Genomic DNA, 57,671 nt, shown 5'->3' with positions numbered 1-57,671 from the left:
CTTTTAAACTCAATACCTCTCTAATAAGAGGCGAAGATAACTGTTTACTAAAAAGGCCATCATCTAATAAAGCCAAGCTCTAAAACTCGCCGATCTAGAAAAGATAAGTTCTGGTGAGGCTCAAACCTCACCAGAACCGTATTCGCAGCGAATGACTTACTTCTTCTTCACGACTTGCTTGATGGCCATTTCAGCCAGTTTTGGCGTCGCTGCTTTCAATGCACTGGGGGCAACCTTCTTACCCGCCTTGACCGCTTTATTCAGTTGGCCTTTAACCGACGTCCTTCTTTTCATGGCTTCTAAACGTTGGCGGTTTCTCTGAACGTTATTTGCGTCAGCGATACGCTCAATCAACGTCTGCCTTAAAGTATCTAAACCAAACTGTACCTTTTCTGGCGCAATCGCCAGCGGTAACACGATATCGGTTTGCAACAATATATGATTGTATTCGAGCGCTTGAGCAATGATCTTCGCTTTGGTCGATGTTGGATTCTCTAAGTCATACGGCGGCTGCCAATCGTCTACAGGCTTTAATCGGTCTACCTGATTCACAACCGACACCACAATCGGTTTCTTGCGTGAGATGTTCTTAGGATCGTCATAGAAAGCATCAAATCTATCTTTCAATTGCTTATCCAAATCACGCGCAGATTGATTGGCTTTAAGCACCCATAGCACCACATCGGCTTGGGTCATCTCTTTCAGCATTAAGGCTTCGGTTTTAGGGTTGCCATCAAGCCCTTGAAGATCAACCACGCGAACATCATTGTCGTCGACAAATGCGTTGTATACCGTTGAAGTGTCGGTTGATGGCAGTACATCCACTTCAGCTACCAACTCTTGCTTAAGCGCATTGATAAGCGAAGATTTGCCAGAGCTGATTTGCCCCACAAGCACGATTCGCACAGGCTCTAATTCAGGAGCAAAGCGTTGTTCGTCGATTTCAGACACATCGGACGCTTTAAGTGCTTCATCTTCAATGCTGAAACGTCCGCTGTAGAGGTCAATCGCCACCGCAGCGACTTCATCTAACAAGGCTTGTTTAGCGGCGTATTGCATGTCATCAACCACCCCTCTTGTCATCGATGCCGTCGCTTGTTCTCGACCCAAATCAGAAACAACTTTTAGCGGGTTCAAATAGAGGTTTTTGAGGTGATTCCCCCAAATAGCGGCCTTAACGATCTTCTGCCCTAGCTCGCCATATTTGTCATAGGCTTCGTAGCCCGCTTTGATGTAAGAAACCTTGAGATACTCAATGCCCGGTATATGCTCTCGCACTACCAGTTTGTAGCGTCGGCTTACCTCTTCGAACAGCTTTAGCCCTTCAGGAATCGAGAAATCGAGCGATTTCTTATCAAACTTTTTCGCAACAAACTCAAGTACTTCTAAACCGGTTTGGTCTAAGTTGCCCCATTCGATGTCGACCATTAATTGTTGGCGTACATGATGTTTTGAATCATTCCAAATCGACAGTTCTTTTTGAGACCAATCAGCCGAAGCCTTAACCAATGCATCGTTGATATCAGCTTTTGTATGTTGTGATTCAGAATCAGAACTTCCCTCGCTAATGTCGTCGCTCTCTTTATTTGAGAAGGGCTCCGTACTTGAAGATCGGCTTGAAGAATCGCGTGAAGAACGGCTAGAAATGAATAAAGGAATGGTGAACACCAAGGTACTCACGGCAATGGCAATCGACATTTCGAGTAGGTAACCGTATTTGATCGCCAAGAAGACACCAAAGCCCATCATGATAATGCTTGGGAAGATGGCTGAAATCAGGGCAATGCCCCAGCGGCCGCTCGATAGCACCGCCAGTAATCGAAATAGGTTTCTAATTTTCTTCATAGCCCGACGCCGCCTTTCCTTTTTTCAGGGATTCTTTGTAGATCTTCTGCATCTCTTGTTCAGACACTTCTTCACCTTTGTTCTTATGATAGAAGTAAAAACAAGCCGCGCGACCTAAACCATAAGAGGTGCCGAAACTCATTGCCGCGGCAGCCACCGCACCAACCGTTTGACCATAAACTGGAATCAACTTTATCAACTGTCGAGTGCCCAGTTTCATTCCGTATTGCAAAGCAAAGCTGCTTCCCAGAGTGCCTATCAATTCACTGAAGACTCGCTTGTTCCACTCAACCCCATATTGATTGGCCAAGCTGTGAAGCATTTTGGCTTGAATCGCAGGTACCGATACCAACCCAACACCCGGAATCAAATCGCTCGCCGCGGCACTTCCTGCATACCAAAGCACTTCGTTTTCTACTTGATCAAAGTTGGCTTCTTCTTGCGTGGAATGTTCTTTGTCTTGCACCATCATTCCTATCACCGGAAGAATACTGGTCAGCTTTTCTAACAAGATGTCATAGTTGTAAACCGCTTCGCTGTTAGACGTAGCGTTGTCATCGACTTCAAAATCGACTGCTACCGATTCAAACTCTTTACCCCACGCCTTCTCTACTTGGTTAGTGTTGAACTGAATTTGCCTTGCTCGATCTGGCTCACTGGAAGACAACACCGCCGTATGAACCAGCAGCAAGTGTTTAATCTTCTTCTGTTTCTTAATCTGTTTTAGAGCCGTAAGCACAGCGGATTGTTCAGGTTCGTCGGCTTTCATCACAACGACTAACGCATTCCCTGCCTGACCGATCTCTTCCAGATCCTCTTTCGCATCGTAATTCGCTTCACTTAAACCTCTAGTATCGAGAAACCGCATCACAGGTTTGTCTTGAGGAAACTCATACGACATCGCCGTCATGGTACAAGGTGCAAAACCATTGCCCACTTCGACAGAAGAGTCGCCAGTAACCGCTTGAATAAACGATGACTTGCCCGCCCCCGTTTTGCCCAACAGCCACAATGTAGGAAGATGTTTGCGCTGATATTCATGGGCCTGAGTCAAGTCTGGGTTCTTGCTCGGATTAATGAAGTCTTTTATTTGATCAAACATGTTTAGAGTAACGCTCACTTGATGTTGAGATTCGAGTTGATGACAAAGCAATACTGACTTATATAATCACAAATCATATTAAACTTATGTTTGTTCAGTCGCACAGGTTTACAATGCCTAAACGCTTGTTTTTATTTGCGCGCTCATTTTTTATAGACGCTTTTTTATTCGTACGGGTATCATCGTATTGATTCGTGTACCTAACGAACATCAACAAACACAGAGAGCTCAAAGAGAAGTATGGAACAAATTTATTTAGCTGGCGGCTGCTTATGGGGTGTACAAGAATTTATTAAGTACGTTCCTGGTGTTATCAGCACAGAAGCAGGCCGTGCCAATGGAAGCGCCCAGCCAACAGAAAACAAGACGGCTCAAAGCGACAGCACACAAAACGATTACGATGGCTACGCAGAGTGCGTACAAATAGAGTTTGATCCAAGCATCACGTCAGTAACGATTCTGATGGAACACTTGTTTGAGATTATCGACCCTTACAGCGTGAATAAACAAGGTGTCGATGTCGGAGAGAAATACCGAACAGGCGTTTACAGCACTAATGCAGAACACTTAACCGAAGCCAAGCGCTATATCGCTTCACGAGATGATGCCGACCGTATCGCTGTTGAGGTGTTGCCATTGACCAATTATGTTGCCAGCGATGACATCCACCAGCATCACTTAAGTCACTTCCCTGAAGATCACCACTTATGTCATATCCCTTGGGATCTGCTGCATAAGTATAAATCACAATAGTCGCGACGTAAGATTAAAATAGTCACGACCTAAGATCGATAAAGCCTCAACAGACATTATCTGTTGAGGCTTTTTAAGTGTTATGGTCAGGACAGCTATGGTGAATTGATTTGATAGCTCAAGCCATTAGCCATTAACTAATAACTTACTTAGTCGTATTCTCAAGTACGTAGTCCGGACCCGCTGTTTCAGCCGTCACGACCGCAAGTTTAGACACGTCTGCGCCTTCACCTTGGTAAGCGTTAATGCCATTTTCTACAACGACTTTTGGTAATTCTACCGAGTAGCTTTCGATCAGTTCAGAATCTGTCACTTGACCCACGTAAGTTTCGTCTGTGTAAGTTGCGCCAACTAATGGGAAGTCATGAGTTGCACGTACACTTACAAACTCAGGTGATTGCGAGTTATCAACCACGTTGTGTTTGAACGCCACATCAACGCCCGCATAAATGCCTTCCACTTCTGCGTTGTCAAACAAACTTACACGGTGGCTTTGGTTGCCGTAAACAATGCCCCACTCAGTATCGACTAGAGAGTTGTTCTCGATGGTGATGTTTTTCGGTGTCCACTGCTTGTTAAGCTCTTTGCCTTTCACCGATTGATCTAACTGCTCACCATTCGCTACGTCGATGATACCTGTGTTGATAACAATGCCGCCACGTAGGTCAGCGTTGCCTTCAATCAAGCCATCGCGGCCTCGAGTGTTTGCAATGTAGTTGTTACGAATCACATGATCTTCATCGTAGATACGGACGCCGCCCGTTAGGCGCTTTCCATTACCTAGAATCATGTTGTTCTCAACCGTGTTGCCTTTTCCGTGACGCAGTGAAATAAGCGCAGTGCTTTGGAAAATAGTATTACCTGAGATCGTGTTGTCGCCCGACTTAATCGAGATAAGCTCACGCTCACCATCCATATCGATCATTAGGTTGTTCACGAACTTAGAACTTGAATCCCACTGTGAAGCTTTAGAATCACCAATACGGATCGCTTCCCAGCTGTTGCCGTTGTAACGAATCGCTTCTTTAATGTCGAATTCGTTGAACTGGTTAGGCTTTTGATCCATGAAGATGTTATTTGCGATCAGGTGGTTATCAGCTGTGTCATCTTTTTGTACACCAATCAAAGTGCCGCGTTTTTGCTTACCTTCGAAGCGATTGTTGATGACTTTGCCGTCTTTACCCCATAGAGAAACCCATAGGTACTTTGGATACTCAGAACGACGTTCGTCTGGCTCGTACGTGTAATCATGGTTGAAGTAGTAGAATGTTGAGTTTTGTAGCGTGTTGCCATTACCCATCATACGTACTGCGCCAAAACGCTCGTTTGGACCGCCCTCAGTAAATACCAAGCCATCAAGCGTGATGTCATCGCCTTTCAGTTCAAACTGAATCAAGCCCGTGATCCACGCAGAACCTGCTCGCTCTGCCTTGATAGAGATGTCATTCGCCGTAATCGTTACTTGACCTAAGTTCGCGTATTTACCGGCAGGGATAACCAATTCATCGCCATCTTTTAGGTTTTCAAATTGTGCTTTAAGCGCAGCCACTTGTTCTTCTGAAGCAACGGCTAAAGTGTCGCCATCGACCTCAGTTAAGCGGTCACTGCTCAATAGGTAACTACGGTCGATTTCGCTAATAGCTGGCGCAGCTTGTTCAGCGACACTGACTACGGGCGCTGTTTTTTCTTGTGTTGTACAGCCAGTTGCAAAAGCGAGCGTGAACGCGCTAATAATGCTTACCGATAATAGTTTTTTGTTCATCGTACATCTCACGTTAAATATTGGATTATAAAAATGACGACCACCCGTTCAGGTGGCCGTGATGTTATTTAGGATGCGAATTAGATTAGCCTTCGGCTGGAGTCACTTCGTCTTGTTGCTCGACTTTGTCATCGACTGCTTTAACAAGTAACAGACCAACAGAGAACACAATCAAGCCACACAGAACGAACACCATGCGTCCCCACATTGGGTTTGGCAGTACGAACATAGTCATTACGCCCACACCCGCTACCGCGATAAGTGAACCCAACATACGACGTTGCTTGTTATCCAGTTTCTTCTGTTCATTACTTTCAGCAACTAGTGGTGTCGCAAGGTTGTTGAAGAACTTGTCTACGTCTTTCTCACGGTGCTCAGCAAGAGGCTTGTAGAACAGTGTTGAAAGTACGAAGAAGCCAGCAGTAAATACGATGTGACCGATAAGGCCGATAGCCACTTTCAGGTCAGCCCACTCACGGCCTGTTAGTTCATTTAGACCGAACCAGTTTTGAATCATGTCCGCTGTGATAACGAAACCAACGAAGTAAGAAACTACACCACCTACAACTAGCGTACCCCAACCTGCCCAATCCGGTGTTTTACGGATGAAGAAGCCACAGAATGCTGGAATTGTCATTGGGAAGCCGATCAATGCGCCCACGTACATCATGGTGTCGAAAAGGCTCAGACCTTTAAGAGAGTTGATGAACAGAGCAACCAAGATGATCGCGATGCCGAAGAAAGTAGACGTTAGTTTAGAAACAACCATTAGCTCTTTCTCTGTCGCTTTAGGGCGAAGAATCGGCTCGTAGAAGTTCTTAACGAAGATACCTGAGTTACGGTTTAGACCTGAGTCCATTGAAGACATTGTTGCTGCGAACATAGCGGCAATCAGAAGACCAACCATACCTGCAGGCATGTATTCTTGAACGAAGTAAAGGTAAGCGAAGTCAGCGGCTTTGCTGCCAGCTTCCGGGTAAGCAGCTGCTAAATCAACACCTTGACCAGCCATGAACCAAGAAGGCATGAACCAGATGATTGGACCAAGCGTCATTAGTACACAAGCAAGCAATGCTGCTTTACGTGCGTTGTTTGAATCTTTCGCAGCAAGATAGCGGTAAGAGTTAAGCATGTTGTTGGTAATGCTGAACTGCTTTAAGAAGATGAACACAGCCCAGATGCTGAAGATGCTCATGTAGTTAAGGTTGTCACCCGTGATGAACGAATCCGTTGGGAAGTCGCTAACGATTTGCGTCACACCGCCACCGTGGTAAATAGCAACGACCGCACATGTCACCGTTACCGCCATGATGATAACCATCTGCATAAAGTCAGATGCGATTACCGCCCAAGAGCCGCCCGTTACTGACATCACCAGTACAACCAGACCCGTTAGGACAATCGTCGTTGTCATATCAAAGCCGAAGATACCTGATGCGATGATCGCAAGGCCGTTCAACCAGATACCAGCAGAGATAACGCTGTTTGGCATGCCAGACCAAGTAAATACTTGCTCATTCACCTTACCAAAACGCATACGAATCGCTTCAATTACCGTCACAACGCGCAGTTGGCGGAACTTCGGAGCGAAGTAAAGGTAGTTCATTAGGTAACCGAATGCGTTCGCGATGAAGATAATCGCTACGGCAAAGCCATCGGTAAAGGCTTTACCTGCTGCACCAGTAAATGTCCAAGCACTGAACTGGGTCATAAATGCGGTTGCACCTACCATCCACCACAGCATATTACCTCCCCCACGGAAGTAATCACTTGTCGTACTTGTAAACGTTCGGAACATCCACCCTATCGCAATTAAGAATAGGAAGTAGATGCCAACTATCAGGGTATTGAGTTCCATCGTTAGACCTTTTATTTATGTTTTTTTGTTGAGGTCACTATAGATAGATGGCAAGTATATTTGTACTACAATAATCCAAATGCGTGACAGTGATCTTACAGTCTGACAGTCAATTAATCATACAAGTGATCGAGTTCAAAGTTGCACCACCTAGGAGCGCAATTCCTCAAGTCAGGCAGTTATCCGCACTAAATTTCTACCAAAACCCCGAAAAACATGAACAAAGTCTCTAAAAATCGAAGATTCATCGTTAAAAACTATTATTCGTGACGATCAAAGCTTAAAGAAGATCAGCAAGAATATCGTAGATATAATTTATAAAAATGAATCAAACCAATACATTTGTAGTACAAATAAGATTAAGAATTTGCTTTTAAAAGTTCCTTATATTAGGCAGCCAATAATGAAAACTTGAAAACCACTATTAGATACTGACAGGGATACACGGAAGTGAAATGCTTTTAACACACCCGTTACACTTTCCCCGTCCAATAAAAAGGTGTCATTATGAAGAAATACGTTCCAATCTTAATTGCTCTTAGTACGGTATCTTCTATGAGCTATGCAGCAACACCGCGTGAAGATGCTGTTGACTACTTACAGATGCGTAAAGGCGTGGCTTACCAAGTAAACCATTCAAAACCCTTCACTGGTCAATTTGAAGAGAAGTTCGATAACGGCCAAGTCGCGACCCAAGCTCAGTTTGCCGATGGCTTAGAACTTGGGCTAGAAACTAACTGGTATCCGAATGGCCAGGTCGCTTCTAAAGTGAATTACGTAAAAGGTGAACTGCAAGGCAAAGCCGAAACCTGGTATCCAAACGGACAGAAAAAAGCAGAACTCAATTATAAAGACAATGAACTATCGGGCACCGCCTCTCGCTGGTATCCCAATGGGGAACAAAGCCTGACAGCTGAATACAACGACGGACAAAAAGATGGATTGGTAACGGACTACTACCCGAACGGTAATAAGGCCAGCCAAGCGAAGTTTGATGAAGGTGAAGTCGCGAACGGAAAACTTACTCGCTGGAATACTAACGGTGACAAAGTTGAAGAACTGACCTTTAAAGATCACAAAGTCACCTCTAAACAGGTGTGGATGCCTACAGAAAGCTAAGCCTCAAGAACGGCTCTCACTGAGCTCTTTGATATAGCTAAACGTCTGCTGTTAAAGTTTGTAGCTACACGTCTGCAACTAAGAGACAAGAGAAGAGAAACGAACATTCATGTGATTAAGCGTGAATGTTCGTGGCTTTTTCACTTGCTCTTTTCACTACCTCTTCCCTCGTCACTTTCTTCCAACTTTGCCTATCTCCCTTCACGGTTATTTACAGCACTCTATCTAGTGATAAAATAATCACCAATAGTCATTGAAAATAATAAATATTTAACTTGCGCATAACCTTTCCATAAAATACTGTAAGCAAACGTTTCCGTTGCGAGTCAGATCTCAATTACCGACCTCGTAAGCTATCTACACGCAAATAAGAGAAACACGATTCCAAATACGTTGTTGAGTCATATTGTTTTGCTTTGGTGCCCGCCTATGAAAATTAAAACCTCCCTTTTTAGCCTTGCTTGTTTATCCATTGTCTCTTTATTGGTTGTCGTTTCATTTACTGAAATCGCCAATCTAAAGCTGATCAAACTAGAGAAAACTCTGATCAAGGTGAAGTCGCTTGAAGTTTCTATGCTTCAACTGAATCGAGCAGAACTAGAGTTTCTGATCAGTCACGACAAAACCCTCAAGCCTGAATTCGCCAAAGAGTATTCACACTTCCAACAGTTGATGAGTAGCTTCTATGTTTTACTTAAAGAGTCAGACATAGCGGTGCCTGAGTTAGATAAGCTCAATCGAGAGGTGAAACAATACAACAAAGACTTTTCCTTGATGGTAGACGCGATAGACCGCAACCCAGAAAAGGTCAGTGAACTGAAATCAGAAATGAAAGTGCTGTTTGAAGATATCATCTCTATATTCACCGGCGTTGAAGTCCGTTTGGAAGAACAGGTCGAATCGATTCAACAAACTATTACCACGTTTATTGTGAGCTCAGTAATTGCCGTCACGGTATTACTGATAGCCTTATCTTTTGGGATCTCATCACGTGTCGCAAAGAAGATAGCCTCATTAAACGCAACCATGTTACTCGTCTCCCAACAACGTGACTTTACCGTCACAGCGGAAGACAGCGGCTCAGATGAAATTGCTGAGATTGCCAAGTCGTTTAACACCGTACTAGAAGACATTCGCCAACTCATTGGTCAAGTGCAGGGGTCGATTCAGGAACTGGGCAACATTTCCAACCAGTTGCAACACGACGGTATCGAAGTGGAAGGCGCGTTGAATAAGCAGCAACAACAAACAGAGAATATTGCGACCGCGATAAACCAGATGGGCAGCAATATCCAAAATGTGGCCAACAACAGTGAAAACGCGTCATCAAATGCACAAACCAGTTTCGCCACCGCGAATGATGGTCTGAACGATGTAGCCTTCACCAGAGACACAATCAATACCCTTTCAACCGATCTTGTGAGCGCGAGTGAAGAAGTGAATCGTCTTTCTGTTCATTCCGAGAAGATCAATACCGTGCTAGAGGTGATTAAAGACATTGCTGAACAAACCAACCTACTCGCTTTGAATGCCGCCATTGAAGCAGCGCGCGCTGGAGAACAAGGTCGTGGTTTTGCGGTTGTTGCGGATGAGGTAAGAACCTTGGCAGGCAGAACACAACTTTCAACCGAAGAGATCTCAACCATTATTCAAGGGGTTCAAGACCAAACCCAAATGGTGGTTAACACGATTCAAAATTGTTGTGAGAAAGGGAATACCAGTGTCGACTCTTGTGAGAAGGCACATTCTAGAATCACATCGGTTATCGCAGATATGGAAACCATTCTAAATAACAGTTTAGAGGTATCCAATGCCATGAAGGAGCAAAGTGAGGTCACATCAGAGATCATCGAAAATGTTGATGCCATCAAACAACTAACAATGACCAATGTGAAAAGTGCTTCAAAAAACGCAGCTTATGCAACTTCAGTCGTAGAGCAAACAGACTCACTTGAACGTGCTGTCATCAACCTAAAAGCCTAGCTATTAAGCCGTGGTTTACACGCTTATTGAGCCTCAAACGACTCTCTACTCAAATTTCAGATAAAAAAACGCTCATGTTGCCTGTATCAACATGAGCGCAAGGGCAGATCTTCGACTACCATCTCCTACCTTTCTAAACGAAAGCAGAAGTTATAATTAGAATAGTTGGGAGCAATAATCAAAATGCTTTCGCAAGCACTTCAACGATTTCTTCTTTGTCACCGATGAGAACAACGGGTAACTATTCGAACCCTGTTCATTCCTATCAAGTTCGTACTTATATAGCAGGCTATGTCACAGCCTTGCCTACTATATTTCAAACCTTCTCTAATTGAGCTTTAAATCACCTCAAGTAAATGCCTCATGTTCTTAAAGCGGTGGATTTAATCCATTTAGCTTCAAGACCACTCTTACTTATTCGGCTTTACACAGTCAGTTCATGCAATCAACACAGCAAAGTTATGTGTTGCTACAGAAAGTTAGTAAATAATAATGTATTACAAATAAAAATGATATCTAAAGGTTCAATTTTTTGCTGTAGCGCACATTTATTGATGAACAAAAATCTTAAAAACCATTATTAACAGCCAAAGAAATCACTAAGAATCATTAACTTACCGAAATAATTCGACTTTGTAACCCTTTGTAAATAGTGGTTTTGTCCCAACAACACGATCAAATTCACAGATTATCACGCCTCGGATCGCTACCATATTTGTATTATTTTAATTCAAAACAAAAGGCGTAAGTATGAAAGCCCCCCGACTCCTACATCTGGCTGCCTGTATTGGTGCTATCACTTTCGGTTCACAAGCTATGGCCGCTGAATTCGTTTTCCTCGATGAAGCAACATTAGAATCGAACCGTACTCTTCTTCAGTCAGATAAAGCTTCTGATTCAATGAAAGATGCTTACACCAAGCTGATTGAAGAAGCAGAACTAGCAATGAACGATGGTCCTTTCAGCGTTGCTGATAAAGGCATGGTTCCACCAAGCGGCAGCAAAAACGATTACATGAGTATCAGCCCTTACTGGTGGCCTGATGAATCAAAAGAAGATGGGCTTCCATGGGTTCGCCATGACGGAAAAACAAACCCAGCATCAAAAACTGACGAAACTGACTCAAAACGTATTGGCCACTTCACCCGTTCTGTTCGCGCATTAGCGATCGCCTACTATTTTAGCCAAGACGAAAAATACGCTCAGCAAGGTATCGAATACGTTAGAACTTGGTTCTTCAACGAAGACACCAAAATGAACCCGAACGTGAACTACGGACAAGGTGTTCCTGGTGTTGCAGAAGGTCGCCGCGGTGGAATCATCGATACTAGAACACTGACTGATCGCATGTTGGATTCAATCGCCATTTTGTCTCAATCACCTACCTGGACAGAATCTGACGAGACACAAATTACCCAATGGTACAGCGAATATTTGGACTGGTTGATCATTGATGATCTATCAGGCGGTCCTAAAGGCGAAGCTTACGCAGAAAACAACCACGGCACTTGGTACGACTATCAAGTTGCTGGTGTTTCTTACTTTATTGGTAACGATGCGCTTGCTAAGCAAATGGTTCAAAAAGGCAAGATGCGTATCGACACTCAATTCGAAAAAGACGGCTCTCAGCCTCATGAAATCGAGCGTACGCGTGCTTACCACTACCACTACTTCAGCCTAGATCCATTGGTCGGTATGGCTCAGATCGGTGACAAGGTCGGTATCGATCTTTGGAACTACACCAATAAGAAAGGCGGCTCTTTAGATACAGGTATTCAGCTAATGGCTGACTACAACGACTTATCAAAAGAGTGGCCGTACACACAGAAAGACGAACGTCGTCGCGTTGAACGTATGACTCCGCTTTATCTGAAAGCTGGCGTAGCGATGGAGAACCCTGAATGGGTGAAACTAGCAACAGAGACTGATTTCAGTGAATTCACAGTCAAGAAGAACCTAGCGGAAGTTTGGGCTCAACGAGATGTAGAACTGCTTTACCCGAAGCTTTAATCCAAACGCTCGAAAGGGGCATGTACCCGCCCCTTGAAAAACCATTTTTAATTAAAAACAGTGGAACAAAACAATGTTAAAAAATAATAAAATCGCTTTAGCTGTCGTAGCAACTCTATTTGCAGGCAGCGTTTCAGCAGCATCACTTGATGCCCGCCAAGAGTACAAGCACGGTTCAGAAGACTGGGCAAGCCGCATCAAGATGAGCGGTTCGGTAGATAACCACTTCTTCGGCGCTGAAATGAAGCAAAAAGGTAAGCCTTTCTCTGAGTGGGAAGCGGCAGACAACGAGTTCGAATACGGCTACAAATTCAAGCTTAACGAGCACTGGTTAATTCAACCAAGTATGCCAGTAACGTTTGGTTCTGATAGCGTAACCTACAAACCACAAGTACGTGTTCAATACTCTTTCGAATCAGGCCTAAAAGCGAAACTTCGCTACCGTCACGAGTTCCGTGACTACACGTCTGACTCTTCAAACGAGAATAAGAACCGCAGTAAAGTAACGGGTAACATCGATTACAACTGGAACGCATGGCAGTTCGGCTTTGAAGCTAACTATGCAGAAGACTTCATTGACAGTGAGTGGACTGGCGGCGGCGGTGCTGACAACGAGTGGGATTACAACTTTAAAGTGGGTTACAAAGAGGCTGACTGGAGCTGGCGTCCATACGTTGAGTTCGGTAACGTTCAAGACAGCCGTGACCGTCAACTACGTAGCCGTGTAGGTATTACTTACAGCTTCTAATTGAATAATCTAAGATAATTACTGTCCTAATTTTCTAAGACCTAAACAAAAGCCAGCTTAATCGCTGGCTTTTTTTCCTTTTAAATCGGTTCAATAAAATTAGAGCCGCGTACTTGCAGCTCTTTTTCCTAGTGACTGATCCGATAGAGAAAGGCAACGGTCACATCATCGTTAGGCACGACTCGCTTCTGCTGAGCCAAAAACAATTCTGCTGTAGAAACGGCGTCGGCTAATGCATTGTGGCTGTTGTACTCAGGAAGCCCGTACCTTGCTCGCGTCCCTGCCAGAGTTAAATCGACTTCTTCATGATTGCTGATCGCTTTCTCCATGCTTTTCTCGATACACAAGGTATCAAGCCAAAGCAGAGGAATCGTTCTTAAGCCGTAGCAGCGAAGAAGGTATTGGCTAATGAACTTCTCTTCGACCACACAAGCGTGAGCGACAATGATCTTGCCTTTCGCTGCTTCGAAAAACGTCAGCATCGCATCGTGAATAGACGCGCCCTCTTCCAACATTTGCGGCGTAATATGGTTAATAACAGCAGTTTCAGCGTTGATCTGCGAATCGTTATTCAGATAAATATGCTTGGCTGACGCTAAATCGATTCTCCCCTTAACCACATCGACCCACCCCATAGATAAGATAAGGTCTTGCTCGCTGTCTAAGCCCGTGGTTTCGAGATCTAAAATGATGTATTCGCTGTCTTTGGCCAAGTCCGTCATTTCAGGACAAGGCTGTTGTACGAGATCATGTAACGCTTCAGGCAACTTAACCGTTCCCAAATATTGCTTACGTTTACGTTTAATTCGCTCAAGCGGGTGAAAATAGTTTAGCATTCGTTTTAAACATTTATTTGTTGAACATAGCTTCATTAACGTGCTCCGAAACGAATTTTCGCCGCTTCTTGAAGGTCAGCAATGATCCTAAAGGCATCTTTCAAGTGTTTGCGCTCAAAGCTACCAAAGCTATCTGGGTTGATGTTGTTGTCAGGCACATCGCCGTTCTTCAGCGCTTCAAGTTGATGACCAAAACGGAAAGAGAGAATGAACTGGTAAGCACCCAGAATGTTCTTGAATGCGTCGTCGCTCAGCATGCCTTTTTCATTAGCAGCAGCGAAACGTTCATCAGTGGCCGACAAGTCGCACTCTACAGCAAGTCCATAAATACGCGCTAAGTCGATAATCAAGTTGATCGCGTACTTCTTCACGTTCAACGTTTTCTTATTCTCACCTGACTTCTCTAGCACTAAGCTATTAAAGATGCCAAGTGGTGGATTAGTATTGACCGCGTCTTTGACTAGGGTGCTTAAAAACTCACGGTTACCGCGAATATTGCTATGCAGCTCATCGCGAAGAATGCCTTCAAACTCACTGTTGCCGTAGATAGTACGAATTTCTAGGAACACACTGATGTTAAGCAAGCGTTCGTATTCTGGGTTAGCCACCCACTTCTTGTAGTAGTGCTTCCAAACGCTGAGTGGCTGACACCATTTTGGCGTCGCGGCCATGAATTTACCTGGACATAATGGGTAGTGGCAGCTTGCTAAGCCGTTGGTTACCATCATCGCTAAGTGTTTGAAGTAAATACGGTCACTGTCGGTTGCATCGTCGGCTAGTACTATCGCACTGTCTTGGTCCGATAGCATGTGCACTTCATTACGCGCGTGCGATCCGGCTACGATCCAAGAGAAATCACACGGTGGTGGTCCTAACTTATCAATCGCTATTTGAATCAATCGGCGGGTGTAGGCATCCATAATCATGGTCATTACCTTGCCGACGGTTTCAGGCGCTACTTTACCTTCCACCAGCGCTTCAAAAATAGCTTGGCGCTCTGAGGTGAACGAAGACATGGTTTTCACGCTGCCTGCGTATTTGATTTTCTCGATCAAGAATATCGCTTGAACACGGTGGTTTTGAACCAAATGAGACGTAGTAAGAAGACCTACAACCTTATTCTCTTTCACAACGGGCAAGTTACGGATATTGAATTGCATCATGATTGACGCCGCATGCAGCACTAAATCATCCGGTTTTACCGTAAGTGGAGAGTGCGTCATTACCTCAGAGATCAAACTATCAGTACTCACGCCGTGGGCGATCACTCGCTTCGTCATGTCTCGGTCGGTGATCAGACCAACAATGGTTTCACCTTCATAGATCACGGCACAAGGTGAGCGTTGATGAAGCATTTCAACCGCAACCGACTGGATGGTTTGCTCAGACTTAACAATCGCCACCTGCCCGCTTGCCACTTCTTCGACTTTACGAATGAATAGGCCTTTCTCTTTATTTGACCAAACCACATCCAGTGCCGACTTCAAGCGAACCTGCGCCTGTGAAGCAAAGTGTTCTGCGCAACTTGGAAAGGCTTTGAAAAGCGTTTGAAGTGCCGAGTGTGGAATCACATAAAGCAAGGTGTTCTCGATTGCGACAGCTCTATAGCCTTTTTCGTCGTTGACTTCAGAATCTAAGAACGTAAAGCCGAACAAATCTTCACTGCCTAGACGAGCACGAAGCACACCATCCGATTTTCGTTGCTCCATAGAGCCCGTTCGAATGATATAGAGCGATTTTTCCTTTCCCGACTCACACAAATCAACCACATCTCCCTTACCGAGATAAGTAATTTGCACGTTAGAGGCAAGTTCGCGAAGTGCTTCTTTAGGGATCTTATCGAATGGGTCGATTTGACCTATGAATTGAAGAATATTTGGCAGTAGAGACTGGGGCATAATCACACTCACAATAATTTAATTAGTATTATTATATAACTTAAAATACTGGTTACTAGTGCTTTTAACGAAACAGCAAATAATAGATTAAATATTGGACACCAGTCAGGTTTTCATCAAATTTGGATGCAAAAAAAGCACGTATCAAACGTGCTTTTTAGAGGTCACTGCTGAAATTAGCTTTTGAATAACCGTAATTTTAACTTTGACTACCCTAGTTTTACGAGAATGACCTCTCGTCGATAATGCAAAACGATCAAAGCTAAAATAACAGTGAAAACAATTAACTAGCGACTGGTAATCTGTGGTTTGTTTCTAACAGGTGACTTGCTGACGCGTGGCGTGCTTTGTCACTATTACCTGCCATGATTGCTTCATAAATCTGGCGGTGTTCGTTAATACAAGTACTTCCCTCTTCAGAAGAGTGAGAAATAAAGTTAACAAACATGGTCGTTAAGATGTTACCAAATGGAAGATAGAAGTCGTTACCTGTTGCATTGAAGATCAGGCTATGGAACTTCATATCGATATCTAGCCAACGCTCTTGATCAAGCGTTTCTTCGCTAGAGATTTCTACCATTTGTTGGAAAATACCAGACAGCTCAATGCGTTGTTCTGCACTCGCGAACTGAGCAGCTAAAGCACACGCTTCTGGTTCAATCGCGCGGCGTAAACCCAAAAACTGATGACAGAATTGGTCTGTATCGGCCAAACCATCCATCCATTCGATCAATTGTGGATCTAAGAAGTTCCAGAACGCGCGGTTAACAACGCGAGTACCAATCTTAGGACGAGATTCTAATAGACCTTTTGAAGTCAGAAGCTTAACCGCTTCTCTTAATGCTGTTCTACTGATACCAAATTGCTCACACAGAGCCATTTCACCAGGGATAATAGAACCTTGAGGCAAATTGCCCGACAAAATACCACGAGCGATTTCACGTGCAACTTGCACATGAAGGCTTCGCTTAGAGCCTGAAATAGAATTGAAAGAGCCAGCCATGTGTCTACTTACTTATTAGATATGTATTATTTAACCCGGACTATAGCACTGATTTATATCTTCACCAACACAGCATCAGAATAACGTGAGGTCACTACCAATAAAGGCTGGAGCAATATTTTACAAACCTGCTCATCTTTAGGTTTATAAAACCAATTCAACCCATTAATTCATACAAATAGTTCTCATTTACAATTTCAATGTATGCGTGAACTCACAAAACCACCCTTACTCTCACTATTTATGTCGGTAATAACCCGTTTTTAGATGAACACCCTTGAATATGGCAAGTGTTATTGTATGATTTATTGGTGTAAATAATCTACAATATAGGCGGCTCTGATGTTTAACGATTTAAAAGGCAAACGCATTCTAATTACTGGCTCTACTGCTGGTATGGGTTTAGCTACCGCACGTGTCTTTGCAAAATACGGCGCAAAAATCGGCATCAATAGTCGTGCTTTCAGCCCAAAAGTCGATGACGTTCTATCTGAACTTACCGCACTGGGTGGTGATGTTGCCTTTTTCCCTGCAAACCTAACGGACACATTAGAGTGCGAAAGGTTAGTCAAAGAGTTTACTGATCATTTTGGTGGCATGGACGTGTTGATTAACAACGCCGGTGGCCTTGGTGGCCGCGCCAATCTAGAAAATATCGATGATGAGTTTTATGAGCGCGTAATGAACCTTAATGTTCGCTCTGCACTGATGACAACTAAGTTCTCTATCCCGCACTTACGCGCCTCTGCTGCTGAGTCCGGGCAAACATCTTGTGTGATTAGCACAGGATCTATTGCCGCTCGCGAAGGCGGTGGTGTTGGTGCAGGCATCTATGCAGCTTCAAAAGCTTGGTTACACGACATTCACCGTAATTGGGTGAAGGAGTTCGCGCAAGACAATATCCGTTTCAACATTGTTTCACCGGGCACTATCGACACCGCATTTCACGATGGTAAGAGCGACGATTTGAAAGCGACCATTGCTAACAACATTCCAATGGGACGCTTTGGCAATATTGATGAAGTTGCCCCTTCATTTGCTTTCTTTGCATCGCACGCTTGCAGCGGTTACATCACAGGTCAAATCCTAGATGTTAATGGCGGACAAATAACGCCCTAGTTAGCTGGTTTATATAAGCTCACTCAGCGATTTAAGTTCGCCACACTATATAAGGTCAACAGACCCGAATAGATGAGGGAAAACCTCACACTAAATTCGACGTATACACTGACACTAAATGCCAGATTCGTCTGGCTTTTAGTGTTTTCAAAATTTCAATTTCAGGTGGTTTAAATGTCAATATTTACATTGGTGGAAGATTCAAGCCGCCGAATTCATGTTCAAGTGGCGAGACAAATTGCTCGCAAGATCTTGTCAGGCGAGTTAGAAGAAAATCAAAAGTTACCCAGCGAAATGGAGCTGTGCGATATCTTTGGAGTGAGCAGAACTGCCCTTCGAGAATCAACTAAGCTACTTTCGGCAAAAGGTTTAATCGAATCGAAGCCAAAAGTGGGCACTCGTATCAAGCCGAGAACACAGTGGCACTTCTTGGATCCGCAATTGCTGTACTGGATCCAAGATTTAGAAGATACCAAACCCTTCTTGTCTCAATTTTTAGGCTTAAGAAAAGCGATTGATCCGGAAGCGTGTGCACTCGCCGCAACCAACGCAACCGTTGAGCAACGCAAAGAGCTTTCGATTCTTTTCCAGAAGATGACCATCGCGGCAAATAGCTTCGATTATGAAGAGTGGACAACCAACGATCACCTGTTTCACCAAACGATTTTCTTATCGACAGGTAATCAATTTTATATTCCATTCGCGAATATTCTGTCGACTATCTTCAAACAGTTTATCGACCACTCAGCTGAAGGCGGTCGATTCTGTTTAGAAGAACACAAAGCGATTTACGATGCGATAATGTCAGGCGATGCCAAGCAAGCTCGAATTGCTTCTCAAGTCCTGCTAGACGATGAGAACCAAAAGCTCTCTAGGGTTGAATTAGCCATCGCATAACCGAGATTGACCAAACTGACTTGTGTTTCAAAGACGCAAGTCAGTCTTGTTTTAGCGCCCATTTTCTAACCATCAAATACCGTAGTGTTTTCTTCTTTAAACGCTCTACTCCGTCACCTCAGAGAAAGCTTACGGTTATACACATAAGGTGTTGTTTGTGTCTTCGCAATCGTACGTAAGGAAAAATTTCTCTCTCGCCTGGCCCCTCGCCTTAAACGGTATCTTGATGCAGTCGATGTTGATGATCGACACGTTGCTGGTTTCTCCTCTTGGTGAAATCCCTTTAGCTGCAATGGGGATTGCGACGACTATCGTTGCCTTTGTACTGGGAATTCAAATGGCGCTGGCAAACGGTACTCAGTTGGTATTAAGCCGCGCAGTGGGCTCTGGCATCGCCGCGTCATTATCTAAAGCATTTTGGGCAGGGTTATTTATCAACCTTGGCGTAGCAACCCTCTTTTGGCTTCTACTTACTTTTTTCGAACAACCCTTGATTCAAGCATTAACAGACGACGCTTCCCTTCACTTAGAAATCAGCCGCTATCTAGACATCTCGAAATACATCGTTATTTTTACCGCGTTAACGCAGGTGATCATTGCTTTATTTAATGCGCTAGGCAGAACTAAAGTCCCATTCAAAGGTTACTTAATTGAACTGCCTATCAATGCTGTACTCTCGTATGTGCTGATTCATGGCTTCTCTAATTTTGAAGGGATTGGAGTACAAGGTGCTGCATTAGGCAGCATTATTGCAATAACGATCCGCTTGCTGTATTTGGTTTTGTGCGTGCATTTAAGCTCAGCGATTTCACTCAAATTAGATGCTCAGCGATCTGAATTCTTTACCAACGTTCGCCGTCACTTTATCGAAATATTCCCCGTAGCAGCGAACGTGACCATGCTTTTGATTGGCGCAACGATATATCAATTGTTGTATTCGCAACTTAACATCAACGCTTACGTAGCGATTACTTTGGTGATGCCTTGGATCAGGGCTGTCTCTCAATTTATTACCGCTTGGGCTCACTCTTCCGCGATTACTATCAGCCAAGCGATTGGCTCCAAAAAGATGGATGACCTAGTCAAAAACGTCGATACCAGTATCGATATTGCAGTCGTCATTTCTTTCGTTTGTGCACTCTTGTTCGCAGGATTAAGTCTGGTCATTGGTGACATTTACCCGAACTTGGATGAGTCTACCTATCAAGCATTGGCCGTTATCGCCCCACTCTACATATTCTTGCCAATTGTTCGTGGCTACAACACGGTTCATGGGAATGTATTAAGAGCACTAGGAAAAACAACCGCAGTCTTCAAGATCAACTTTACTGGTCAATGGGTAATTTCAATTCCATTGTGTGCATTGATCATCTTTGGTTTAGATGGCTCTATCTTTTGGGCCTTTGCTATCCAACCATTCGAAGAAGTCGTTAAAGCTTTCCCATTCCGTCACTTAGCTCGAAAGTCTCTTAAAGAGTTTGATGCCGACAAAGCCAAAGAGTTGATGTATGACTAAGTCCAAAATCATTTTGGATGAGTCCAGACATCACATTTAACACTAAGCTTTTGAAATAAAGAAAGTTCGCACAAAATCTCCAAAATACAACCTTGTCCTTTGGCAAGGTTGTACTACTTTGAAGGTAGGCATTTATTGGGTCAGTGGCTAACACACCTCAAGCAACAAAAGACTCATCAATCCAGCTTAGATTAATCGTTAAGAGAATTGGGTGAACACACTATGCATGACATTATTCAAGATCTTCACAAGCGCTACACCGTCAAAAAATACGATCCTAGCAAACGAATTTCTTCTGAAAAAATAGAGATCATCAAAGAAGCTATCCGCCTTTCTGCTTCTTCTATTAATTCACAACCGTGGAAATTCATTCTGATAGAGAGCGAAGAAGCCAAGCAACGCTTCCACGACACTTTCGCTATCAAGTTCCAGTTCAATCAACATCACGCAATTGAGTCATCGCACATCATTCTTTTTGCCTACGACCCAAACTACACCAAAGACAAATACGCTCACCGTGTGGATGTTGAAGTTGAATCTGGTCACTTACCTGCAGAAATGTACGACAACATGCTCAATGGCGGTTACGCTTTTGCAGACCTCAATACTGATGATAACGGCTTTAATGGTAACTGGACCAAAGCGCAACTTTACCTAGCATTAGGTAACGCCCTTCACGTTCTTGCGAGGCTTGAAATAGGTTCTACACCGATGGAAGGAGTCGATATGGACTTGATCGGACAAGAATTTAGCGAAGAGCTTGATGGGCACATCTGTGAAGTTGCGTTGGCAATGGGTTACTTCTTAGAGAGCGAAGACTACAACCACGGGCTACCAAAAGCACGACTCCCTCTGGATGAAATATTTAAAGTCATATAACAAGCACTTCGATCCCCGCGCTTTTAAAGAAACAAAAAGACCACTCAACATTCGGTTAAGTGGTCTTCGAAAACATTCCTTAAGGCCTGTATCTAACTAGCCTTATGTACTATTTGCCGTTCAACTTAAGCGCTGAGAAAGTCACACTGTTGTAGTCGCCATTCTTTTTATCGATAGCGAAATCGCCAGTACCGCCACAACCTGGGCCCCATACAGGGTGAGAATCGCTTACACTACATTGGCCGTATGCGCCCGCTTTGTAATAGAAATCATCTTCAGCATAACCCGTTGGTGAATCAAGTTCATCGATGCCCTTACTCAGGTCGATTTCATACTTAACCGTATCGTGACGTTCTGTTTCAAACGTTAGGTACATCATGGTGCCTTTCACTTCCACTTTGTAGCTAAACTCTTCACCAAGAGCAATACCCGCTTCACCCGGTTCCGCTGGGTTTTCCCAAGTGTTACCCCACACAGGGTAAGCGATGTCGGCACGGTTAGGATCTTTTTTCTCTAGGTTACGCTCATAGTTCCAAAATACTGAACCCATTTCTTGGTCAGGAAACTTCTTATAGAAGATCTTTAGTGGTTCATTACCATGCCCGTAACCAGTTCCAGCTTTGATTAGCTCATTATGTTTTTTAGCGTGAATCTGACCAACAACCACCGAGTGAGCTGGGTACTTTTCTGGGTACTTAGCGTTAATCGCAACGTGATTCACTTTTAGTGTCGCTTCTAGTGTGCCGCCAACCGCACTGTACTCGCTTGCTGATGGATGGCTAGACAATGCCCATTGGTTACCTTTGTCAGCAGTATCGATAGAGAAGTCAGCACCACGTGGCATCTGGCGTAACTCAGAACGCGCGTTTTTCGAGTTTTTCGTCGTAATCGCTTGGTTCTGCACTTCAAATACAAGGTTGCCGTCTTTATCAAGATGGAAGAAATCACTGTGTGAGTAGCTCATCATAGCGACCCCTTCTATTTCATCAACGCGACCATCTTCATTAATATCTGAAGGTATGGTTATTTTCCAATTATGCATATCGAATTTATCGGCAGGTACGGGGTAAGACACACCATTATTTGCAAACGACACAATAGGTACTGCTGATAGCAAAGCTACAGCAAGCATATTTTTTTTGAACATCCAAATTATCCTTAATAACAAACGAGTATTTGTAGACCCATTAATATTAAACTAGGCAGTACTACCCTAATCTGTAATAACAGGTTTATTTTTTATTGAATAAGCTAACTTGTAGAAATGGGCTTCGCTTTCACCATTCTTAAATTGGTTATAAACGCCAGCCTTATAATAACTCACCATATCCTTCCAATAGCTAATGTCGTGATTAACTACAGTGCTGTCGTTATGGTTGATGATTAACCTTTGGTTACCTACATAAATATCAAATTTGTCCGAGCCTTTTTGAGCTATCGGGCCAAGCGGTAACTTTATATAAGCTTTCTTACATTCCGCTGAGCCTTTATTTCCGCTCTTGGAGCTGCAGTTAACCGCATTATTTTTTATGATTGCCCAATACCAATCGGTCTTACCGCTTCTATTAGCATCATAAACCACGCGAACCAACGGGTGAGGTATATATCCTTCGCCATGGGAACTCTGTTTGCCATCGTAATACGTACCCTTGTTATGCACTTGCAAGTACGTCATTTCATCTCGTTTCTTTTCGCTATTCTGAACCGAATCACGAGGGTTAATAGGCATGAACTCAGCGCTTAAATGGTGGTATTTACTGGGTTCATCAATTTTGAAGTTGTCGTTAACGCGGAGCTCACTGCGGTTTTTATAGCCCGCCATTTTAAAGACTAATGCTTGAGTCGGTTCATCAAGATAAAAATGTTCAAAGACCACCCCATCGAATTCACCTTTACTCGCATAGTCCTTTTTATTCCCGGGCTTCCCCTTAGGGTCAGACATTTGCAGCTTAGAAACTTTCAAAATCTCTTTGAATTGAGAGGAATTAGCAGGGACTCCTAAATCGGACGCATACGCTCCTAACGAAAGTGAAGTAGCTGCGGCTAAGCATATTAAGTTTTTCATTTTTCTTTCTCGACCAACCATTTGTTAAACGTACAGACCATGGAACCAACAAACTAACCAATGAAATAAAAGCAGTTTAATTCAAGTCATCCAGATCATATTGTTACGACCATCGATAAAACATTTGTATTATTTTATCACATGGCTTTTGTATTTCTTGGACAAGTGGGGAAATTGAGAGACCAGTCATTATTGAGATTAAACACAGTATTAAAAGTGGGATATTCATAACACTTTGCTATATGACGAGTTAAAAAAGTTAAACTTGTTAACTACAGCGCCATATTTTAACAATTGAGAGTGTTTTTTGTTCGAATTATAGAAATTTTCGTGACTCACAACTGAATTAACAAACTAGTCAATACTACATTTATTCGCATTGAGTACCAGCTCACGGTTTTTCATAAACTTAACATATAAGATTATTGTATGAGTTATTGGGTGGCTCACTAGGAATACCCTACCTTTACTTAATCTTAAATCTAAAAATACGAGAGTAATGATGAAAAAAATGAATATGGTTGCTATCGCAGTGGCAACAACTTTATTTGCAGGAATGGCATCAGCGACAACACTTGATTACCGCTATGAGTATCGTGCAGCGACTGATTATACAAAAACCAATGGCGATGAAGCTCATGTCGACGCTCGCCACCAGCACCGTGTAAAACTAGGCCACAGCTTTAAGCTATCTGATAAGTGGAAGCACTCAACAGGTCTTGAAGTTAAATTCCATACTGACGACTCTTACTACGATGAAGATTCGGGTAGCGTAAAAAATGCCAACAGCCGAAGTTTCTACAATGGCAACTGGTACATTTACGGCATGGAAGTCGAAAATACTGCAACTTATAAGGTCGATAACAACTGGTACCTACAAGTTGGTATGCCAATCGCTTGGGACTGGGATGAGCCGAACTACAACGACGGCGACTGGAAGATGAAGAAGGTTACGTTCAAGCCTCAGTTCCGTGTTGGCTATAAAGCAGACATGGGCCTAACAACCGCAATTCGTTACCGTCATGAATATGCTGATTTCCGTAACCACACACAATTTGGTGACAAAGACTCTGAAACTGGTGAACGTTTAGAATCAGCTCAAAAGTCTAAAGTCACACTAACGGGTTCTTACAAAGTAGAATCTCTGCCGAAGCTTGGCCTTTCTTACGAAGCAAACTATGTAAAATCTTTAGATAACGTACTTCTTTATAATAGTGATGACTGGGAATGGGATGCTGGCTTAAAGGTAAACTACAAGTTCGGTTCTTGGAAACCTTTTGCTGAGATCTGGTCGTCTGATATCAGTTCATCTTCAAAAGATCGTGAAGCTAAATACCGTGTTGGTATTGCTTACTCATTCTAATAAAAATAGTCAAAATATAGAATAGCCCTCTCCTCTTGTAACTTATTTGGGCATATTTTAATTACTTTACTTTAAATAATAGGATGTTCTAATCAGAATTAGCTTCATCCTAATAAATATTTAACGACTATTTATTATCTATTTCTTATGTGATTTACATATGGATTTAATATCATAAAGAGAATATTTTATGCAAATTTCTAAAGTCGCTACAGCTGTCGCTCTTTCGACAGGTTTATTATTCGGTTGTAACAGTGATGGTTTACCTATTCCGACGGATGGTTCTACCGATCCTGGAGTACCAACTTCCGCATTACTAGATGGTTATTGGGAGTTTTCTGATACCACAGTATTCTCAGCAGCCTATTCATCATCGAGTAGTGCTGACTTGCCCAACGTATATCGCTTCTCTGCAGATGGTGAAACACTTTATTACTACACTGACAATTCAGCAGATACCACACTTGGTGAATACGAACGATTTGAAACCACTTATGAAGAGACAATTGAAGATGAAACTTCAGGTCAAGTTGCGTTCACGCTATTCAATGATGACGGTTCAGTCAGCACGACATCAGTAGACGGTAACTACGCTGTATCAAATGGTGGTATTGCCATCACCGATACTAACGTCCCTCTATCAGGTACTGACCATCGTGATGATACTAATGTGACCGATGCCGCAGAAGAAGCTGATGGTGAGCCTGCTGCTGTAACTGATAATTTTGATACTTATGAAGTTGGATTACAAATTGACGTAGCGAACACGGACTACACAGCTTTAAATGTTGATGGCAGTACGAACATTGCAAACATTTCTAATGCCGTTGCTAGTTCTGGTGAGAACTCTTTGTTCTTGCACGACAACTCAACTGAAAGTAAACCTATTGTATCTCGTACATTTGTAGATGGCATAGCTGAGAGTGGGTTACTCTCAACCTCGGTCTATGTTCCAAGTGATACAAATAAATCGACTTATCTATACCTAGGAACATCTGAGGATGCTTCAACTGATGCTAGATTCGCTGACCTATATTTCGGTTCTAGTAAATTAACATTCAGAGGTCAGAATGGAGACAAGATTAATTTAGCGTCGTACTCTAGAGATACTTGGGTTGATGTTGATATGGCGTGGTCACCAAATGACGATGACACCTATGGTGTAACTGTCACTATTGATGGTGTTGAGTGGCCAGCTCTTCTAACAGCGAATGCTATTCCAGGCGCTCCAACATTGTTTGCAATGTATGTGGGTGACAACGGCAGTTTAGGTACTTCTTCTTACTTCGATAACTTAGATTCAAAACTTTTTGAAGCTCAAGTTGAAGAACCAGATCCGAGCGAAGTAACAGACAACTTCGATTCTTATACTGTAGGTACGCAGATCGATGTGGCTAACCCTGCGTACCAGACAAAAGGTGTTGATGGGGTTTTAAATACAGCAGTGATCAGTAGTGACTTTGCCAAATCGGGTTCTAACTCTTTACGCATTGAAGATGGTGCGGACTCAACCACTGATAATAACAAAGCTATCGTCGGCCGCGACTTTGCTAATGGCGCAGCAGAAACTGGCTCTGTTTCTACATCTGTATACATCCCTAGCGATGGCTATGTAAAAGCATCATACATTTTCTTAGGTTCTAATAACGATGCATCATCTAGTGGTCGCTTCACTGAAGTTGTATTTACATCTAGTATGATTAAATTCCGCAACGAAACAGGCAGCCAAGTTGACCTTGCGTCATACTCAAAAGACACATGGGTAGATGTGACCATTTCATGGGTAGATACAGACATTACCGTCAATGTTGATGGAACAGACTACACTGGGTTAAAAGCTGAAAGTGCAGGTGGTTCCCCGACCGCTATTGCACTATACACTGGTGACAATGGTTCAAAAGGGACATACACCTACTTCGACAACCTAGATTCAGACCTATTCTAGTTCTCACTAGAAAGTCTGTTTGACTTAATTGCTAGATAAAACAAATCCCTATCAACGCATTTGATAGGGATTTTTTATTGCTAGCTCAAGAATAAAAAGCAGACTGGCGATTAATTTAAGCTCTCTGACTCAGCGGAACTTTACTTCAGCGTGAATAAGCACCGATTCTGCTAGTAAAGAATACCCCCTTGCCTCTCTAATTATTTAACCCTCTCAAAAGCCCTGTATCTATCATAGATAAACAAAAACCCTCAGCTCTACACTCCACCCACAAATTATTATTCAACATCACCGTACCATACAATCAAGGTATTTACGGCCTGTAAGCAACTAACCCTCAAGCGCATCCCCTTGATCACTAGATTCGTTTAACCATCGACTTGAACCCGCCTGAGTATTTCATGAAGCATTGGCGCTAATAGAATAATGGCTAACCCTGCCCTTCTAGTTATGAAAGAGTTGAAACACTATTTATTGCTGTTGCTAGGAGTCTTGCTAAACAACCCAAAAGTGGAGGTTTCAAAAACAGAACGGGAGTAATCAGCCAAGTTAACGCTTATTAGAAGACCACGTACAACAATACGTTCGTGTATAGACGTTGCATTGGTACATACCTTGAGAACGAAGTCGAAGTTTCTAGCTATGGCGATTCCAAAATAATATTGGCATTGTACAGCTTTGAATGAGAGACAATATGACCTGTTATCAGCTGAGATTAATCATGACTGAGGTTAATGGTGATCGGCGATGGGGGGAGGATAGTGACTGAAACTCATAACGACTGAAGTTAATACTGAATGAGTTTACTAAGACTGTTCTAAATTCAGTGTAACTGATAACTATCCCCTTCTTTTACTAAATTGAATCATACTCTTTGCCTAAACAGCAGGCACAAAAAAGCCTCCAAACCCTGAGGCTAGAGGCTATTGCGATAGCTTTAATATTAAGTGTTATTCGACCAGATTACTTTTTGTATTGATCGTGCGATACGTCTAGTTGGTAGAAAGTCGCTTGTGAGTAATCATCTAGGTCGCCGCTGATGTTTTGGTTGTAAACACCGGCCTTGAAGTACATGTACTTGCCGCCTGCATCGTAGCCACTGTTGCTCATATCAACCACTTGTACAACGTCGTCTTTGCCTTCACGCATTAGCGTAACCGTCATCGTGTTGCCTTTAACATCAATACGGTAGCTGAACACTTCGCCAAGTGCGATACCATCGTCACCCACTTCAGCCGTCATGTCGCCCACTAGAGGGTAGAAGTCCTCTTTAGTTGCATCTTGGCTTTCGTGTGCGAAGTAAACCGCACCCGTTGCTTGGTTTGGCAGTTTACGGTAGTACAAACGAATTGGTTCATCGTTTTGATCGTGAATCTGACCAATGATAAAGCGGCCTACTTCGTTCGCATTACCTGTCGTTGTTGCGTGATCGATTTTCAACGTTGCTTCTAAAACGCCATCAATACCAGCAGCAGCTTCTAAGTCAGACTCAGGTGCGCTTGAGAATACCCAGTTGTTCTTGTTAACACCTTTAGTGCTAATAGACTGGTCACCACGGCGCATCATTTCGCGAAGCTCTGTACGCGCATACTTAGTATTTTTAGAGGTACGAACACCTTTCACGTAAGACTTGAAGACTAGACCACCATCGTCAGCTGTGTAGAAGATCTCTGGGTGTTGGTAACCGTTTGCAAGGTTCCACTCAGAAACATCATCAGGCTTACCGTTTTTGTCATGGTCGAATGGTTGAGATAGGTACCAATGCGTCATGTCAAAGTTTTCGCTTGGCGCGTTACCTGCAACTGGTGTCGCTGGCAGGCCTGTTGGAACTGGCAGTGCACTGCGTGTGTCACATTCAACTGAGGTCTCACAAGGGTAAACCGCTGCTACACCAAAGTTACCTGAACGAAGATCTTTGCGCGCATCTTTACGTGCTTTTTCCACTGCTTTCATTTCAGCGATCATTGCCGCTTCTGCAGCTACTACGTCTGAAGTGATGATATGGCTAGCAGGACAAGCGTTAATGTTACAGTTAACCGCAGCTAACCCGGTCACACTGTTCCAACCATTTTTGGTGTTACCGTGACCAACGTATCTTACGTAGCGCGCTTGCACTGCTGGCTCGAATTGGAAACGCTCTAGGCCGATCGCTTTACCTGAGCTCAGTTGGTTTTCAAGTACGGTTGTCCAGTTTTCGCCATCGACACTTACTTGAATATCAAATTTAGACTGGCGCTCGTTACCTTTGCTGAAAGATGCTTGAACCGCATCAAATTCTTGTACTGAACCATAGTCTAGTGTTGCCCACTCACCGTCACCCGCAGATGACCAACGTGTTGTTAGGTCTTGGTCAATGAGACGATCAGGTCCGTTACCATCATGGCTACTAGCGGCAACAGCAACTGGCGTCAGAAGCGCTTCACCAGTTTCTTTGTTATTTGGGAAATCAACAGTCGGTGTGCTCGTGCTCGCACAACCAACTGCAAGTAAAATAGAAGAAGCGAGTAAGGTTTTTAGAGTAATTTGTTTCATATCTAATCCATTATTATAATACAAAGACAGCGTTCGTAAGTGAAAGATAAATTGGCAAACACGAGCTATAAGGCGTTTTCTCTCTCAGTATTTGCGATAACACAAAAATATTACGTAATCTTATAATACAAATAAAACACTTCGTTGAATAAATGAGACTGGGAACACTTTTCGCTTTTTCCATACTTTAACTGGATCACACTTCCTATTGATAAAAGACAACATATGAAAATTTCGAATGCGAAATGGGCTATCAAGGGCGAAAAATCCGAGCGGTAATGGTGAGAATGTGCATCACTCGAGCAGAGTATTTATCGTTCAGAACATCTCATTCACCAGTGTCGCAGCAGTTAAAAAAAGACCACATTGTTAGGAATCAATATGGTCTTTAAAGCAGTCATTGTTGTTACTCAAACGTTAGCTAATTCAATAATGTTCAGCTCTAAGAGAACTAAAGCTCACATCAAACACTTCACCCGCATAGTCGCTATCAGGCTTAAATTGTGGGTAGATGCCCGCTTTGAAATAGAAAGCGATGTCTGTCGATGTCCAATCTGACGTCAACGAGACCGTGTCCCCATTTTTATCTGTGTAATGTTGTCCCCAAGGGATTAAATGAGAAACGGTGTTGGTTCCATCTAAATCATGAGTCGCCAAGTAGATACCTTCTTGATTGGCTCGAATCGTATATCGCCACTCTTCACTTGCCGAATAAGTCCCTAACTCGACACTGAACGGGTCACAATGATCACAGTCTTGGTTGTTGCGCTCAAAATCAGAGTTCAGTATCACTCTTACTGGCTTACTCTCGCCTTCCCATAACAGTTTCACCAATGCTTGATTGATCTTCCAACCATGGATTTGTCCAAGTACCACTTTTGGATCTTGATTGCTGATGTTCGGGTAATCTTCAACTCGCAAGGTGGCGGTGAGCTGATGGTTAGTTTTATTGGTTCGTGTGTCGTTCAAATACCAACTTGTGTCTTCATCGCTGGTGCTGCAGTCCGGTTGAGTACTGCTTTGATACAACTCCCTTAACTCAGAGCGAATATAGTTAGAGTTTTGTGTACTAGTGCCATAACCCATATCCGCTCTAAAGTGCATTCTTCCTTCATCGGTATTGAAATAAGAAAGACCAATATCGCTGTCGTAGACATCACTGTCGTTGGCGAGAAGGTCTTTGCTCGATTCACAGCGCTCAGGTTCTAGTTCAGCAGCACTGTCACCGCCACTTCCATACCAAGTGTCTTTGCTCGCAGGAATCGTCAACTTCCAATCGTTAATGTCCCAATCGTTTGAGCCGTTGGCCTGTGTGGTGGTGTATCGCAGTACCTGAAAGTGAGCCGTGGCTTCACCATTTTCAAATTGATTATAGATACCCGCTTTAAAGTAACTCAGTAGGTGCTGCCAGTAGGTGATGTCTTCGTCGACTTTAACTTCATCGTTCACTTTGATCGCAAGGGTGTTTTCATAAACAGAAAGATCAAACTTGGTGAAGCTATCGAGATCCGCCTCTCCCAAATCGTAGCGATTATATGAAGTGGCATAACAATCTGAAGAGTCAGCGGCACTGCTACAGTCAATGGCATTGTTTTTCATGACTGCCCAGTAGTGACCTGTGAGCCCATCTCGCTCTTGCTCCCAAACTACACGCAATAGTGGATGAGGGATATAACCCGTACCACTCTCGTCCGTGCCTTTGTTGTGGATCTGTAGCACGGTCACTTCATCATGATCAGCGGGAGAACTCGCCATGGCATGCTCAATATCAGGCAAACTTATTTCCGCATGCAGACTGCGCCTTACGCCCGCTTCGTTGATATCGAAGTTTTCTCCCTCACGAACTTCAGAGCGCATCTTGTAGTTCGTCATTTTGAAGATAAGATTTTCCGTCTCTTCATCAGCATAAAAATAATCACTGACATAACCATCGAAGTTACCATCTTTGACTTCAGAGGTTTTATTGCCCTCCTCTCCATTAGGATCAGAGACCTGAAGATCTGAGCTGGAAAGAATGTTTTGATACTTGGTAATATCATAGGGAGCAACAACACCAGCGGGCATTCCTGGGTTATTGGTATCGGAAGGATCACTGCTGTCACTGGAGCTGCTTCCACCGCAGCCATACGTAAGCGAAGCGAGTACTACGACGAAGATTGGCTTGTTCACATTTATCTCACTTATCCATAAGAATAGAGTGATAATGTATATTTGTACTATTTTATGTCAATTATCTATTTATCAGAATGTGAGATGCGGCAAATGAAGTGGGATGAATGAGTATTGCGTAGAGTTAGATTCAAGAAAAACGCAGAAAGGCCACTCTAAACTCGCAAGCTATTGAGTGGCTCTCAGATCAACAACTAAACTTAGTATGTTGATTTTTAAATATAAATATTAGAAAAGTTAAACCTTAAAGCTGCTCATCAAGTCACTAACGCTGCCGTTAAGTGTTTTGATTTCTGCTGATTCAATCAACTGATCTTGGCTTAGCTTATTAAGCTCCTCAACAAAGCTTTCAATCTTATGCATGTTCTTAGCAATGCTCTGAATAAGGGCGTTCTGCTCAACAGACGAACCCGAAATATCGTTATTAAAACGACTTACCGTTTCCATCTGTTCCGTTAGCTTGGCCAACATATTTACCGCTTGAACCACTTGGGCACGCGTCATTTCACAGTTACTTTTGGTCAACTCAATCGATTTAACCAAACCATCTGATTTAGACTGCAAGCCAGACAGCGCTTCATCAATTTCAGAAGTACTGATTTGAGTTCGGTTGGCTAACGCACGGACTTCATCAGCAACCACCGCGAAACCTCGGCCATGCTCACCCGCTCTCGCCGCTTCAATTGACGCATTCAATGCCAGCAAATTAGTTTGTTCCGCAATTCCTCCAATCACAGACACGATAGACTGGATGCTCTGCGTTTCATTCGCCATTGAGCGAATATCATCAGAGGTGGTGCAGACTTGCTTCTCAAGATCACTGATATAGGTTTCCGTCACTATGTTAATTTGTTTCGTCTCATCACTGAACACAGCGGCCTCTCTTGCTGCTTCTGCCGCCGACTGAGAACTCTTCTCGACTTCGTTTGATGCTTCAGATAAGCCGTTAATTGCAGAGACCACTTGAACCGTTTCATCAGTGTGAACTTTCAGTACATCGCTGGTTTCTTTACAACCTTCACGAATACTCAGTACCTTAGTATCGAGATCCGAGTTCTTAAATTTGACGTCCTTAACCATCTCTTGCAGACCAATGATGAACAAGTTGATGTCTTTGGCGATATGCCCTAAGTCATCATTCCCCTTCTCAACAAGCCTTTGAGTCAGGTCTCCGTTACCTTGAGATAGATCGTGGACGATTTTTCTCAGTGACACGATTGGGCGGTAGAAGCGATTCAGCAGTAAAATCATCAATATCACCGAGCCAAGCACACATGCCACGATAAGGATACGCGCACTCGACATCACGCCATTCAACTGATTGAGCGCGAGTTCAGGATCGATACTAGAGATCATGTACCATTCTTTCTGGCTGCCAATATCCACTTTCTTGGCCATCAAAATTCTCTGGTTGCCATCAATCACACCCTCAATGAATTGGTCAGGCTGTTCAATGGCACTATTGAGTCTCATCTGAGTATCTGCAGAAGATATATTGCTTTGCGGAAGTACGTTTTCGACTGTTGAAGCGACCACCATCCCTTTCTCGTCGATAATAATGCCTTTGGCTTCGTAGATACTGTCCAGCTGTTTAAGCTGAGTTTCCAAATCGTCAAAACGTATGTCGGCCATGATGACACGATCTTGGTATGAGTACGTCACACCAATCATAGGCACTTGAGTACTCTTAGTGAAAAACAGATCACTAAAAGATAAGCCTGATTTCAATTTGGCTTGTTGATACCAAGGTCGAGTGGTTGGATTGTACTTTTCTTTTATTCCAACACCGTTAGGGAAAGACTCTGAAGGGCGAGAGGTATAAGAACGGCCGTCGTCAAAACCCACTACAATCTTGTCAATGCCACCGAGCTTTGCAGCATAATGCATGAGTGCTTCATTCGGCACTTGGTATGGGGATGTCATGAACTCTTGTGCAACAGAGGTAACGGTATCGATGGTGCGCTGAACGGTACTTTCTATTTGATTGATTTCTATCGTAAGCGAGTGATCAATCTCGTTATAAATCGTTTGGTTTACCTGTTCAGTGGCCAAGTTAAGCGTAAACCAGTTCGTAAATGCCAAAGCACTAGAACTGACGATCGCTACCATTAAAATCAATTTTCCTTTAAACCCTAGAGACAATTTTGAATTCATAAAACTCATCATCCATATCAACCTATGTCTATTATTTTCATCCGAATGAAATGGTTATTTTTTGCATTTTCGAAGATACGGGAAGTGAAACCTGTTCATGCCGATCCATCGTCACAACCATCATTTTAATTAATATTGTATGCTTAATTGACCAACCATTCTGTGAGCGATCTTGATATATTAAAACTGGCTAAAATCGCGCTGTGACATAGGTATCATTTATGAGTTTGGATTTTGTTCGAAGTTAAACATTGACGCATAACGCATTCAAATAGATCGAATTTTAGATAATTAGCTCATCATTTCTCCGATAACACTTTTTCGGAAACTCTTCTTCTTCTCCTCACCCAGTAGAGTAAAAAAATGAGTCTTAACTCACACTTCTACCAACTAACCATTCACTAAAGGCATTCAATCTTAAAATTTATTTGTAATACAATAAGCCTTAAGTTATGGTGTATTTGAATCATAACTTAAGTTCTTTCTGGATGCTTTTGTTCAATTCAAAGTGATAATTGAAGCAGCCGCTTTAAGGTCATTGAACGCGTTTAACGTAGAAACTGTCGGGGGATCTCGTTATTCGTTTTTTCACTTACTATTGCTCATTTGTTTTTCCAGACGGCTCGTCCGAACATGCCCATACAGTCACCAGCTGTGTGGGCTTTTTTTTACTTTCTTTTCAGGACCGATATACGAGCAGTGTTAAGCCATCACCAACAATCATGTAAGTGTGCTGGTTTTAAGTTTACGAAGAAAAGTAAATGAACGAGTGGGCGCTAGAAGGTTTTGAATTTACCGTTAGAAATAGATATAGAAAAAATAGGAATTGAGGCAGTAACAGAGTTTTGATTAGGTGTAGCTGAGGAAATTGAAGTAGAAGGTTTTAACGAGGGAACAAAGGTTGGATATGGCAGATAAAAACGAACCTCGCTCAGGTATCGCCATCTAAAAGACAGGCAATACCCTAGCGAGGTCGTACGTCGATTACTTCTCTAGTTTAGCGAAGTAGTCGAAGATTACTGGTACGTCGTTGTTACCCATGCCTGCATCAACAGCAGCTTGTAGGCTTGTTGCAGTACCTTGAGCGATTAGAGACTCAGTACCTAGCTCTTCACAAAGAGCAAGGAAGTAACCAAGGTCTTTGTTTGCGTTAGCAACAGAGAAACCTAGCTTCTCTTCGCCGTCTACTGCGTAGAACTTACAGAATTGCATGAACGGAGAGTTAGATGGACCTGCAGACATGATGTCAAACAGTTGTTGGCCATCAACACCAGCGCGTTGAGCAACAGCGAAAGCTTGAGACATAGTCGCAACAGTTGTCATACCCATGAAGTTGTTTACAAGCTTAGTCACGTGACCAGAACCTAGAGCGCCTAGGTGGAATACGTTTTCGCCTTGCTCTTCAAGAACAGGTTTAACTTTGTTGAAAGTTTCCATGTCGCCAGCAGCCATGATGTTCAGAAGACCATCTTTAGCGTGTGCAGGAGTACGACCTAGAGGTGCGTCGATCATGCCCGCGCCTTTTTCAGCAAGAGCTGCGCCGATTTGCTTAGTAGAAGCAGGGATAGAAGTACCGAAGTCTACTAGTACTGCGCCTTCTTTGATGCCCGCTAGAACGCCATCTTCGCCGTAAACGATTTTTTCAACAACAGCAGAAGTTGTAAGACAAAACTGAACGATATCACTTGCAGCAGCTAGTTCTTTAGCAGAAGTGAATGCAGTTGCGTTGCCGCGATCTGTAACGCGAGCAACAGCTTCAGCGCTTAGATCCATTACGTTTACGTGGTAGCCGCGCTTTTGCAGGTTTTCAACCATGTTGCCGCCCATAAGACCTAGGCCAATGAAACCGATTACAGGTTTAGTCATGTTCAAACTCCAAATATAGTATTGTATGATTATATGCTCATTATAATAACTACGTCTTTCTCGTTACGCAATAGTTTTAGGGCATTGATTTAATGGTTAGACGTAAGTTGTGACGGGGGTTCACTTTACGAGAAAATATGGGTCACGCTTTGTACTTACAGGAACTATTTGCCACTTTAAAAACCGTCTATTGATGAAATAACATACGTTAAATGTCATACGATTAGTAAGCACAAGCTACGCCATTACCTATGTATAGTTCACGACTCCCCTACTCAGCCAGTGATTAGACCGTTCACGCAGAAGTAAGTCATATCAGTTTTTACGAAAAGGTGTTGGCGCCCTATTCTTTTAACAGAGCGATAAATGCTGGTCTCGTATACGACTCCAGCACCTTTCATTAAGCATAGTAGCTGAGTACATACCCAGCCTTTGTGTGTATCAGCTTCCAGGTTCAGCCCTTAAGCCACTGACTTGGTATCGAGAAGCGATTGATTCTGGTTCATTTAGTTTTCTTTCAACCTGATGGGCTTCCCAACGTTGCCAACTTATCCAACTTACTAACTAGCCAAACAAAAAAACTCCGAGCTTTCACTCGGAGTTTTTAGTATCTAGCTTCTGTTGCTTCAGCGAATTACAGTTCGATTGAAACCGTTTCACCATCAACATTTAGCATTAGCGTGTTGCCTTCAAGCTTGTGAGACACTTCAACTTGCTCGCCTTCGTTCTTATTAGGAACAAGAAGCGTCAGGATGTTGTGCTCTTTCGATGGCTTGAATTCCACTTCAACGTGACGGTGGATTTCAAGATCTTTGAACTCGTATGGGTCAACTTCGCCAAAACCTTCAACGTTCTTAACTGACGTGATGTTATCAGCAGACTCGTTGATGAAGTTTACGTCTAGGTGCGCAACTTCGCCACGGATAGTGAAAGACTTGTCTGCCACTTCGTTTGCGAAAGTTGTGTGCATTAGCCAAGTCATGTCTTTCTCTTCAGAAAGCGTTGCCTTGTCTTGCATTACGAATACTTTACCTTGAACAAACCAGACCTTACGCTTGTAAGATTCAATTTCAGGAACGAAGTACTTGTAAGACGCTGTTGCATCACCTTCAACCATCTTCACATCAGATTCAGTGTCGAAATCAGAGATGTTGCCGCCCGCTTCGATACAGAAGCGATCTTGGTGGTTTTCGTAGCCTGTATTCTTGTTCTCGCCATACTGACCTTTACCGCCAAATAGTGGAAGGTTCTTAGAGAACGTTTGACGACGCCATTTAGTGTGCATATCAACACCGAAACCACCGTAGTAGCCAGTAATTGACGCTAGCGTTTCACCGAATGCATGCAACGTGAATGCGTTTTGGTCACCGTGAGAGTGGCTGATTGAGCCAAACGGAGAACATTTGAATACCATGTGAATATGGTTATCACGCTCAGTCATCTTGTTGTGGAATGCAGCCCAACCCGTGATTGGGAATACTTTCAACAGTGGATCGTTCGATGGTGCTTTCTCTTCAGGAGCATCCCAAAGGAAGTTAAAGCGAAGATCGTCGTAGCCGAAGTCCCACCAACCGAAGTTGTAGAATTTGGTGTGTGCTTCAGTATCACGGCCTTTCAGTTGGTTGTAGTACCAAACATACTCAGGCTTCTGGTTAACACCTGCGTAATGCTTGATGTTGTAAGCCAGTTTTAGACCCGGGAAATCACCGATTGAAGACTGGTCACAGAAGCTCGCGCGCTTAGAGTGAACAGGCATGCAGTAAAGCGGGAAATCACCTGTGTTTTCGTAGAATGTTTTGTTAAACATGTCTACACCACAGTATGCTTTCAATAGGTCGAATGCTTCGCCTAGGAATGCAGTTTGTGTGTTCCAGTAGTCCGGACCTTCAGCCCAACCGCCGTCTACACCGCCCCATGGTGGGTAATGTACTGCGTAATATTCTAGAGCGTATGCAATGTACTCGCCTGCTTTCGGGTGATCGTGGTAAAGCGCGATACACGTTGGAATGATAGCAGAAGAGATAGAACGAACACCGTGGCTGTTCAGTGGGTTGTTCAATAGATCAACCGTCACTTTCAGGTGGTGCATAATTTCGTCTAGACGCTCAATCAAAGCATCTTGAACTTGCTGACGTTCTTCATCTGTGAAGTAGCCGTGTAGCCAGTCGTAACCCCAAGCCATAGCCGCGATAACACGGAAAGCCGCTTCATCGTTATAGCCACGAGAAGTCACGCCTTCTGGATCGTACGTAGACAGTTTTAGAGTCCAAGCTTTTGCTTTAGCAATTAGCGCTTCGTCTTCTTTCACAACACCAGCAATTGCTAGGTTACGTGTCGCGTTCAGTGCCATTTGGCAATCAACGTACATTTGACGCCAGTAAGGACGCCATAGAGAAGCTTTACCTACCGTCTCAGCTGGGTACGCTTGAGGCTCTTCGAAAGGAGCAGTCTCAAGGAACTTAACTGTCGAGTTGTTGTAGAAGTCATCAAACATGCAGTGAGCTTCATCAGCTTTCACTTTCGCTTTGAATTCTTCTAACTGATCTGCTTGAACAAGAAGGCGTGGACGCGCCTCGCTCAAGTTGTCTAGGAATGATAGGTCGAAGTCACGTTTCTGTACTTCGATAGGGAGTAGGTCTACAAGATTACCTGCTGAAGTATCATTCTCCAGCTTCATCTTCCTGATTGCATCAAGAGATTTTTGGTCGCTCATTCTAACTCACTTATTTTTCAAGTTGATTGAAAGGAATTAGTAATAATATACGTCTTATTGTAGGACAATTGAATCTATTTCGGTTCGATTGAACCATTTTGTACAGTTTTCGTGATTTAGGTCAGATATCTTCCACCTGACGGTTTTTCCGTTTCGCAGAGCAAAAAAAATGCGACGCCCTTTCGAGTCGTCGCATTCTATTATAATCGTTTTCTATGTATTAGCTTTCGGTTACTGCTTTCGCTTGCTTGCCGCCGTCATCGACCGCTTTAACCAATAGCACACCAACACCACCAACTATCACACCACATAAGATGAAGACTAAGCGCCCCCACATTGGGTTAGTAAGTAGAGCCATTAGCATGATACCGACACCCGCTACCGCAATCAGTTTACCAAGCATTTCACGTTGTTTGTTATCCAGTACTTTCTGTTCTGCTGACTCCGCAACTAATGGAGTAGATAGGTTACCGAAGAACTTATCAACGTCTGCTTGACGCTTCTCAGTTAATGGCTTGTAGAACAGAGTTGATAGGATGAAGAAACCACCAGTCAGCGTAATGTGAGCAATCAGACCGATAGCTACCTTAACATCAGACCATTCACGGCTTGTTAGCTCTTCCAGACCGAAGATTGAAGACACCATTTCAGCGTTAACAACGAAACCTACGTAGTAAGAAACAAAACCACCAACCACTAGCGTACCCCAACCAGCCCAGTCCGGAGTCTTCTTAATAAAGAAGCCAAGGAATGCAGGAATTGTCATTGGGAAGCCGATAAGTGCGCCTACATACATCATGGTATCGAACAGGCTCAAACCTTTAAGCGAGTTGATGAACTGTGCAATAAGGATGATAGCGATACCAAACACGGCAGAAGTAATCTTAGAAACCGTTACTAGTTCTTTTTCGCTAGCCGCACCCTTACGAACGATTGGTTCATAGAAGTTCTTAACAAAGATACCTGAGTTACGGTTTAGGCCAGAATCCATTGAAGACATTGTCGCTGCAAACATCGCCGCAACTAGAAGGCCAACCATACCTGCTGGCATGTACTCTTGTACGAAGTATAGGTAGGCAAAGTCACCCGCTTTCTTACCTGCATCTGGGTAAGCTGCCGCTAGGTCGACACCTTGACCTGCAATGTACCAAGAAGGCATGAACCAGATAAATACACCACAAAGCATTAGCACACACGCTAGTAGCGCCGCTTTCTTCGCGTTCTTTGAGTCTTTAGCCGCTAGGTAACGGTAAGAGTTAAGCATGTTGTTAGTAATAGAGAACTGCTTCACGAAGATGAAGAATGCCCAAATGCTGAAGATGCTTAAGTAGTTAATGTTGTTACCAGAAAGGAAAGACCCGCCTTCCGCTACTGGGAAGTTATTCACGATTTCACCAACACCGCCACCTTGAACAACAGCAACAACAGCACATGTCACGGTTACTGCCATGATGATAACCATTTGCATAAAGTCAGATGCGATTACCGCCCATGAGCCACCCGTTACAGACATTGCCAATACAACCAAACCGGTAATCCAGATAGTTGCTGTCATGTCGAAACCGAAGATACCAGATGCGATGATTGCTAGTGCGTTTAACCATACACCGGCAGAAACAACACTGTTTGGCATTGAAGACCAAGTGAAGACTTGTTCGTTAGTCGCACCGAAACGCATACGAATTGCTTCGATTACCGTTACTACACGTAGTTGACGGAACTTTGGAGCAAAGTATGCGAAGTTCATGAAGTAACCAAATGCGTTAGCTACGAAGATGACCGCGACTGCAAAACCATCGTTATACGCTTTACCTGCCGCACCGGTGAATGTCCATGCACTAAACTGGGTCATAAAGGCGGTTGCACCAACCATCCACCACAACATGTTACCGCCCCCGCGGAAGTAGTCACTGGTGGTACTTGTAAATGTTCTAAACATCCAACCTATCGCAATCAAGAATAGGAAATAAATGCCGACAATAATCGTGTTGAGTTCCATCGTGTATCCTTTGTCCGTTGTATTTTGTTACGAGGACTATAGGAAATCTCAAACTTTATTTGTAGTACAATAATCCAAATAAGTGATGGCGATCTTATTTTGATTGATTAAGTTAATTATATATATGACATAGGATGGAATATGGCCAATCCATTAAGGAAATTACTGGTATTTGAGGTGAAAACTCAAAAAACCAAGACCAAAGAACATCACACCCATTAAAATCAAAGACTTATAAAAAAGTGAGACTTTGCACACTTATTAACAAATACAACCAAACACATATAAATATAAAATCCTCAAAAATAATAAAAGCCAAATCAGAGCGAAATTACCCTCATTTATCACACAATAAACCAGTGTTTTTTATCTATTGAGAGTGGACAATTTCATTAGAATTCAACTTAAATTAATCCATATTGAAGCGGCATATCCTGTTCAAACGATGGCGGATTAAAAATATACAAAAATGAAAAATCATGGATGGCGCATAATTATTTGGGGGGGAGCTCGAGTGTCTAAAAACGAATATCGAGCGTAATATTATTTTTATTTTGATGGTAAAGAGGACGATCGCTAGGCGTACACAAGAAGGAATTAACTTAAGAAAGGGTTAAGCGGGGGTGAACCAAAACAGTGCCACACATGGTGCAACACGCTTTCTAAAAACAAAAAAGGCATGCACTTGGCATACCTTTTTGACTGGTTCAAATGAAGTTGAAAACCGTGTTTAGTTTGCAGTGGCTAAACGGTGGTTAGCATCTTGCAAGTGAGCCGCTGACATTGTACGAGCTTTTTCACTGTCGCCAGCCATAATCGCTTCATAGATTCTACGGTGTTCATTGATACATGTGCTGCCCTCTTCAGAAGAGTGCACGATGAAGTTAACGAACATGGTCGTCAGAATATTGCCAAATGGCAGGTAGAAATCGTTACCTGTCGCATTAAAGATCAAGCTATGGAAACGAGTATCGATGTCTGTCCAACGTTCTTGGTCAAACACTTCTGCGTCATCCACTTCAACCATCTTCTGGAAGATCTCTGAAAGCTCGATACGTTGCTCAGCAGTCGCAAATTTTGCAGCTAATGCACACGCTTCAGGTTCAATCGCACGGCGAAGGCCTAAAAACTGAGAACAGAATTGGTCTATGTCGGTTAGACCATCCATCCATTCAATCAGTTGAGGATCAAGAAAGTTCCAGTATGCGCGATCTACTACACGAGTACCGATTTTCGGGCGGGACTCTAACAGACCTTTAGAAGTCAGTAGTTTAACGGCTTCACGAAGTGCCGTACGGCTGATACCAAACTGTTCACACAGCGCCATTTCACCAGGAATAATAGAACCTTGTGGCAGTTCACCAGACAAGATTCCACGAGCGATTTCACGCGCTACTTGCACGTGCAGGCTGCGCTTCGAGCCCGAGATTGAATTAAAAGTGCTAACCATAAGTTCACTTATTTTATATGTTATGTTTATGTATTATTTAAGGATCACTATAACAGGATTTCAACCTAGCGCCAATTGAGTTAAATAGCAACGAGTCGTGCTCTATTAATTTACTCAATGAATCAAACGCTTATAAATCATCTGATTCCACACAGCTAGAAATATTATGTTACACCATTCATAAATCCGTCATCAAAACGCATCGGTTCTGTCATCCTCGATTTCTATACTCCCTTCCCAAGACATCACTCAATTGGACTGAAATAATGAAACCGACAAAAACAAATCTCACGCTTAAGAGCGCTATTACTGCTGCGCTGATTTTTTCTGGTTCTGCATTAGCAATGGATACACGATACGAAGATCGCTCTGGCAACTTGGTTGCTGATGTTCCTCAAGATGAATCACAATGGGTTGACCCAAACACGCTAATTTTTGCTTATACGCCAGTTGAAGATCCTGCAGTATACGCTGATGTGTGGAGCGAGTTTTTGAGCCACCTTGAAAAAACAACGGAAAAGACGGTTCGTTTCTTCCCTGTTCAAAATAACGCAGCTCAAATTGAAGCAATGCGTTCAGGTCGTCTACATATTGCAGGTTTCAACACAGGTTCTACACCACTAGCGGTTAACTGTGCAGGCTTTGCCCCATTCACAATGATGGCTGCAGAAGATGGCTCTTTCGGTTACGAAATGGAAATCATCACTTACCCTGGTTCTGGCATTGAGAAAGTGGAAGACCTAAAAGATAAGAACCTAGCGTTCACATCACAAACGTCTAACTCTGGCTTCAAAGCACCTTCTGCGATTTTGGACGCTGAATACCAACTTCAACCTGATCGAGATTTCAAACCAGCATTCTCTGGCGCACACGACAACTCTATTTTGGGTGTGGCGCACAAAGATTACGATGCTGCAGCCGTCGCTAACTCAGTATTAAACCGCATGGTTTCACGCGATGTTGTGAAAGAAGACCAAATCAAGAGCATCTACAAGTCTCAAACCTTCCCGACTACCGCTTACGGCACAGCGCACAACCTGACGCCAGAGCTGCAAGAGAAGATTCAAAAAGCGTTCTTCACTTTCGATTGGGAAGGCACAAAGCTTCAAGAAGAATTTGAACGTAACGGCGAAGCGCAGTTCGTTCCTATTACTTACAAAGAGCACTGGGAAGTGATCCGTACTATCGATACGGCAAACAAAGTCTCTTATACGTGTAGCTAAGTTCAACCGAACTAAAAAGCCAATCACACACCGATAAAACTAACTGCAGGTGTAATCGCCTGCAGTTATTCACCACTCTTTCCGGTTTACTTTCCATGCCTGTCTCAGGCGAGCTCTTAGTACACCGCTCTTATAGGAATTCTATGTCTACTCTTACCCTTAAAGGGCTTACCAAGCACTACTCCAGTTCTGATAAAGCCCTTACCAACGTTAGCTTGTCGGTCAATGCCGGTGAAGTGGTTGGTTTAATTGGTCCATCTGGTGCGGGTAAATCAACGCTTATCCGTTGTATTAATCGGCTCACCGAACCCACCAGCGGCGAAGTGATCTTTTCCAATACCAATCTAGAAACGCTGTCTAAGCGACAACTGAGACAATCACGCCGTGAAATCGGGATGATTTTCCAAGAGTACGCGCTGATTGAGCGTTTGACGGTGATGGAAAACGTACTTTCAGGACGTTTGGGTTACGTGAATTTCTGGCAAAGCTTTACTCGTCGTTTCCCGGAGTCGGATATCCAAGCCGCTTATGCGCTACTCGACCGTGTTGGATTGTTAGAACACGCTAATAAAAGAGCCGATGCTCTGTCGGGTGGTCAGCGTCAACGTGTTGGTATTGCACGTGCATTTGCTCAGAAACCGAAATTATTATTGATTGATGAGCCAACAGCGGCACTTGATCCACGTACTGCGCGCCAAATCATGCGACTGATCAGTGAGATTTGTTCAGAGCAACAGCTCCCTGCCATCATCAATATTCACGATGTTCAATTAGCAAAGCAGTTTGTTGACCGTGTTGTCGGCTTGAATGCAGGTTGTGTCGTATTTGATGACAAACCAAACCTGCTCACTGAAGATGTTTTAACGCAAATCTACGGTGAAGAAGACTGGAGTCAACAAGCAGAAGAAGAGGCCGATGACCTCATCATCACAAGCCCTCGCCTGTCTGAGGCAACAATATGACTCAACCATATCCAAATCAAGTTCAGCAGCATTTAAAGTCAGGAAAACAGAATTCCAAACAATACCCAACACAGTGGACAAAGCCGCCACTGATTTCTAGCCCATGGCTACGCTGGAGCTTAATCATCATGGTCGCGGTTTACTTGTACCTTGCGACTCAATCGGTACACGTCAACTGGGCTCGAATTTACGAAGGCAGCGAACGCGGCTGGCAGTTCATTTTGGCTTTCATGAACCCAGATTTTGGTGGCCGTTGGAACAACATCTCGCAAGGTTTGATTGAGAGCTTAACCATGACGCTCACATCGACCGTGGCGGGTGTCCTTCTTTCTATACCATTCGGATTAGGCGCAGCCAAAAACCTTGCTCCGACTCCTGTTTACCTATTCTGTCGTGCGTTCATTTCAATCGCTCGTAGCTTACAAGAGATCATCGTTGCGATTCTGTGTGTCGCACTGTTTGGCTTTGGTACCTTTGCAGGTTTTGTCACGCTAACCTTCGCGACCATTGGCTTTCTAGCAAAACTGTTTGCTGATGAGATTGAAGCCATTGACCCTGCACCACTCACTGCAATGCGCGCGACTGGCGCAAGCTGGCTACAACAGGTGAATTACGCCATTCAAGCACAGGTGATGCCGCGCTTTATTGGCCTTTCGATGTACCGACTCGACATCAACTTCCGTGAGTCTGCCGTGATTGGCATTGTTGGCGCAGGTGGTATCGGCGCAACGTTAAACACAGCTATGGACCGTTACGAATACAGCGCAGCAGCCGCTATTCTATTGATTATTATCGTGATTGTGATGTTGTGTGAATACCTATCAACCATCATCCGTAAGCATGTGCAGTAAGGAACGACCAATGAGCACGCTAAATGAAACACCGACAAGCGCCATCAATCGTACCCAATGGCAGCGTTACGACAGTAAACAGAGCCTAATGCTTTGGCTGGGCTGGCTTTGCTTTGTTGCTTTGACAGTATTCGCATGGCAAGTCATGAACAAGGATACGATTTGGTACTTTGTGACTGACTCACCGAATCAATTTGCTGATATCTCTTCACGTATGTGGCCACCAAGATGGAGCTACTTGGAGTCTCTTTGGAGCCCGTTGTGGGACACCATTAACATCGCGACACTTGGCACACTGTTAGGGATCGTACTCGCGTTTCCAGTTGCGTTCTTAGCTGCACGTAATACAACGCCAAGCATGACGTTTATCAGACCTATCGCGCTGTTCATCATCGCGGCAAGTCGCTCAATCAACTCGTTAATTTGGGCGTTGTTGTTAGTAGCAATCATCGGCCCAGGTTTGTTGGCTGGTATCATTGCGATTGCGCTACGTTCGATTGGTTTTGTAGCGAAGTTAATGTATGAAGCGATTGAAGAAGTGAACGCAACACAGATGTCAGCAATCCAATCGACCGGAGCTTCTCCGCTGCAGGTATTGAACTACGGCATTCTTCCGCAAGTGATGCCAAGTTTCATCGGCACGAGCTTGTTCCGTTGGGACATCAATATTCGTGAGTCTACAGTTTTAGGTTTGGTGGGCGCAGGCGGTATCGGCTTAAAACTGCAAGAGTCGATGGCAATGCTGGCATGGCCTCAAGTGACGGTGATTTTCTGTGCGATTCTAGTGACGGTCATCTTCTCCGAATGGTTGGCAGCGAAAGCAAGAAAAGCCCTTATCTAAATAATAAAAACAACGTCAAATAGACGGCTAGCTAGTAATAAGATCAAAGCCTACTCACTGAGTAGGCTTTTTGTTTGTAAAGACTTTACAGGCAAATTCGTGCTTAGAAGCGCACTTCATTAACGACAGTCCCTACCCCTTCAATGGTGACACTCACTTGGTCTTTATCGGATAAAGCAAACGTTCTGCCCGGTGTGCCCATAAAAATAAGGTCACCTGGTTTGAGGGAAAAATAGTGGCTCAAATAGCTGACAACTTTTCGAGGCTTGTGAATCATGAACGAGGTATTTTCTTGTTGAACCACTTTGCCGTTAACACGAGTGGTCAACTCAACATTGTTATAATCAATGCCACGCACAATTGTGTTGCCAACCGGGCCAAAGCCATCGGAAGCTTTCGCTCGGAGCCATTGTAAATCGGCGCCTTGCCAACTTCTTTCCGTAATATCGTTGCCCACTGTGACACCAAAGATCGCTTGCTCGGCTTCTTCTTCACTGGCTTGGCTGAGCTCTCTACCAATCACAACCACCAGCTCGCCTTCAAAATGAACATTTCTTGCTTTTTCTGGCACTTGAATCACTTCGCCCGTGAGAGTCAAAGAGGAAGGAAGTTTAAGAAACATCGGCGGTGGTGCATCGGCAGGTGAGGCTAAATGGCTAGCGAAGTTCATTCCGACAGCGAAGACTTTCTCTGGTTTTGTTGGCAGTAACACCTCAACCGACTCTAACGGGATCGAATTTTTTGCTACCGAATATTCGCCAAAGATATCGCCGCTGATCGGTAACACAACGTCATTGTCTAGCTTTCCATAGCTGACTTTGTCTTGGTATTGATAACGGACAAAATGCTCACTGCTCACCTCAACACTGTTATTGTCTGCCGCCAATGCGACGCCAGATATCGTAACTATTGCCAATAACCACTTCATCCTTGAATCCCTTCAATTTAAATCCCAAATTATACTTTAGCCCACTCTGTAGGATACGAAGAAAAAGGGAAGCTCCGTTGCCCCATCCTCTCTCCCACTTCTTTTAAAAGCAGCAAGCATAAAAAAACCGAGCAACTCGCAGTGAGTTACTCGGTTTAACTTATTCCCGATGTATTCAGTCGTTGTTGGTATCAACGAACGATTTTGCAATCACAACTGAATTCAATGTGATGCTTCGTTCCCGCAAAGCACCACATCAACACAAGCCATCGTTAAATAACTTGCGTGTCAATCATTTACAGTTGAGCAAATGATCCTTCCCACGAGTATGTCTCACCAGCAAACTCAACAGTGTGAGTTGCTTGCTGCGTGTCTTCAGCTTGGTTTGAAATACCGTAGTGGTAAGTGTTACCAGAAGTAGTCTGAATGCGAACAACAGTCCCGACACTGTTATGGCCCACAACAGATACTGATTTAACTAGACCACGAGCGCCTACAGAGGCTTCGATAGACTCGTTAAAGTAACCATGCGTTTCTAGTACAGAAGCAAACACGTGGTTTTGACCAGACTGACGTAAGATGAACGCAGGCTCACTCTTAAGGTTGAAGTCTGGATCGTTAGCACCAGTGCGAGCAAAAATCACTTCGCTGCCCGCATTCGCGCTAGTTACTAGGCTGTAGTAGCTGCTGTCATGTAGCCAGCTTACTAAAGAACCTTCTTCGTTTACTTTGCCTGAAGCCACGTTCCATAGATGTTGGTAACCGTTATCTTCACCTAGCGGCTTAAGCGTTTTTTCCATGTTGTAATCAAAGTCAGTACGGATGATCTGGCCAGAGTGGTGAACGGGTAGGTCGTACTGGTGCTCAGCGTCAGCTTCGATGCGGTACACATCAATCACTAGCGGTTTTTCGAACTCAGGAAGTTCAGCAAGAATCACGCTGCGTTGCATGTCTACGCCAGTGTAGTACTCAGAAATAGTGCCGCTCATGCCTTGTAGAGACTGGTCGTCTGCTACGAAGAAATGCTTCTGACCAAACTTAGACTCAGCCAGTGCTGTGTTGAAATTGTTCTGCGTTTTCTGATCAACCGTTACTGTGTTGTGAGCAACCGTCTGCTTACAGTAAGACTTGTTCTCTGGGATGTAACGACCACCAAACTTAGGCTCAACGTTTACCCAACGACCGAAGCCGTAATCGTGCAGCACTTCGTGGCCACGGTTGAATACGCTTAGGTGCAAGCCATCGTAGTGACCGTGGTCTAGCGCAGAGTGGTACTGGTGGTCGCTGCCGTGCTGACCAAACCAGATCAACGCCATTGTGTCGTCGTCTTGCTCATCACGGTGACGAAGGATGCTTACGCCGCCTTTTTCGCCTTCAGGGCCGTCCGTTACAAACAGGCTACCCCAGTTGAATGCTTTGATGTCGTCGGCTGCATCAACCGCGTCAGACAATGTTTTACCTGAAGCATGAACCCAAACGTTTTGTTGGTGATCAGCCATGCCAAGCAGAGTTTCTGTTTGCTCGTAACGGTGGTAACACACAGACGTAGCCATGATAACGCCTTCATCGTTGATAGAGATTGTCTTCGATGAATCGTTCAGAGCTGGCAATGTACCGTCTGGGAATGCTGTTTTGAATACAGAGTACGACGTTGTCTTGATCACTGAGTCGTTGAATTCATAGATACCAACTTCAGGCTGACGACGTTCAATCGCTTCTGCGAACAGGTAGATTGGACGTAGCGAGAAACGGTGGTAGTAAGGACCTTCCATGTAGTAGCCGTCTGGCGAGAACAGTTGGTCAAGTTGTGCTAAGAAACCGCCGCTTACTTTGTCTAGTTTCAGGCCATAAAGCGCCTTGTCTACTGACTCTTGATCGTTGATTGCGTAACCACAGATACCTACCGCTGCCACTGCCCATAAGCCGTGGTTGTGTACGATATCGAAGTCGTGTGCGTAAGTCACAACGAACATTTCGATCATTTGCTTAAGAAGATCGTCTTCGATCAGACGCTTTTGCTCTTCAGAGATGGTGTGGTAAATACAGCTGTACGCACAAGAAGCGTAAAGCATCCACATGTTCTCGTTCAACGTTTGGTGGAACAGCTTACCCGGAGGGTTAGAATCACGGCTAACGTTGCTTTCAAGTGTTGGGTACACCGTCGCGTATGCTGTTAGCATATCAACGATGTAATCACGGTACTTTGTTTCCTCAGTGATAAGGAACAAACGGCCCGCTAGATCCATATGGATATAGTTTTGCTTGTGACGGTTGTGCTCGTAACCGCCGCCTTCACCGTGACCTGGTACTTCAATGCCAACTTCCGCCATGTAAGCGTCAGTTTGTTTAATGTCGCGAGTCAGTGCGTTACCTAAAAGGCTATCCTTGCCAAGTTCTTTACGAAGCTCTGCTGCTTCATCAAAGTTAAGTAAAAGTGGTTGATAGCTCATTATTATTTCCCCTGCTCTGCTAATTCTGGGTTTAAAGTTGTTTCTACTGAGTAGAAGCCTGTCCAGCTGTATACTTTGCCGTTCAGCTCTACTTTGTGTTCAGTACTGCCAGTCGCGCCAAGTTGGTTGCTGATCATCACGGTCACGTTTGATTTCTCTGTGGTGATCTCAACTACCGAACCGATATTCGTGTGAGCCACTACCTTGATGTCTTTCACAACACCACGTGCATTAACTGATTGCTCGAACTCTTCGTTGAAGTAACCGTGAGTTTCAACAACAGAAGCAAACAATGTTGTTTCGCCTTTGCTACGTAGAATGAACGCAGGCTCAGAACGTAGGTTGAAGCTTGGGTCGTTAGCGCCAGTGCGAGTAAAGATAACTTCAGCATTGTCGTTAGACGTTGCACCTAGCCACGTGTAGTAGGTGTTGTTCTGTAGCCAGCTTACCAGTGCTGTGCCCTTCACTTCACCGCTTGCCACGTTCCAAAGGTGTTGGTAACCGAAGTCTTCACCTAGCGTGTTCAGCTCTTTGTTTGCTTGGTATTCAAAGTTAGTACGAACAATCTGACCTTGATATTGGTGTGAGTAGTCGTATTGATGCTCGCCTTCGCCGCCTTTCTCAGAATCTAAACGGTAAAGATCTAATAGTAGCGGAGATTCTAATTCTTCAAGGTTTAGCATGAACACGCTGCGTTGCATGTCAAAACCTTCGTAATGATCGTTAGCAAATGCGCTCATGCCATTGATTTGCTCGTCTTCTACTTTGAAGAAGTGTGGCAAGCCGTGTACTGCATCCGCGCGCTCAACGTCAAAGTTGTTCTGACATTTTTCATCAATCGTTACTGCGTTATGTGCAATTGTTTGACGAGCGTAAGATTTGTTTTCGTCTAGGTAACGGCCGCCGAATTTAGGCTCGACGTTCACCCAACGACAGAAGCCGTATTCACGCAGTACTTCTTGACCACGGTTGAAGAAAGAAATACCCAGCGTATCAAAGTTGCCGTGACCCATACCGTGTTGGCCGTAGTTCATAACAAGTTGAGAAACGTCGCCTTTCTTATCCTGCATACGGATAAAGCCTTGTGCGCCGTTGTGACCTTGAGGGCCTTCGTTCAATTCAACACTTGGCCAGAAAGGCATGCCGATTTCTTTCTCAGCAGAAGCTGCTTCGTAGGCTTTAGATAGCTCAAGACCACATGGGTGCATCCAAACTGCGTCTTGAATCTTCGCCATACCAAGAATGTTTTGATCTACGTCGTTTTCAGAAGAGTAATGCTTGCTGTAAACACTTACTGCAACCTGAACACCCATGTCTGTGATACCCATAGTACGAGAAGCATCATTCAGAGCCGGGAACTCACCGTTCGGGTAAGCCGTCGCAAGCATCGCTTGTACTGTGTTACCAATCACGCCGCCTTTGTAGTTGTAAATATCCACTTCAGGCATATGACGGTGAATTACTTCAGCGAACACACACGTTGGACGAATCGCATAACGGTGGTAGTAAGGACCTTCCATGTAGTAACCAGAAGGTGCAAACAGCTGAGAAACTTGCGCTAGAAAGCCGCCAGTGTCGTTACGGTCAATCCCGTACACTGACATCTCAAGGTACTCACGCTTGCCAAGAGCAAGACCACAAATACCGACAGCCGCTACTGCCCAAATACCATGATTGTGAATTCGGTCGAAGTCGTGTGCGTATTTAACCGTGAACATTTCTAACATCGGTTCAAAAATGCGAGACTCAATATTGTCGCGTTGTTCTTGTGTCAGGGTTGAAGCAACACAAGAGTAAGCTAAGCTTGAGAACATTAACCAGCAGTGTTCGTTCAGGATTTGGTGGAACAAACGACCTGTAGGGTTAGTGTTTTTCTGTACGTGGTAATCAAACGTTAGGTATTTGTCTGCGTACTCTTCTAGTAATTCTGTAACAAAGTCAGCGTACTTTTGCTCTTTAGTGATCAAGAACATGCGACCAGCTAGATTCATGTACGTGTAATTTTGCTTATGGCGGTTATGTTCGTAACCCCCGGCTTCACCATGACCTGGGACATCAATAGGTAAACGCATGAATGCTTCTAGATCTTTCGCGTTCGCTGCAATGGTTTTGCCCATTAAGCTAGAACGGCCCACTTCAAGATGAAGCTGCTCGATTTCTGCTTCAGTCAACAATACTGGTTTAGTCGTCATATTCTTTGTCACCCTCAATAAAGAGTTTATCTGCTTAAACTTTGATTAAATTTTCAAACTCCATATAAAGTAATACAATATGAGCTTTAATTATACCTATTCGTCGCTAAATGATGAGTAGAGTCACACAATTAGCCATAAGTCATTGATGTAGCTGACTAATGGTAAATATTGACCATTTATTAAGTTGTTGATTTATTTACGCTATATAAAGTATCGCTTGATCAATATCACACAAATTTAGATATATTGTATTACAATTAAACTCATTCCCTTATGATGGATGCAAGTTAAGTAACACTTAAAAGATTTAAACAGATTAGGAGATACACAATGAACTCTTTCTTTATCCTAGATGAAAACCCATGGGAAGAACTTGGTGGCGGCATTAAGCGTAAAATCGTTGCTTACACTGACGATCTAATGGCAGTACACCTATGTTTTGACAAGGGCGCGATTGGCCACCCTCATACTCACGAAATCCATGACCAAATCGGTTACGTAGTTCGTGGCAGCTTCGAAGCTGAGATTGAAGGCGAAAAGAGAGTCCTTAAAGAAGGCGATGCTTACTTCGCTCGTAAACACATGATGCACGGTGCTGTTGCACTAGAGCAAGACAGCATCCTTCTTGATATCTTCAACCCTGCGCGTGAAGATTTCCTAAAATAATAACTAGCGCAACCTCAGTTGCTAAGGTAAGCATATGAAATCATTAAACATCGCGGTCATTGGCGAGTGCATGGTTGAGCTACAAAAGAAACAAGACGGGCTTAAGCAAAGTTTCGGTGGCGATACACTAAATACTGCACTTTACTTGTCTCGCTTAACAAAAGAGCAAGATATCAACACGAGCTACGTAACAGCACTAGGCACTGACCCATTCAGTACCGACATGTTAGAAAAGTGGCAAGCGGAAGGTATCGACACTAGCTTAATTGCTCAGCTTGATCACAAACAACCAGGGCTTTACTACATCGAGACCGATGAAACTGGTGAACGCAGTTTCCACTACTGGCGTAATGATGCTGCAGCAAAGTTCATGTTTGACCAGGAAGACACGCCTGCTCTACTTGATAAGTTATTCTCTTTTGATGCGGTTTACCTAAGTGGTATTACGCTTGCTATCTTGACAGAGAATGGACGCACGCAGCTATTCAACTTCTTAGACAAATTTAAAGCGCAAGGCGGCCAAGTATTCTTCGACAATAACTTCCGTCCAAAACTTTGGGAAAGCCAACAAGAAGCGATCTCTTGGTACTTGAAGATGCTTAAGTACACAGACACGGCTCTACTGACGTTCGATGACGAGCAAGAGTTGTATGGCGACGAAAGCATTGAACAGTGTATTGCACGTACGTCTGAATCTGGTGTGAAAGAGATCATCATTAAACGTGGTGCTAAAGACTGCCTAGTGGTTGAGAGCCAAAGCGCTCAGTACGTTGCTCCAAACCCAGTAGACAACATTGTTGATACTACAGCGGCTGGCGACTCGTTCAGCGCGGGCTTCCTAGCTAAGCGCTTAAGCGGTGGCAATGCACGTGATGCAGCGTTAGCTGGTCATATTGTGGCAGGGACTGTGATTCAGCATCCAGGTGCTATCATTCCTCTAGAAGCGACGCCTGATCTGTCTCTATAATTACGCACTTTAACTATTAATCAAGGGTTTGCTTAGTTGAAAGCAAGCCCACATTTAACGTGAGAAAGAATTCATGACTACATTAAATGAACAACTAGCAAACCTAAAAGTAATTCCTGTAATCGCTATCAACCGTGCTGAAGACGCTATCCCTCTAGGTAAAGCACTTGTTGAAAACGGCATGCCATGTGCAGAAATCACGCTACGTACAGAATGTGCAATCGAAGCGATTCGCATCATGCGTAAAGAATTTCCAGACATGCTAATCGGTTCAGGTACTGTACTGACTAACGAGCAAGTTGACGCATCTATCGAAGCTGGCGTTGATTTCATCGTAAGCCCAGGTTTCAACCCGCGCACTGTTCAATACTGTATCGATAAGGGTGTTGCAATCGTACCGGGTGTTAACAACCCAAGCCTAGTTGAGCAAGCAATGGAAATGGGCCTTCGCACGTTGAAGTTCTTCCCTGCTGAGCCTTCTGGCGGTACTGGCATGCTTAAAGCACTAACAGCGGTTTACCCTGTTAAATTTATGCCTACTGGTGGCGTAAGCTTGAAGAATGTTGATGAATACCTATCGATCCCTTCTGTACTTGCGTGTGGCGGTACTTGGATGGTTCCAACTAACCTTATCGACGAAGGTAAGTGGGACGAGCTAGGCAAGCTGGTTCGTGACGCAGTTGATCACGTTAACGCTTAATCTATTTTAGATTTAGTGATGAAGCCTCACCTCGGTGGGGCTTTTTGTTATCTGGCGTTTATTGCGCTGACTAACCGTAAAACACGCTCAATCAACGTTCTGTTTCCCCACACCTTATCGCCTTTCTCTCTATGGGTTCGCACAGCTCCGCGACTAAGACAGGCAATAACAAGTAATGTAAGCTTTCAATCGACTTCAGCACGCATCTAACGAAGCGTTACTGGTGCCCCCTGTCGCCTATCCAGCTTCTTATCCAGCCCCTTATCCAGCAATGTTCCTTTTCGATACGTCATCAAGCATCTCTCATCGCATGCACTGAAGACCACAATAGACAAAGTGAGCCGAAAGTGTGTCCCGCCCGTCCAGTTTAACGCCTACTCAGTGACAAAAATTCCAAATACGCGCCTCTAAAGCACAAAAAATGAACAAATGGCATAGAAAGGCTTCATAGCCGCAGATAAACAGAAAATAGCGAAGTGAAAACAATGAGCTACACTTGAAATCTCAATACAAAAGTTTTCAGTATAGGGTTCCAAATTAACGTGAATGTCGTCGCACAACACACCAATTTGTAGCACATTTGTTACGGTTATAATTAAAATCTTATAGATACGGCAAAGTAAGTGCTTTTGTTTATATTGTAATACATATAAACATTTAAACCTCAATTTATTTTAAATCTCAAACAAAATACACGCACATTTAAATTCAATAAAAACAAATACTTACATTACAACACATTAGAGTCCGAAAAATCAATGCGACCTAGATCATACTAAAGACATATTGTAGTACAAATAAACCTTGGGACGCGTTAATCTAAGCCCAGTTAATTATGATATTTAAAAGGCTGAAAAGATGACTATTGATACTTTTGTTGTTCTCGCCTACTTCTTCTTTTTAATCGCGATTGGTTGGATGTTCCGTAAGTTCACCACCTCTACAAGTGATTACTTCAGAGGGGGCGGCAAAATGTTGTGGTGGATGGTTGGTGCAACTGCCTTCATGACACAATTTTCAGCATGGACGTTTACAGGTGCCGCAGGACGCGCGTTCAATGACGGTTTCGTTATTGTAATCCTATTCTTAGCCAATGCTTTTGGCTACTTCATGAACTATATGTACTTCGCTCCAAAGTTCCGCCAACTTCGTGTGGTAACGGCGATCGAAGCTATTCGTCAGCGCTTTGGTAAAACGTCTGAACAGTTCTTCACATGGGCAGGTATGCCTGACAGCCTTATCTCTGCAGGTATCTGGCTAAACGGTCTAGCTATCTTTGTAGCTGCGGTATTCAACATCCCAATGGAAGCGACCATTGTGGTAACGGGTATGGTTCTAGTATTGATGGCAGTAACGGGCGGCTCTTGGGCGGTTGTTGCTTCTGACTTCATGCAAATGCTTGTAATCATGGCCGTGACAATCACTTGTGCGGTAGCAGCTTACTTCCACGGTGGCGGCTTAACTAACATCGTTGCTAACTTCGACGGCGACTTCATGTTAGGTAACAACCTAAACTACATGAGCATCTTCATCCTTTGGGTTGTATTCATCTTCGTGAAGCAGTTCGGTGTAATGAACAACAGCATCAACGCTTACCGTTACCTATGTGCAAAAGACAGTGAAAACGCACGTAAAGCGGCAGGCCTAGCATGTATCCTTATGGTTGTTGGTCCACTAATTTGGTTCCTACCACCTTGGTACGTTAGTGCATTCATGCCTGAGTTCGCTGAGCAATACACATCAATGGGCGACAAAGCCGGTGATGCTGCTTACCTAGCATTCGTACAAAACGTAATGCCAGCAGGTATGGTTGGTCTTCTTATGTCAGCAATGTTCGCTGCAACGATGTCTTCTATGGATTCAGGTTTGAACCGTAACGCTGGTATCTTTGTAATGAACTTCTACAGCCCGATTCTTCGTCAAAATGCGACTCAGAAAGAGCTGGTTATTGTAAGTAAGCTAACGACTATCATGATGGGTATTATCATCATCGCGATTGGTCTATTCATTAACTCTCTGCGTCACTTAAGCTTGTTCGATATCGTAATGAACGTAGGTGCGTTGATTGGCTTCCCAATGCTTATCCCTGTACTACTAGGTATGTGGATTCGTAAGACACCTGACTGGGCTGGTTGGTCTACTCTAGTGGTTGGTGGTTTCGTTTCTTACATCTTCGGTATCTCTCTGCAAGCAGAAGACATCGAGAACCTATTTGGTCTAGAAACAGCGCTTACAGGCCGTGAATGGAGCGACCTGAAAGTCGGTCTTAGCTTAGCTGCTCACGTAGTGTTCACAGGTGGTTACTTCATCATGACTTCTCGCTTCTACAAAGGCCTATCGCCAGAGCGTGAGAAAGAAGTTGACCAACTATTCACTAACTGGAACACGCCGCTTGTAGCGGAAGGTGAAGAGCAACAAAACCTAGATACTAAACAGCGTTCAATGCTTGGTAAGCTTATCAGCACAGCAGGTTTCGGTATCCTAGCAATGGCTCTGATTCCAAACGAACCAACAGGACGCTTGTTGTTCCTACTATGTGGTTCGATGGTACTAACCGTTGGTATCCTACTGGTTAACGCATCTAAAGCTCCGGCTAAGATGAACAACGAGTCAGTTGCTAAATAGCTAAATAAGCAGCTAACAAGTTAAACCAAAATGAAGCCCATGTTATTCGATAACATGGGCTTTTTGTTTGTCTTCGGTTTATCAAAACGGAATATGAAACGCATCTCGGTCAATGCTCATAAACCGTAGAAATACCTATCTCCTGCCCTCGTTTTATCTTCTTTTCCCACCTTTCCAATGGTTTGATCTCTTTCTCTGATTGTTTCTGTTACTTTGAATGACAACACAAACACAACAGACAATTACAATGAAAAAAACATCACTATTACTTGCTTCCATTGCTCTGGCACTTTCTGGTGTCGCACACGCTGACCAGCTAGAAGACATTCAAAAATCAGGCACGCTTCGTGTGGGCACCACTGGCGACTACAAGCCATTCTCTTACTTCGATGGTAAAAGCTACTCTGGCTACGATATCGATGTTGCACAGCACATCGCGGAGCAATTAGGCGTTGAATTGAAGATTGTTCGTACCACATGGAAAGATCTACTGGCTGATCTAGACGACGATAAGTACGACATCGCGATGGGCGGTATTACGCGTAAAATGCAGCGTCAGTTAAACGCGGAACAAACTCAAGGCTACATGACCTTTGGTAAGTGTTTCTTGGTTGCGAAAGGCACCGCAGAACAGTACGACAGCATTGAGAAAGTGAACCTCTCTTCTGTTCGTGTGGGCGTGAACATTGGCGGTACTAACGAGATCTTTGCCGACGCGAACTTGCAAAATGCAAGCTTCACACGTTACGAGAACAACCTCGACGTGCCGAAAGCAGTAGCAGAAGGCAAAGTTGATGTGATGGTGACAGAAACCCCTGAAGGTCTGTTCTATCAAGTGACTGACGAACGTCTTGAAGCGGCACGCTGCGAAACTCCGTTCACCAACAGTCAGTTCGGCTACCTGATTCCTAAAGGTGAACAACGTTTGTTGAACACGGTGAACTTCATTATGGATGAAATGAAATTGAAAGGTGTTGAAGAAGAGTTCCTGATTCACAACTCTCTTAAATAGTTCTCTAAAGTTTTAGATAAAAATAGGCCAGCATTGCTGGCCTCTTTCGTTATGGTTTAATGGTTCGCTTAACCGTGAGTTATCACATTTTGCTGTACTAGCGCATCTAGGATATCTGAAGGCATGGTGCCACTTAAGGTTAGCTGTGGCGCAAGGTCTTCAACCACAATCACCTGTTCCGTAGTACCTAAGCCATCCGGGTTGATCGTAAGCTCAATGTCATCCCCGTCCACTTTCGCGTCTATCTGTTGTAGCAACGCGGTCATGTCTGGAGATGTGTTTTTAAGCTCCGGCAACACTTCTCTCAAGTCAATACTGTCCCCTTCCGACAAATCAAAGTCGGTAATCGTATCTTCAACACCATCTTCTATGTTAAGCCATACGAACGAGTCCATACCATCGCCACCCGTCAGAATGTCTGAGCCTCCACCGCCAATCAGGGTGTCGTTACCGTCACCGCCAACCAGCGTATCGTCACCAGCTCCACCTACAAGTCGGTCATTGCCAGAGCCCGCTGTTAAGTCAGTCGCATTCGCACCAGCCAATAGCTGAATATCGTCAGTTTCCGAAGCCAGGTTAATATCAACCGCGTCAGACACGATGTTCAAATTCAGGTCAATCGAAGCCGATGTCGCCGTATCGTTGTTTGTCTCTTCAGAAACAGCCT

The 57,671-nt window shown here is 43.8% G+C and carries 40 protein-coding genes; 20 read left to right on the top strand and 20 right to left on the bottom strand.

The window, feature by feature from the left end; genetic code table 11:
- Positions 1-156 precede the first annotated feature (156 nt).
- Together IQQ51_RS13145 and IQQ51_RS13140 are read right to left on the bottom strand one after the other, a co-directional pair.
- Complete coding sequence (locus tag IQQ51_RS13145) at positions 157-1,845, bottom strand: GTPase family protein (protein WP_193841301.1); 1,689 nt, start codon at positions 1,843-1,845, stop codon at positions 157-159.
- Positions 1,832-2,947 (bottom strand): YcjF family protein, encoded by a 1,116-nt coding sequence (locus IQQ51_RS13140; RefSeq protein ID WP_193841300.1) that lies wholly within the window; start codon positions 2,945-2,947, stop codon positions 1,832-1,834. Before IQQ51_RS13140 ends, IQQ51_RS13145 begins: the two co-directional genes overlap by 14 nt.
- Before the next feature lie 240 nt (positions 2,948-3,187).
- On the opposite strand from IQQ51_RS13140, the gene IQQ51_RS13135 reads away from it, so the two are divergent.
- Positions 3,188-3,700: a peptide-methionine (S)-S-oxide reductase gene (locus IQQ51_RS13135; RefSeq protein WP_193841299.1), complete on the top strand. Its 513-nt coding sequence runs from the start codon at positions 3,188-3,190 to the stop codon at positions 3,698-3,700.
- A gap of 145 nt (positions 3,701-3,845) precedes the next feature.
- Here IQQ51_RS13135 and IQQ51_RS13130 read toward each other — a convergent pair whose 3' ends face one another.
- Together IQQ51_RS13130 and IQQ51_RS13125 are read right to left on the bottom strand one after the other, a co-directional pair.
- The gene (locus IQQ51_RS13130; protein ID WP_193841298.1) at positions 3,846-5,462 is read right to left on the bottom strand and encodes a polysaccharide lyase 6 family protein; all 1,617 of its coding nucleotides are present in this window, start codon (positions 5,460-5,462) and stop codon (positions 3,846-3,848) included.
- A gap of 85 nt (positions 5,463-5,547) precedes the next feature.
- Complete coding sequence (locus tag IQQ51_RS13125; RefSeq protein ID WP_065677602.1) at positions 5,548-7,320, bottom strand: sodium:solute symporter family transporter; 1,773 nt, start codon at positions 7,318-7,320, stop codon at positions 5,548-5,550.
- 507 nt (positions 7,321-7,827) lie between these two features.
- On the opposite strand from IQQ51_RS13125, the gene IQQ51_RS13120 reads away from it, so the two are divergent.
- The 4 genes from IQQ51_RS13120 (at position 7,828) to IQQ51_RS13105 (ending at position 13,180) form a co-directional block, all read left to right on the top strand.
- Complete coding sequence (locus IQQ51_RS13120; RefSeq protein WP_193841297.1) at positions 7,828-8,439, top strand: toxin-antitoxin system YwqK family antitoxin; 612 nt, start codon at positions 7,828-7,830, stop codon at positions 8,437-8,439.
- Between the two features lie 429 nt (positions 8,440-8,868).
- The gene (locus tag IQQ51_RS13115; protein WP_193841296.1) at positions 8,869-10,422 is read left to right on the top strand and encodes a methyl-accepting chemotaxis protein; all 1,554 of its coding nucleotides are present in this window, start codon (positions 8,869-8,871) and stop codon (positions 10,420-10,422) included.
- 750 nt (positions 10,423-11,172) lie between these two features.
- Positions 11,173-12,432: an alginate lyase family protein gene (locus IQQ51_RS13110; protein ID WP_193841295.1), complete on the top strand. Its 1,260-nt coding sequence runs from the start codon at positions 11,173-11,175 to the stop codon at positions 12,430-12,432.
- Positions 12,433-12,505: 73 nt separating this feature from the next.
- Positions 12,506-13,180, top strand: coding sequence for an oligogalacturonate-specific porin KdgM family protein (locus IQQ51_RS13105; protein ID WP_065677605.1), 675 nt, complete (start codon positions 12,506-12,508; stop codon positions 13,178-13,180).
- A gap of 128 nt (positions 13,181-13,308) precedes the next feature.
- On the opposite strand, the gene IQQ51_RS13100 is transcribed toward IQQ51_RS13105, so the two are convergent.
- The 3 genes from IQQ51_RS13100 to IQQ51_RS13090 form a co-directional block, all read right to left on the bottom strand.
- Positions 13,309-14,052, bottom strand: coding sequence for a 3'-5' exonuclease (locus IQQ51_RS13100; protein ID WP_193841294.1), 744 nt, complete (start codon positions 14,050-14,052; stop codon positions 13,309-13,311).
- Positions 14,052-15,914, bottom strand: coding sequence for a DUF294 nucleotidyltransferase-like domain-containing protein (locus IQQ51_RS13095; protein ID WP_050621193.1), 1,863 nt, complete (start codon positions 15,912-15,914; stop codon positions 14,052-14,054). The genes IQQ51_RS13100 and IQQ51_RS13095 overlap by 1 nt, the downstream gene beginning before the upstream one ends.
- Positions 15,915-16,197: 283 nt before the next feature.
- Complete coding sequence (locus tag IQQ51_RS13090) at positions 16,198-16,917, bottom strand: FadR/GntR family transcriptional regulator (protein WP_048616482.1); 720 nt, start codon at positions 16,915-16,917, stop codon at positions 16,198-16,200.
- Between the two features lie 342 nt (positions 16,918-17,259).
- Here IQQ51_RS13090 and IQQ51_RS13085 point away from each other — a divergent pair, with 342 nt between their 5' ends.
- The 4 genes from IQQ51_RS13085 (at position 17,260) to IQQ51_RS13070 (ending at position 21,328) form a co-directional block, all read left to right on the top strand.
- Positions 17,260-18,036, top strand: coding sequence for an SDR family NAD(P)-dependent oxidoreductase (locus IQQ51_RS13085; RefSeq protein WP_050644747.1), 777 nt, complete (start codon positions 17,260-17,262; stop codon positions 18,034-18,036).
- 174 nt (positions 18,037-18,210) lie between these two features.
- Positions 18,211-18,933: a FadR/GntR family transcriptional regulator gene (locus tag IQQ51_RS13080; RefSeq protein ID WP_048616485.1), complete on the top strand. Its 723-nt coding sequence runs from the start codon at positions 18,211-18,213 to the stop codon at positions 18,931-18,933.
- A 148-nt stretch (positions 18,934-19,081) separates the two neighbouring features.
- Positions 19,082-20,449 carry an MATE family efflux transporter gene (locus IQQ51_RS13075; RefSeq protein WP_081322222.1) on the top strand — a complete coding sequence of 456 codons (1,368 nt, stop codon included), beginning with the start codon at positions 19,082-19,084 and terminating at the stop codon, positions 20,447-20,449.
- 222 nt (positions 20,450-20,671) lie between these two features.
- Complete coding sequence (locus tag IQQ51_RS13070) at positions 20,672-21,328, top strand: nitroreductase family protein (RefSeq protein ID WP_048613960.1); 657 nt, start codon at positions 20,672-20,674, stop codon at positions 21,326-21,328.
- Positions 21,329-21,437: 109 nt separating this feature from the next.
- Here IQQ51_RS13070 and IQQ51_RS13065 read toward each other — a convergent pair whose 3' ends face one another.
- Both IQQ51_RS13065 and IQQ51_RS13060 read right to left on the bottom strand, forming a co-directional pair.
- Entirely contained in the window at positions 21,438-22,475 is a 1,038-nt protein-coding gene (locus tag IQQ51_RS13065) for a polysaccharide lyase family 7 protein (RefSeq protein WP_193841293.1), read from the bottom strand.
- 66 nt (positions 22,476-22,541) lie between these two features.
- Positions 22,542-23,393 carry a polysaccharide lyase family 7 protein gene (locus IQQ51_RS13060; protein WP_193841292.1) on the bottom strand — a complete coding sequence of 284 codons (852 nt, stop codon included), beginning with the start codon at positions 23,391-23,393 and terminating at the stop codon, positions 22,542-22,544.
- Positions 23,394-23,895: 502 nt separating this feature from the next.
- Between IQQ51_RS13060 and IQQ51_RS13055 the strand changes: the two genes are divergently transcribed.
- Positions 23,896-24,756, top strand: a complete 861-nt coding sequence (locus IQQ51_RS13055) for an oligogalacturonate-specific porin KdgM family protein (protein ID WP_065676816.1) — start codon at positions 23,896-23,898, stop codon at positions 24,754-24,756.
- 190 nt (positions 24,757-24,946) lie between these two features.
- Positions 24,947-26,701 (top strand): hypothetical protein, encoded by a 1,755-nt coding sequence (locus IQQ51_RS13050; protein WP_065676817.1) that lies wholly within the window; start codon positions 24,947-24,949, stop codon positions 26,699-26,701.
- 963 nt (positions 26,702-27,664) lie between these two features.
- On the opposite strand, the gene IQQ51_RS13045 is transcribed toward IQQ51_RS13050, so the two are convergent.
- The 7 genes from IQQ51_RS13045 to IQQ51_RS13015 all read right to left on the bottom strand — a co-directional run bounded on the left by IQQ51_RS13045 (position 27,665) and on the right by IQQ51_RS13015 (position 41,584).
- On the bottom strand, positions 27,665-29,233 hold the full coding sequence (locus tag IQQ51_RS13045; protein ID WP_065677168.1) for a polysaccharide lyase family 7 protein: 1,569 nt from the start codon (positions 29,231-29,233) through the stop codon (positions 27,665-27,667).
- A gap of 426 nt (positions 29,234-29,659) precedes the next feature.
- Entirely contained in the window at positions 29,660-31,402 is a 1,743-nt protein-coding gene (locus IQQ51_RS13040; protein WP_193841291.1) for a polysaccharide lyase family 7 protein, read from the bottom strand.
- A gap of 237 nt (positions 31,403-31,639) precedes the next feature.
- Positions 31,640-33,511: a methyl-accepting chemotaxis protein gene (locus tag IQQ51_RS13035; protein ID WP_193841307.1), complete on the bottom strand. Its 1,872-nt coding sequence runs from the start codon at positions 33,509-33,511 to the stop codon at positions 31,640-31,642.
- A 1,029-nt stretch (positions 33,512-34,540) separates the two neighbouring features.
- Positions 34,541-35,422, bottom strand: a complete 882-nt coding sequence (locus IQQ51_RS13030; RefSeq protein ID WP_048607064.1) for an NAD(P)-dependent oxidoreductase — start codon at positions 35,420-35,422, stop codon at positions 34,541-34,543.
- Between the two features lie 634 nt (positions 35,423-36,056).
- A complete protein-coding gene (locus IQQ51_RS13025) occupies positions 36,057-38,135 on the bottom strand; it encodes a DUF4962 domain-containing protein (protein WP_052878556.1) in 2,079 nt (692 codons plus the stop codon).
- A gap of 220 nt (positions 38,136-38,355) precedes the next feature.
- On the bottom strand, positions 38,356-40,134 hold the full coding sequence (locus IQQ51_RS13020; RefSeq protein WP_048613949.1) for a sodium:solute symporter family transporter: 1,779 nt from the start codon (positions 40,132-40,134) through the stop codon (positions 38,356-38,358).
- A 730-nt stretch (positions 40,135-40,864) separates the two neighbouring features.
- Positions 40,865-41,584 (bottom strand): FadR/GntR family transcriptional regulator, encoded by a 720-nt coding sequence (locus IQQ51_RS13015; protein WP_193841290.1) that lies wholly within the window; start codon positions 41,582-41,584, stop codon positions 40,865-40,867.
- A 266-nt stretch (positions 41,585-41,850) separates the two neighbouring features.
- Between IQQ51_RS13015 and phnD the strand changes: the two genes are divergently transcribed.
- The 4 genes from phnD (at position 41,851) to phnE (IQQ51_RS12995) (ending at position 45,461) form a co-directional block, all read left to right on the top strand.
- Entirely contained in the window at positions 41,851-42,807 is a 957-nt protein-coding gene (gene phnD / locus IQQ51_RS13010) for a phosphate/phosphite/phosphonate ABC transporter substrate-binding protein (protein WP_193841289.1), read from the top strand.
- A gap of 143 nt (positions 42,808-42,950) precedes the next feature.
- Entirely contained in the window at positions 42,951-43,769 is an 819-nt protein-coding gene (gene phnC / locus IQQ51_RS13005; protein ID WP_193841288.1) for a phosphonate ABC transporter ATP-binding protein, read from the top strand.
- Positions 43,766-44,620 (top strand): phosphonate ABC transporter, permease protein PhnE, encoded by an 855-nt coding sequence (gene phnE, locus IQQ51_RS13000; protein WP_228012849.1) that lies wholly within the window; start codon positions 43,766-43,768, stop codon positions 44,618-44,620. Before phnC ends, phnE (IQQ51_RS13000) begins: the two co-directional genes overlap by 4 nt.
- Before the next feature lie 10 nt (positions 44,621-44,630).
- Entirely contained in the window at positions 44,631-45,461 is an 831-nt protein-coding gene (phnE, locus tag IQQ51_RS12995) for a phosphonate ABC transporter, permease protein PhnE (protein WP_048616507.1), read from the top strand.
- Between the two features lie 103 nt (positions 45,462-45,564).
- On the opposite strand, the gene IQQ51_RS12990 is transcribed toward phnE (IQQ51_RS12995), so the two are convergent.
- From IQQ51_RS12990 to IQQ51_RS12980, 3 genes are all read right to left on the bottom strand, one after another.
- Positions 45,565-46,389 carry a fumarylacetoacetate hydrolase family protein gene (locus tag IQQ51_RS12990; protein WP_193841287.1) on the bottom strand — a complete coding sequence of 275 codons (825 nt, stop codon included), beginning with the start codon at positions 46,387-46,389 and terminating at the stop codon, positions 45,565-45,567.
- A gap of 296 nt (positions 46,390-46,685) precedes the next feature.
- Positions 46,686-48,839, bottom strand: coding sequence for a heparinase II/III domain-containing protein (locus IQQ51_RS12985; protein ID WP_048607077.1), 2,154 nt, complete (start codon positions 48,837-48,839; stop codon positions 46,686-46,688).
- 2 nt (positions 48,840-48,841) lie between these two features.
- Positions 48,842-51,031 (bottom strand): heparinase II/III domain-containing protein, encoded by a 2,190-nt coding sequence (locus IQQ51_RS12980; RefSeq protein ID WP_193841286.1) that lies wholly within the window; start codon positions 51,029-51,031, stop codon positions 48,842-48,844.
- Between the two features lie 333 nt (positions 51,032-51,364).
- Here IQQ51_RS12980 and IQQ51_RS12975 point away from each other — a divergent pair, with 333 nt between their 5' ends.
- The 5 genes from IQQ51_RS12975 (at position 51,365) to IQQ51_RS12955 (ending at position 57,004) form a co-directional block, all read left to right on the top strand.
- Complete coding sequence (locus IQQ51_RS12975) at positions 51,365-51,700, top strand: cupin domain-containing protein (protein ID WP_048607082.1); 336 nt, start codon at positions 51,365-51,367, stop codon at positions 51,698-51,700.
- Positions 51,701-51,734: 34 nt separating this feature from the next.
- Complete coding sequence (locus IQQ51_RS12970) at positions 51,735-52,667, top strand: sugar kinase (protein WP_017061485.1); 933 nt, start codon at positions 51,735-51,737, stop codon at positions 52,665-52,667.
- 73 nt (positions 52,668-52,740) lie between these two features.
- Positions 52,741-53,367 (top strand): bifunctional 4-hydroxy-2-oxoglutarate aldolase/2-dehydro-3-deoxy-phosphogluconate aldolase, encoded by a 627-nt coding sequence (locus tag IQQ51_RS12965; RefSeq protein WP_017069898.1) that lies wholly within the window; start codon positions 52,741-52,743, stop codon positions 53,365-53,367.
- Positions 53,368-54,225: 858 nt separating this feature from the next.
- The gene (locus tag IQQ51_RS12960) at positions 54,226-55,992 is read left to right on the top strand and encodes a sodium:solute symporter family transporter (protein WP_048613936.1); all 1,767 of its coding nucleotides are present in this window, start codon (positions 54,226-54,228) and stop codon (positions 55,990-55,992) included.
- 247 nt (positions 55,993-56,239) lie between these two features.
- Positions 56,240-57,004 carry a transporter substrate-binding domain-containing protein gene (locus IQQ51_RS12955; protein WP_017067326.1) on the top strand — a complete coding sequence of 255 codons (765 nt, stop codon included), beginning with the start codon at positions 56,240-56,242 and terminating at the stop codon, positions 57,002-57,004.
- 68 nt (positions 57,005-57,072) lie between these two features.
- Here IQQ51_RS12955 and IQQ51_RS12950 read toward each other — a convergent pair.
- Positions 57,073-57,671, bottom strand: a 599-nt coding sequence (locus IQQ51_RS12950; RefSeq protein WP_193841285.1) for a calcium-binding protein, incomplete at its 5' end; no start/stop codon positions are given.

The sequence above is a fragment of the Vibrio sp. OPT18 genome (assembly GCF_015163615.1).
GTDB lineage: Bacteria > Pseudomonadota > Gammaproteobacteria > Enterobacterales > Vibrionaceae > Vibrio > Vibrio coralliirubri.
Note: the sequence above shows the minus strand (reverse complement) of the source record. Positions and strands in the feature narration are given on the sequence as shown.

What these genes read in the sequence shown, in the direction of transcription:
- IQQ51_RS13145 (WP_193841301.1), bottom strand. Translation starts at nt 1,845, where the DNA reads ATGAAGAAAATTAGAAACCTATTTCGATTACTGGCGGTGCTATCGAGC.
- IQQ51_RS13140 (WP_193841300.1), bottom strand. Translation starts at nt 2,947, where the DNA reads ATGTTTGATCAAATAAAAGACTTCATTAATCCGAGCAAGAACCCAGAC.
- IQQ51_RS13135 (WP_193841299.1), top strand. Translation starts at nt 3,188, where the DNA reads ATGGAACAAATTTATTTAGCTGGCGGCTGCTTATGGGGTGTACAAGAA.
- IQQ51_RS13130 (WP_193841298.1), bottom strand. Translation starts at nt 5,462, where the DNA reads ATGAACAAAAAACTATTATCGGTAAGCATTATTAGCGCGTTCACGCTC.
- IQQ51_RS13125 (WP_065677602.1), bottom strand. Translation starts at nt 7,320, where the DNA reads ATGGAACTCAATACCCTGATAGTTGGCATCTACTTCCTATTCTTAATT.
- IQQ51_RS13120 (WP_193841297.1), top strand. Translation starts at nt 7,828, where the DNA reads ATGAAGAAATACGTTCCAATCTTAATTGCTCTTAGTACGGTATCTTCT.
- IQQ51_RS13115 (WP_193841296.1), top strand. Translation starts at nt 8,869, where the DNA reads ATGAAAATTAAAACCTCCCTTTTTAGCCTTGCTTGTTTATCCATTGTC.
- IQQ51_RS13110 (WP_193841295.1), top strand. Translation starts at nt 11,173, where the DNA reads ATGAAAGCCCCCCGACTCCTACATCTGGCTGCCTGTATTGGTGCTATC.
- IQQ51_RS13105 (WP_065677605.1), top strand. Translation starts at nt 12,506, where the DNA reads ATGTTAAAAAATAATAAAATCGCTTTAGCTGTCGTAGCAACTCTATTT.
- IQQ51_RS13100 (WP_193841294.1), bottom strand. Translation starts at nt 14,052, where the DNA reads ATGAAGCTATGTTCAACAAATAAATGTTTAAAACGAATGCTAAACTAT.
- IQQ51_RS13095 (WP_050621193.1), bottom strand. Translation starts at nt 15,914, where the DNA reads ATGCCCCAGTCTCTACTGCCAAATATTCTTCAATTCATAGGTCAAATC.
- IQQ51_RS13090 (WP_048616482.1), bottom strand. Translation starts at nt 16,917, where the DNA reads ATGGCTGGCTCTTTCAATTCTATTTCAGGCTCTAAGCGAAGCCTTCAT.
- IQQ51_RS13085 (WP_050644747.1), top strand. Translation starts at nt 17,260, where the DNA reads ATGTTTAACGATTTAAAAGGCAAACGCATTCTAATTACTGGCTCTACT.
- IQQ51_RS13080 (WP_048616485.1), top strand. Translation starts at nt 18,211, where the DNA reads ATGTCAATATTTACATTGGTGGAAGATTCAAGCCGCCGAATTCATGTT.
- IQQ51_RS13070 (WP_048613960.1), top strand. Translation starts at nt 20,672, where the DNA reads ATGCATGACATTATTCAAGATCTTCACAAGCGCTACACCGTCAAAAAA.
- IQQ51_RS13065 (WP_193841293.1), bottom strand. Translation starts at nt 22,475, where the DNA reads ATGTTCAAAAAAAATATGCTTGCTGTAGCTTTGCTATCAGCAGTACCT.
- IQQ51_RS13060 (WP_193841292.1), bottom strand. Translation starts at nt 23,393, where the DNA reads ATGAAAAACTTAATATGCTTAGCCGCAGCTACTTCACTTTCGTTAGGA.
- IQQ51_RS13055 (WP_065676816.1), top strand. Translation starts at nt 23,896, where the DNA reads ATGAAAAAAATGAATATGGTTGCTATCGCAGTGGCAACAACTTTATTT.
- IQQ51_RS13050 (WP_065676817.1), top strand. Translation starts at nt 24,947, where the DNA reads ATGCAAATTTCTAAAGTCGCTACAGCTGTCGCTCTTTCGACAGGTTTA.
- IQQ51_RS13045 (WP_065677168.1), bottom strand. Translation starts at nt 29,233, where the DNA reads ATGAAACAAATTACTCTAAAAACCTTACTCGCTTCTTCTATTTTACTT.
- IQQ51_RS13035 (WP_193841307.1), bottom strand. Translation starts at nt 33,511, where the DNA reads ATGGTAGCGATCGTCAGTTCTAGTGCTTTGGCATTTACGAACTGGTTT.
- IQQ51_RS13030 (WP_048607064.1), bottom strand. Translation starts at nt 35,422, where the DNA reads ATGACTAAACCTGTAATCGGTTTCATTGGCCTAGGTCTTATGGGCGGC.
- IQQ51_RS13025 (WP_052878556.1), bottom strand. Translation starts at nt 38,135, where the DNA reads ATGAGCGACCAAAAATCTCTTGATGCAATCAGGAAGATGAAGCTGGAG.
- IQQ51_RS13020 (WP_048613949.1), bottom strand. Translation starts at nt 40,134, where the DNA reads ATGGAACTCAACACGATTATTGTCGGCATTTATTTCCTATTCTTGATT.
- IQQ51_RS13015 (WP_193841290.1), bottom strand. Translation starts at nt 41,584, where the DNA reads ATGGTTAGCACTTTTAATTCAATCTCGGGCTCGAAGCGCAGCCTGCAC.
- phnD (WP_193841289.1), top strand. Translation starts at nt 41,851, where the DNA reads ATGAAACCGACAAAAACAAATCTCACGCTTAAGAGCGCTATTACTGCT.
- phnC (WP_193841288.1), top strand. Translation starts at nt 42,951, where the DNA reads ATGTCTACTCTTACCCTTAAAGGGCTTACCAAGCACTACTCCAGTTCT.
- phnE (WP_228012849.1), top strand. Translation starts at nt 43,766, where the DNA reads ATGACTCAACCATATCCAAATCAAGTTCAGCAGCATTTAAAGTCAGGA.
- phnE (WP_048616507.1), top strand. Translation starts at nt 44,631, where the DNA reads ATGAGCACGCTAAATGAAACACCGACAAGCGCCATCAATCGTACCCAA.
- IQQ51_RS12990 (WP_193841287.1), bottom strand. Translation starts at nt 46,389, where the DNA reads ATGAAGTGGTTATTGGCAATAGTTACGATATCTGGCGTCGCATTGGCG.
- IQQ51_RS12985 (WP_048607077.1), bottom strand. Translation starts at nt 48,839, where the DNA reads ATGAGCTATCAACCACTTTTACTTAACTTTGATGAAGCAGCAGAGCTT.
- IQQ51_RS12980 (WP_193841286.1), bottom strand. Translation starts at nt 51,031, where the DNA reads ATGACGACTAAACCAGTATTGTTGACTGAAGCAGAAATCGAGCAGCTT.
- IQQ51_RS12975 (WP_048607082.1), top strand. Translation starts at nt 51,365, where the DNA reads ATGAACTCTTTCTTTATCCTAGATGAAAACCCATGGGAAGAACTTGGT.
- IQQ51_RS12970 (WP_017061485.1), top strand. Translation starts at nt 51,735, where the DNA reads ATGAAATCATTAAACATCGCGGTCATTGGCGAGTGCATGGTTGAGCTA.
- IQQ51_RS12965 (WP_017069898.1), top strand. Translation starts at nt 52,741, where the DNA reads ATGACTACATTAAATGAACAACTAGCAAACCTAAAAGTAATTCCTGTA.
- IQQ51_RS12960 (WP_048613936.1), top strand. Translation starts at nt 54,226, where the DNA reads ATGACTATTGATACTTTTGTTGTTCTCGCCTACTTCTTCTTTTTAATC.
- IQQ51_RS12955 (WP_017067326.1), top strand. Translation starts at nt 56,240, where the DNA reads ATGAAAAAAACATCACTATTACTTGCTTCCATTGCTCTGGCACTTTCT.